The organism is Geobacter grbiciae, assembly GCF_018531165.1.
GTDB lineage: Bacteria > Desulfobacterota > Desulfuromonadia > Geobacterales > Geobacteraceae > Geobacter > Geobacter metallireducens.
Map to the genome: position 1 here is coordinate 171,761 of NZ_JAHDIW010000002.1, position 55,282 is coordinate 227,042.

General features: G+C 54.6%; 62 protein-coding genes (2 of these 62 cut by a window edge). 15 read left to right on the forward strand and 47 right to left on the reverse strand.

Annotated features, from left to right (window positions below):
- From trsS to KJB29_RS04180, 7 genes are all read left to right on the forward strand, one after another.
- Nucleotides 1–433: the end of a radical SAM (seleno)protein TrsS gene (trsS, locus tag KJB29_RS04150; protein ID WP_215733515.1), read on the forward strand. Its footprint begins 965 nt before the window's first position; 433 of the gene's 1,398 nt are visible here — the last part of the coding sequence; the start codon falls outside the window, past its left edge; the stop codon is at nt 431–433.
- Between the two features lie 175 nt (nt 434–608).
- Nucleotides 609–1,583 carry a replication initiation factor domain-containing protein gene (locus KJB29_RS04155; protein ID WP_215733516.1) on the forward strand — a complete coding sequence of 325 codons (975 nt, stop codon included), beginning with the start codon at nt 609–611 and terminating at the stop codon, nt 1,581–1,583.
- Between the two features lie 15 nt (nt 1,584–1,598).
- A complete protein-coding gene (locus KJB29_RS04160; protein WP_215733517.1) occupies nt 1,599–1,868 on the forward strand; it encodes a hypothetical protein in 270 nt (89 codons plus the stop codon).
- Between the two features lie 276 nt (nt 1,869–2,144).
- Nucleotides 2,145–2,357, forward strand: coding sequence for a major coat protein (locus tag KJB29_RS04165; protein WP_215733518.1), 213 nt, complete (start codon nt 2,145–2,147; stop codon nt 2,355–2,357).
- Between the two features lie 72 nt (nt 2,358–2,429).
- The gene (locus tag KJB29_RS04170) at nt 2,430–3,899 is read left to right on the forward strand and encodes a hypothetical protein (protein ID WP_215733519.1); all 1,470 of its coding nucleotides are present in this window, start codon (nt 2,430–2,432) and stop codon (nt 3,897–3,899) included.
- A gap of 2 nt (nt 3,900–3,901) precedes the next feature.
- The gene (locus tag KJB29_RS04175) at nt 3,902–4,228 is read left to right on the forward strand and encodes a hypothetical protein (RefSeq protein ID WP_215733520.1); all 327 of its coding nucleotides are present in this window, start codon (nt 3,902–3,904) and stop codon (nt 4,226–4,228) included.
- A gap of 11 nt (nt 4,229–4,239) precedes the next feature.
- A complete protein-coding gene (locus tag KJB29_RS04180) occupies nt 4,240–5,073 on the forward strand; it encodes a zonular occludens toxin domain-containing protein (RefSeq protein WP_215733521.1) in 834 nt (277 codons plus the stop codon).
- A gap of 471 nt (nt 5,074–5,544) precedes the next feature.
- On the opposite strand, the gene KJB29_RS19810 is transcribed toward KJB29_RS04180, so the two are convergent.
- Nucleotides 5,545–5,706 (reverse strand): topoisomerase DNA-binding C4 zinc finger domain-containing protein, encoded by a 162-nt coding sequence (locus KJB29_RS19810; RefSeq protein WP_425514106.1) that lies wholly within the window; start codon nt 5,704–5,706, stop codon nt 5,545–5,547.
- A 104-nt stretch (nt 5,707–5,810) separates the two neighbouring features.
- The gene (locus KJB29_RS04190) at nt 5,811–6,008 is read right to left on the reverse strand and encodes a helix-turn-helix domain-containing protein (RefSeq protein ID WP_215733523.1); all 198 of its coding nucleotides are present in this window, start codon (nt 6,006–6,008) and stop codon (nt 5,811–5,813) included.
- Between the two features lie 409 nt (nt 6,009–6,417).
- On the opposite strand from KJB29_RS04190, the gene KJB29_RS04195 reads away from it, so the two are divergent.
- Nucleotides 6,418–6,678, forward strand: a complete 261-nt coding sequence (locus tag KJB29_RS04195) for a hypothetical protein (protein WP_004512038.1) — start codon at nt 6,418–6,420, stop codon at nt 6,676–6,678.
- A gap of 37 nt (nt 6,679–6,715) precedes the next feature.
- Here KJB29_RS04195 and KJB29_RS19495 read toward each other — a convergent pair whose 3' ends face one another.
- The 23 genes from KJB29_RS19495 to KJB29_RS04305 all read right to left on the reverse strand — a co-directional run bounded on the left by KJB29_RS19495 (nt 6,716) and on the right by KJB29_RS04305 (nt 27,807).
- The gene (locus KJB29_RS19495) at nt 6,716–6,841 is read right to left on the reverse strand and encodes a hypothetical protein (protein ID WP_281412902.1); all 126 of its coding nucleotides are present in this window, start codon (nt 6,839–6,841) and stop codon (nt 6,716–6,718) included.
- A gap of 530 nt (nt 6,842–7,371) precedes the next feature.
- Nucleotides 7,372–8,046 carry a flavodoxin family protein gene (locus KJB29_RS04200; RefSeq protein WP_004512030.1) on the reverse strand — a complete coding sequence of 225 codons (675 nt, stop codon included), beginning with the start codon at nt 8,044–8,046 and terminating at the stop codon, nt 7,372–7,374.
- Nucleotides 8,043–8,489 carry an SseB family protein gene (locus KJB29_RS04205; RefSeq protein ID WP_215733524.1) on the reverse strand — a complete coding sequence of 149 codons (447 nt, stop codon included), beginning with the start codon at nt 8,487–8,489 and terminating at the stop codon, nt 8,043–8,045. Before KJB29_RS04205 ends, KJB29_RS04200 begins: the two co-directional genes overlap by 4 nt.
- A 23-nt stretch (nt 8,490–8,512) precedes the next feature.
- The gene (locus tag KJB29_RS04210) at nt 8,513–8,791 is read right to left on the reverse strand and encodes a peptidylprolyl isomerase (RefSeq protein ID WP_215733525.1); all 279 of its coding nucleotides are present in this window, start codon (nt 8,789–8,791) and stop codon (nt 8,513–8,515) included.
- A gap of 41 nt (nt 8,792–8,832) precedes the next feature.
- Nucleotides 8,833–10,134, reverse strand: coding sequence for a phenylacetate--CoA ligase family protein (locus tag KJB29_RS04215; RefSeq protein ID WP_215733526.1), 1,302 nt, complete (start codon nt 10,132–10,134; stop codon nt 8,833–8,835).
- A gap of 13 nt (nt 10,135–10,147) precedes the next feature.
- Complete coding sequence (locus KJB29_RS04220) at nt 10,148–10,891, reverse strand: ABC transporter ATP-binding protein (RefSeq protein ID WP_004512026.1); 744 nt, start codon at nt 10,889–10,891, stop codon at nt 10,148–10,150.
- A 3-nt stretch (nt 10,892–10,894) separates the two neighbouring features.
- Entirely contained in the window at nt 10,895–11,647 is a 753-nt protein-coding gene (locus KJB29_RS04225; RefSeq protein WP_215733527.1) for an ABC transporter ATP-binding protein, read from the reverse strand.
- A complete protein-coding gene (locus tag KJB29_RS04230) occupies nt 11,640–12,626 on the reverse strand; it encodes a branched-chain amino acid ABC transporter permease (RefSeq protein ID WP_215733528.1) in 987 nt (328 codons plus the stop codon). The genes KJB29_RS04225 and KJB29_RS04230 overlap by 8 nt, the downstream gene beginning before the upstream one ends.
- 18 nt (nt 12,627–12,644) lie before the next feature.
- Nucleotides 12,645–13,529, reverse strand: a complete 885-nt coding sequence (locus KJB29_RS04235; protein ID WP_215733529.1) for a branched-chain amino acid ABC transporter permease — start codon at nt 13,527–13,529, stop codon at nt 12,645–12,647.
- A 79-nt stretch (nt 13,530–13,608) separates the two neighbouring features.
- The gene (locus KJB29_RS04240) at nt 13,609–14,751 is read right to left on the reverse strand and encodes an ABC transporter substrate-binding protein (RefSeq protein ID WP_215733530.1); all 1,143 of its coding nucleotides are present in this window, start codon (nt 14,749–14,751) and stop codon (nt 13,609–13,611) included.
- A gap of 76 nt (nt 14,752–14,827) precedes the next feature.
- The gene (locus tag KJB29_RS04245; RefSeq protein ID WP_004512021.1) at nt 14,828–15,259 is read right to left on the reverse strand and encodes an ACT domain-containing protein; all 432 of its coding nucleotides are present in this window, start codon (nt 15,257–15,259) and stop codon (nt 14,828–14,830) included.
- Nucleotides 15,260–15,333: 74 nt separating this feature from the next.
- A complete protein-coding gene (locus KJB29_RS04250) occupies nt 15,334–16,641 on the reverse strand; it encodes a phenylacetate--CoA ligase family protein (RefSeq protein WP_215733531.1) in 1,308 nt (435 codons plus the stop codon).
- 18 nt (nt 16,642–16,659) lie between these two features.
- Nucleotides 16,660–17,238, reverse strand: a complete 579-nt coding sequence (locus tag KJB29_RS04255) for an indolepyruvate oxidoreductase subunit beta (RefSeq protein WP_215733532.1) — start codon at nt 17,236–17,238, stop codon at nt 16,660–16,662.
- Nucleotides 17,235–18,992 (reverse strand): indolepyruvate ferredoxin oxidoreductase subunit alpha, encoded by a 1,758-nt coding sequence (gene iorA, locus KJB29_RS04260; RefSeq protein ID WP_004512018.1) that lies wholly within the window; start codon nt 18,990–18,992, stop codon nt 17,235–17,237. The genes KJB29_RS04255 and iorA overlap by 4 nt, the downstream gene beginning before the upstream one ends.
- 129 nt (nt 18,993–19,121) lie before the next feature.
- The gene (locus tag KJB29_RS04265) at nt 19,122–20,036 is read right to left on the reverse strand and encodes a Ppx/GppA phosphatase family protein (RefSeq protein WP_215733533.1); all 915 of its coding nucleotides are present in this window, start codon (nt 20,034–20,036) and stop codon (nt 19,122–19,124) included.
- The gene (locus KJB29_RS04270) at nt 20,036–21,667 is read right to left on the reverse strand and encodes a Na/Pi cotransporter family protein (protein WP_215733534.1); all 1,632 of its coding nucleotides are present in this window, start codon (nt 21,665–21,667) and stop codon (nt 20,036–20,038) included. Before KJB29_RS04270 ends, KJB29_RS04265 begins: the two co-directional genes overlap by 1 nt.
- A gap of 21 nt (nt 21,668–21,688) precedes the next feature.
- The gene (locus tag KJB29_RS04275; RefSeq protein WP_215733535.1) at nt 21,689–22,327 is read right to left on the reverse strand and encodes a hypothetical protein; all 639 of its coding nucleotides are present in this window, start codon (nt 22,325–22,327) and stop codon (nt 21,689–21,691) included.
- A 149-nt stretch (nt 22,328–22,476) separates the two neighbouring features.
- The gene (locus KJB29_RS04280) at nt 22,477–22,920 is read right to left on the reverse strand and encodes a hypothetical protein (protein WP_215733536.1); all 444 of its coding nucleotides are present in this window, start codon (nt 22,918–22,920) and stop codon (nt 22,477–22,479) included.
- Nucleotides 22,920–24,491: an OmpA family protein gene (locus tag KJB29_RS04285; protein WP_215733537.1), complete on the reverse strand. Its 1,572-nt coding sequence runs from the start codon at nt 24,489–24,491 to the stop codon at nt 22,920–22,922. Before KJB29_RS04285 ends, KJB29_RS04280 begins: the two co-directional genes overlap by 1 nt.
- 129 nt (nt 24,492–24,620) lie before the next feature.
- Nucleotides 24,621–24,902: an HU family DNA-binding protein gene (locus KJB29_RS04290; RefSeq protein ID WP_215733538.1), complete on the reverse strand. Its 282-nt coding sequence runs from the start codon at nt 24,900–24,902 to the stop codon at nt 24,621–24,623.
- Between the two features lie 109 nt (nt 24,903–25,011).
- Nucleotides 25,012–25,857, reverse strand: a complete 846-nt coding sequence (locus tag KJB29_RS04295; protein ID WP_246560344.1) for a tetratricopeptide repeat protein — start codon at nt 25,855–25,857, stop codon at nt 25,012–25,014.
- Nucleotides 25,858–26,093: 236 nt separating this feature from the next.
- Nucleotides 26,094–27,416, reverse strand: coding sequence for a 23S rRNA (uracil(1939)-C(5))-methyltransferase RlmD (gene rlmD, locus KJB29_RS04300; protein WP_215733540.1), 1,323 nt, complete (start codon nt 27,414–27,416; stop codon nt 26,094–26,096).
- Entirely contained in the window at nt 27,409–27,807 is a 399-nt protein-coding gene (locus KJB29_RS04305) for a hypothetical protein (RefSeq protein ID WP_215733541.1), read from the reverse strand. Before KJB29_RS04305 ends, rlmD begins: the two co-directional genes overlap by 8 nt.
- Before the next feature lie 236 nt (nt 27,808–28,043).
- On the opposite strand from KJB29_RS04305, the gene infA reads away from it, so the two are divergent.
- The 3 genes from infA (at nt 28,044) to epmA (ending at nt 30,055) form a co-directional block, all read left to right on the forward strand.
- Complete coding sequence (gene infA, locus KJB29_RS04310; protein WP_004512009.1) at nt 28,044–28,262, forward strand: translation initiation factor IF-1; 219 nt, start codon at nt 28,044–28,046, stop codon at nt 28,260–28,262.
- A 301-nt stretch (nt 28,263–28,563) separates the two neighbouring features.
- Nucleotides 28,564–29,127 (forward strand): elongation factor P, encoded by a 564-nt coding sequence (gene efp, locus KJB29_RS04315; RefSeq protein WP_215733542.1) that lies wholly within the window; start codon nt 28,564–28,566, stop codon nt 29,125–29,127.
- 4 nt (nt 29,128–29,131) lie between these two features.
- Nucleotides 29,132–30,055 (forward strand): EF-P lysine aminoacylase EpmA, encoded by a 924-nt coding sequence (gene epmA / locus KJB29_RS04320; protein ID WP_215733543.1) that lies wholly within the window; start codon nt 29,132–29,134, stop codon nt 30,053–30,055.
- Nucleotides 30,056–30,067: 12 nt separating this feature from the next.
- On the opposite strand, the gene KJB29_RS04325 is transcribed toward epmA, so the two are convergent.
- From KJB29_RS04325 to rimI, 4 genes are all read right to left on the reverse strand, one after another.
- On the reverse strand, nt 30,068–31,102 hold the full coding sequence (locus KJB29_RS04325; RefSeq protein WP_215733544.1) for a KamA family radical SAM protein: 1,035 nt from the start codon (nt 31,100–31,102) through the stop codon (nt 30,068–30,070).
- Nucleotides 31,103–31,183: 81 nt separating this feature from the next.
- Nucleotides 31,184–32,101, reverse strand: a complete 918-nt coding sequence (locus KJB29_RS04330) for a dihydroorotate dehydrogenase (RefSeq protein WP_215733545.1) — start codon at nt 32,099–32,101, stop codon at nt 31,184–31,186.
- A gap of 10 nt (nt 32,102–32,111) precedes the next feature.
- The gene (locus tag KJB29_RS04335; protein ID WP_215733546.1) at nt 32,112–32,927 is read right to left on the reverse strand and encodes a dihydroorotate dehydrogenase electron transfer subunit; all 816 of its coding nucleotides are present in this window, start codon (nt 32,925–32,927) and stop codon (nt 32,112–32,114) included.
- Nucleotides 32,917–33,399, reverse strand: coding sequence for a ribosomal protein S18-alanine N-acetyltransferase (rimI, locus tag KJB29_RS04340; protein WP_215733547.1), 483 nt, complete (start codon nt 33,397–33,399; stop codon nt 32,917–32,919). The genes KJB29_RS04335 and rimI overlap by 11 nt, the downstream gene beginning before the upstream one ends.
- A gap of 133 nt (nt 33,400–33,532) precedes the next feature.
- Between rimI and purM the strand changes: the two genes are divergently transcribed.
- The 3 genes from purM to KJB29_RS04355 all read left to right on the forward strand — a co-directional run bounded on the left by purM (nt 33,533) and on the right by KJB29_RS04355 (nt 35,570).
- Nucleotides 33,533–34,579, forward strand: coding sequence for a phosphoribosylformylglycinamidine cyclo-ligase (gene purM, locus KJB29_RS04345; RefSeq protein ID WP_004512002.1), 1,047 nt, complete (start codon nt 33,533–33,535; stop codon nt 34,577–34,579).
- A gap of 13 nt (nt 34,580–34,592) precedes the next feature.
- Nucleotides 34,593–35,213, forward strand: coding sequence for a phosphoribosylglycinamide formyltransferase (gene purN / locus KJB29_RS04350; protein WP_004512001.1), 621 nt, complete (start codon nt 34,593–34,595; stop codon nt 35,211–35,213).
- Between the two features lie 84 nt (nt 35,214–35,297).
- Complete coding sequence (locus KJB29_RS04355) at nt 35,298–35,570, forward strand: cytochrome c7 (RefSeq protein WP_004512000.1); 273 nt, start codon at nt 35,298–35,300, stop codon at nt 35,568–35,570.
- Between the two features lie 80 nt (nt 35,571–35,650).
- Here KJB29_RS04355 and KJB29_RS04360 read toward each other — a convergent pair whose 3' ends face one another.
- Both KJB29_RS04360 and xseA read right to left on the reverse strand, forming a co-directional pair.
- On the reverse strand, nt 35,651–36,070 hold the full coding sequence (locus tag KJB29_RS04360; RefSeq protein WP_246560346.1) for a TFIIB-type zinc ribbon-containing protein: 420 nt from the start codon (nt 36,068–36,070) through the stop codon (nt 35,651–35,653).
- Entirely contained in the window at nt 36,063–37,424 is a 1,362-nt protein-coding gene (xseA, locus tag KJB29_RS04365) for an exodeoxyribonuclease VII large subunit (RefSeq protein WP_215733548.1), read from the reverse strand. Before xseA ends, KJB29_RS04360 begins: the two co-directional genes overlap by 8 nt.
- A gap of 95 nt (nt 37,425–37,519) precedes the next feature.
- Here xseA and KJB29_RS04370 point away from each other — a divergent pair, with 95 nt between their 5' ends.
- The gene (locus KJB29_RS04370; protein WP_215733549.1) at nt 37,520–38,929 is read left to right on the forward strand and encodes a ParA family protein; all 1,410 of its coding nucleotides are present in this window, start codon (nt 37,520–37,522) and stop codon (nt 38,927–38,929) included.
- Between the two features lie 10 nt (nt 38,930–38,939).
- On the opposite strand, the gene KJB29_RS19245 is transcribed toward KJB29_RS04370, so the two are convergent.
- The 16 genes from KJB29_RS19245 to KJB29_RS04450 form a co-directional block, all read right to left on the reverse strand.
- On the reverse strand, nt 38,940–39,902 hold the full coding sequence (locus tag KJB29_RS19245; RefSeq protein WP_215733550.1) for a divergent polysaccharide deacetylase family protein: 963 nt from the start codon (nt 39,900–39,902) through the stop codon (nt 38,940–38,942).
- Nucleotides 39,903–40,030: 128 nt separating this feature from the next.
- Complete coding sequence (locus tag KJB29_RS04380; RefSeq protein WP_215733551.1) at nt 40,031–41,629, reverse strand: hypothetical protein; 1,599 nt, start codon at nt 41,627–41,629, stop codon at nt 40,031–40,033.
- Between the two features lie 332 nt (nt 41,630–41,961).
- Nucleotides 41,962–42,600 (reverse strand): AfsR/SARP family transcriptional regulator, encoded by a 639-nt coding sequence (locus KJB29_RS04385; protein WP_011365878.1) that lies wholly within the window; start codon nt 42,598–42,600, stop codon nt 41,962–41,964.
- A gap of 148 nt (nt 42,601–42,748) precedes the next feature.
- The gene (locus KJB29_RS04390) at nt 42,749–44,080 is read right to left on the reverse strand and encodes a S41 family peptidase (protein WP_215733552.1); all 1,332 of its coding nucleotides are present in this window, start codon (nt 44,078–44,080) and stop codon (nt 42,749–42,751) included.
- A 27-nt stretch (nt 44,081–44,107) separates the two neighbouring features.
- Nucleotides 44,108–45,292, reverse strand: a complete 1,185-nt coding sequence (locus KJB29_RS04395) for a murein hydrolase activator EnvC family protein (protein ID WP_215733553.1) — start codon at nt 45,290–45,292, stop codon at nt 44,108–44,110.
- Nucleotides 45,289–46,239, reverse strand: a complete 951-nt coding sequence (ftsX, locus tag KJB29_RS04400; RefSeq protein ID WP_215733554.1) for a permease-like cell division protein FtsX — start codon at nt 46,237–46,239, stop codon at nt 45,289–45,291. Before ftsX ends, KJB29_RS04395 begins: the two co-directional genes overlap by 4 nt.
- Complete coding sequence (gene ftsE / locus KJB29_RS04405; RefSeq protein ID WP_215733555.1) at nt 46,226–46,897, reverse strand: cell division ATP-binding protein FtsE; 672 nt, start codon at nt 46,895–46,897, stop codon at nt 46,226–46,228. The genes ftsX and ftsE overlap by 14 nt, the downstream gene beginning before the upstream one ends.
- Nucleotides 46,898–46,948: 51 nt before the next feature.
- Entirely contained in the window at nt 46,949–47,353 is a 405-nt protein-coding gene (locus tag KJB29_RS04410) for a type IV pilin protein (RefSeq protein WP_004511989.1), read from the reverse strand.
- Nucleotides 47,354–47,372: 19 nt separating this feature from the next.
- The gene (locus KJB29_RS04415; RefSeq protein WP_215733556.1) at nt 47,373–47,858 is read right to left on the reverse strand and encodes a type II secretion system protein; all 486 of its coding nucleotides are present in this window, start codon (nt 47,856–47,858) and stop codon (nt 47,373–47,375) included.
- A gap of 26 nt (nt 47,859–47,884) precedes the next feature.
- Complete coding sequence (locus KJB29_RS04420; protein ID WP_215733557.1) at nt 47,885–50,470, reverse strand: secretin and TonB N-terminal domain-containing protein; 2,586 nt, start codon at nt 50,468–50,470, stop codon at nt 47,885–47,887.
- A 28-nt stretch (nt 50,471–50,498) separates the two neighbouring features.
- Complete coding sequence (locus tag KJB29_RS19250; protein ID WP_246560351.1) at nt 50,499–50,726, reverse strand: hypothetical protein; 228 nt, start codon at nt 50,724–50,726, stop codon at nt 50,499–50,501.
- A gap of 383 nt (nt 50,727–51,109) precedes the next feature.
- Entirely contained in the window at nt 51,110–51,655 is a 546-nt protein-coding gene (pilO, locus tag KJB29_RS04430; protein WP_215733559.1) for a type 4a pilus biogenesis protein PilO, read from the reverse strand.
- On the reverse strand, nt 51,652–52,191 hold the full coding sequence (locus tag KJB29_RS04435; protein ID WP_215733560.1) for a PilN domain-containing protein: 540 nt from the start codon (nt 52,189–52,191) through the stop codon (nt 51,652–51,654). The genes pilO and KJB29_RS04435 overlap by 4 nt, the downstream gene beginning before the upstream one ends.
- Nucleotides 52,191–53,120 (reverse strand): type IV pilus biogenesis protein PilM, encoded by a 930-nt coding sequence (gene pilM / locus KJB29_RS04440; RefSeq protein WP_215733561.1) that lies wholly within the window; start codon nt 53,118–53,120, stop codon nt 52,191–52,193. Before pilM ends, KJB29_RS04435 begins: the two co-directional genes overlap by 1 nt.
- A gap of 32 nt (nt 53,121–53,152) precedes the next feature.
- Entirely contained in the window at nt 53,153–54,874 is a 1,722-nt protein-coding gene (locus tag KJB29_RS04445; RefSeq protein WP_215733714.1) for a GspE/PulE family protein, read from the reverse strand.
- A gap of 53 nt (nt 54,875–54,927) precedes the next feature.
- A protein-coding gene (locus tag KJB29_RS04450; protein WP_215733562.1) for a type II secretion system F family protein crosses the window boundary here: on the reverse strand, nt 54,928–55,282 show its end. It continues 854 nt past the right edge of the window; only the last 355 of its 1,209 coding nucleotides appear in the window; its start codon lies off the right edge, out of view — the gene reads right to left on this strand; the stop codon is at nt 54,928–54,930.

Below are 55,282 nucleotides of genomic sequence, written 5' to 3' on the forward strand. Positions count from 1 at the left end.
CGCCACATATCTCTACTCGGCCGACGGCGGGCTGCGCTCCCTCGGGGCGATGGGGGGCGATTCCTGCTGCACGACCAACTGTGGCAGCGGGGGAATCAGGAGGACCGTGGATACCGTGTCGCGCCGCTGGAAGCTTCCCTCAGCCGCATCATGCTGCGGCAATCCCAGAGAATCGGAGCAGACCGATTGTTGTGAGTCGGGCAGATCAAACCCGGTCCGGGTCGAAGGGGCCATTGATCTGGATAGCTTTCTCAGGGATGTCGCCACCAGGAGTTTCACCATCTCTGCCATGGCATTTCAGGATGCGGAAAACCTGGATCTGGAGCGCCTCAGGGGGTGCTGCATATCGGTTGTGTCTCCCGATGGCCTGCTGGTGCCATTCTGTGCCTATAACCTGACCAGCAGGGACGGAAGGAGCCTTTACCGCCGATGACCTGGCACGGCGGCAATTACCTCATGGTTTACGTCCCATAAGATATATTATGTAAAGTACGCCATACGGCGGTTTTCCGGCCTTTTCCGTCTTGTTTCGGTTGTTCATCCTCGCCTGAACGGTGTTTTGTTTGCTGCTTCTCCGGTGCCGTTGCTCCCTCTCTCGGGGGTGTTCGGTGAACGGGTATCAAGTTGATTTTCTCTCCTTCACGCTCCCTTACGGTCATCTGCCGGAAGCGTTCAAACTCCTTCACGGTTTCGACCTTAAGTCAAAAGAGAAAGGTCTTTATGGCTATCTCTTTTCCTACGTTGCCCCCGGTTGTACCGTTCTTTATTCCCCTGACCGCCCCGATGTCCATGTCCAACTCTCTGGCCGTGGCTGCGATATGTTTGACGTCCTGTCCCTCCCCGACCATGCGAAAGTGACCCGCCTTGATATCGCCTTTGATTCCTTTGACGGTGCTTACACTGTTGAGGATGTCCGGGGGTGTCTTCTACGGGGTGCATTCGGCGGAACGGCACGGCATATCACTGGATTTGTGGGGTTTACTCGGGAGGCTCCGGGCCAGACTCTCTATGTCGGTTCTCCCAAAAGTGACGCCCGACTTCGAATATACGATAAAGCCAGTGAGCAAGGCATTGCTCCGGGACAGCGGGAGGGGTACGCCGATTGGACCCGTTTTGAACTGCAACTTAGGGGGGACGTTGCAAAAGTCGCCTACTCGCAACTTTTGAAATATGCGGAAGGTATTGGCCTGGTCGCTTCTCTGGCTTCCCTCTTCGCTTCCTATATCCGCCCTATGTTCTACGTTGCTTCATCTGCTGAGTCAGTGGCAAAGACGCGTCACAATAAAAAGAAGTCTGTCGCTTGTCCTCTCTGGCTTGCCATGTTTTCGAGGTTTGATGATAAGCGCCCCAAGTTGGTGCGGAAAAATCCCGACCTTGGAAACCTGTTCCGGTACTGTCTCGGCGCTGCCGCAGCAATGAAAGTTCTTCGGATTGCCGTGAGTGGCTTCGACACTGTCTTCGAAGAAGCGATAGAAGAAGCCGCCTTCAAGCTCAAGCATGAAGCTTTACTGATAGATTGCTGCGAAACCGATTACAACGATATGTTTGAGCATGGGTACAACCCTGCTCCATTATGCCACTAAGAAAGGGGCTTTATTATGATTGCAAAAATTACTGGTCTGTGTCTTGAAGTTCACGAAAAGCACGGGAAGAAAGATGGTGTTGTTTTTCACAACTTGATTGTCTTCGAGTTTGGCCTCGACTATCCCGAAGTTCGCCGCATTGGCCTGAAACAGGAGCAGGTTGGCTATGTAAAGTCGCTCTGTGGAAAGATGGTTGAAATTGAGGTCAATGTGTCTAAGTTTCAAGAGCGTACTTCGCTGTACTTCGTTCAGGCTGTTCCCGTCGATAAAAAGGCCGTTGCATGACTCCGGAGCAGCTACAGCCAGTCATTGATGCAATAAACTCTGGTGCTGCTGTTGTCTCCGGTTTCATCTGTGCTCTGATTTTTGCCGTTACGTGGAAGGGGTAAGTATATGAATGCAGACTTCTTTGCTGCTCTTTCAATCGGTATGGGTGTCTGGCTCTTTGCCTATGGCTTGAATCGTGTTTGGCTCATGTTCAAAAATCTTGTATCCTGACGGTTCCGGGCCGTCAGGCTATCACGCCCCACAGGGGCTAAAACTCACATTGGAGGTTTCATCATGTCGAAAAAGTTCCTTGCTGTCGTTGGTTCTGCCGTTGCCGTTGCTGCTTCTGCCTCTGCCGCTCTTGCAACTCCTGTTCTTGACTTCACCGCCGTTGGTACTGCTGTAACTGGTGAACTGACCCCCGCTATTGCTGCGGCAATGCCTATCGCTGGCATTGTTCTTGCCGCTGGTATCGGGTGGAAGCTGTACAAGCGTTTCACCAAGTAAAACCGCCCTGCGGTTTTAAGGGGGCTTCGGCCCCCTTTTTTTTTGTATCTGACGGGGGGGGGGGGTGGTGGCATGTTTAAAGGTCTGCGCTTAATTGCTGTTTCGTTGGTTGCTCTCTGTACGTTTCTTGTTTATGACACAAAAAACGCTGTTGCTATAGTTGACCCTATTACTATTAGTGTGGCTGCTGCTGCTTTGGCGTCATCTGTTATCGTTGGTGGTGCTTATGTCTATGCAAAGCGTTATTACCGTGAGAATGGCGGTTCTCGTGTTGCTTCTGGCACTAAAGTTACGCCGTCTGGTACTATCGCGCGCGATATGACTATCTCTTATATCGCTCTAGGTGCCTCTACTGTCAATACTATTACTCGTAATGTTACCGCTACAATATCTCAGTCTGCTGTTGCCTCTGTTGTAAAAGCTAATCCGTCTCGTTATCCTAAGCTTTATGCTGCTTCTGTTCGTTCTGACTATATTTCTGAAACTTCGACAAATTGGGCCAGTCCTTCCTCTGTTGTGGGGTCTACCATTTATGTATCGTCTGGTAATTATTATCCTACTGCTGCGGGTAAGGCTTTCCGCGTTACTGGGCTTAAACAGGGCACAACTTATTCTACGTATAATGGTACCCCATCTTTTAATTATGCTGCTGCGTTTGAGTCTCCTAACGTTTTGTATATAACGTCTATTACTGGCGGGGCTTCACCTTATTCTTGGAAACAGATACAGTATTATGTTACTCAGGTTACCGGAACTGCTCCCCTTGTTGACAGTACGGTCCCACAGTATTCTCAGTCGCTTGCTAATGTTTCCTCTCCTCTCTCTGCTCCTGTCAATGTTTATTCTGATTACTATGGTGAGATTGATGACTTCATAAAGTCAAACCCCAATGTTATGCAGTATGCTGATACTGATGACTCTGGCTACGCGGATGGTGCGCCTCCTTTTGTCCTTCCCGTTCCTCCTACTATGGCTCAGCTTGACGCTGCTCAGTCTGCACAAGATGCTGACGCAAAGTCTTCTGCTTCCGTCGCTGCTGCTCGTGATGCTGCTACGTCTGCCCGTACTGCTGCAACTAATGCTCGTGCTCGTGCTGACGCTACTGGCGACCCTAATGATATTCGCGCGGCTGAAGCTGCCGAGGCTGCCGCTGCTGCTGCTGAAGCGAATCTTGCAAAGGTTGAAGCTGATACCGCTACGAAAACCGCCGATGCTGCAAAAGACAAAGCCGATGAAGAGTCTATTCCTGACTCTTCTCCTGACGCTCTAAAGACTTTTGATTGGTCAAAGCTCTCTCAGCTGAAAGGTGCTCTTGCTAATGCGTGGCCGTTTAGTCTCTTGTCTGGTGTTGTTGACAAACTTAGTGTCTTGGTCCGTGAGCCACAGGCCCCTGTCTTTGACTTGCCTATTTATGGCGCTAATACTTTGCGTGTTGATTTGTCTATTTTTGACCCTGTTGCCGCTGTTTGTCGGTGGGCAATAGGTTTGCTTCTATCTGTTGGTTGCGTGTGGTATCTTGTTGAGTTTTGGCGTGGGAGGTAATTATGATTGCTAAGTTTGCAGCTTTTCTTTCTGGCCTTTTCCGTAACGGCTTAACGTGGCTTTATAATGTCCTTATTGACTTGTTGCAGTCCGTTTTTAATGGCTTCTGCGATTTCGCCGTCTCTGTTGTTTCTCTTTTCCCTTCTGGTTCTTCGGTTCCTGACAGTCCTCATAGTGTCGTCGGCCCGGTCCTTGACTTTTTCTTGACCGCTCTCAATTGGCTGTTTCCGGTGTCGTATGTTGTCACGGTTGTTGGTTTCCTTGTCGCCGGTATGCTGGCTTATTTCGTTATTGCCCCCCTTGCTCGGTGGGTAAAACTCTTAACTTGATGGGAGGTATTATGATTGAAGTTCAGCAAGGTACTCCCGGCAGCGGCAAAAGTGCGGCTGCTGTTGCTAGAGCTATTCTTCATCTTAAGAAAGGTGGCGTTGTCGCTGCCAATTTCTCTCTTGTCGATGGTTGGGCTTTAGAAGTTGCTAAGCGTAGCCTTCTTTCTCGTTTTTCTGAAAAACATTTTCTTAAGCTTGCTTCTTCCCTTCACAAGCGTTTTTATCGGGTTGATTCTCTCTCCGCTATTCGTTCTATTGACCCTCGGGCCGAGTCCGTTGGTCTGTACCAGGATGACGGTAAATACTCTGAAGGTAATGGCTTGCTTATACTCGATGAGGCTCAGCTTGTTTTCAATTCTCGTAGGTGGGATAAAAATATGGGTTGGATTGAGTTCTTCACTCAACACCGAAAGTTAGGATGGAACGTAATCTTGATTGCACATACGATTGAGATGATTGATTCACAAATTCGGCCATTGGCAGAATATGAAAGTCGTTTCCGTAACCTTCAAAAGCTCAAGTTCCCTGTTCTTGGGCTTCCCATGTCGCCTTTTCCCCTCTTTCTCGTCATTCGTCGATATGCTGGTCTTGGTGCCGGTGCTTCGGTAATTGCCGACCGCGACCTTTACCCTTTGCCTCTATGGGCTGCTCGTCTTTATGATTCCCTGGAAGTGTTCAGCCAAGACTCTTGGACCCAGGATACTCCCCCTCGTCTGTGCGGCTCCCCGCCTCCCCCGCTCTGCGGGGGGGGTGGGGGGGTAGTCCTTCCTCCTTCTCGTGTCTCTTCTCTCTCTCCTGATTGCCTTTGGTCAAAATGGGAGAATCAGCAACTTGAACCTTCGTGACTGTCGTGTCGGCAATGCTGTGTTCGGCGGTCTTTTGTTGATTCATAATAAAAAATAATATTATAATAATATGATTAGTAATTTTTTGTTAGGGCAATAATTGTGCCAAGTCAAATAATGCAATAATTTTAGCAACTTATATGAGGGCAATAATTATGCCATATATTTTGGCTCACGTTTTGCGTATGTCTTGTGGTTGAGGGGGGGGGGGGGGGGGGTACTCCTGCTGTTGCTCTGCCTCAGCAACTGGCGTTGTTCCTGGTCGTGTACCGTGCTTCGAGTCAGGAGCCGAGAGGCAAACCGCGCCGTTCAAAATGTCGCGTTCAGCGTGGTGCTGTATCGTGTGAGTATTCATGTCGATATGGCGTCCTCGGTCAATTCACCCTTTCAACAACTCGCCTTTTGTCTGCCTCAACGACCCCCATCCTATAACATGGGGGTAACTTCCGATTCTCTGTCTTGCCTATTGGTTTATCCCCACTTGACGGTTCTGCATTTCGGGTAATTGCTGCATACCATGGCCGTCTTGCCTTCTCTGTCTCCTGTGTAGCTGGTTCTTTTTTTCATCTTTGCTCCGCACTCCGGGCATTTCCCCGTTTCTTTCCTTCTGCCGTCTATCCGGCGCGCCTGCATCCATTCGTTGACGGTTTTCTTCTAGTATCTGAGGTATAGCCCTAAAGCTGACAATATCGGTCCTGCTATCATTATTGCTGTTTTGTCCATGTCTTTTCCCTGTCTTACGCTTTTGGTTTTCTTCCTAGTACCTCGTCGGTTGATACGCCGAAAACATCTGCAAGCTTGATTACTGTCTCTAGACTTGGGGTTGCTCCTCTTAAAAGCCTGCTTATATAGCTTTGTGTTAATCCTGTAAGTCTCTGGATATCTTCCTGTTTTAACCCCTTCTCTGTTACTGATTTAAGAAATTGCTCAACCATAATATTCCCCCTAAGAATATGCTTGACAGGTATATTCCTGTCAGGTATACATTGTCCATGCAATTCTTCTGCTCTGAACATGTCAAGGTTGAACCTGGGGAAGATGGTATTTCAGTTGTTACCGTCCGTATCCCCTCGGACATGCTTCCGCCTGTCCGTGAATTGGCTGAGTTACTTGTTCACGTGTCCAGATTCCTCTATACGAAGACAAGGGCTGCTGAGGCAATAGCGGCGGCGCGTCGGCATAACATTATATCATGAGGGGTGGGTCGATGTCCGATAAAAACCAGCAAGATATATTATGTCAAGTACGCAAATAAATTTTTGTCCTGTGCCCTTGAAAGATTCAGAAGACTATGCGACCCTGCAAAAGCCAATATCAATATCAATTAATCCAAAGGGGTAAGTCATGCTTAAGGAGGATGTTGGGACCGAGATTTACAAGACTTGGAGCAATGCACAACGGCGCGAGGAAATCGCCAAGCTGGTTCAGGGCTACAGGTCGGGTCTGCCGGCTTCCATCATGTGTAAGATTTCAGATAGTATTGCAGGCAACCGGAAACGGGCTCGTAAATATCTCCATGAAATGCTGACGCCTGAAGAACGGCAGATTGCAGTGGACAGTGAAACCGGCGAAATGATGGTTTTTGTTCGAGGATATATGCTGTAGCTTCGGCAGAATGTACTTACTTTATGCTACTTCCATGCTAATCGCACCAGGCTTGTTGCTCCTTCCTCACCTTTGATTCTTCCGCGATATAGGGAACGATCTGGTCGGGCAGCGGAGGGTCGAGAACCCCTCCGCTGCGAAAAGACTTGACGAATTTTCTCATCCCCCCCCTATTCCCTCGTAGTTGTTGATGACATTGCCACAGCCATAGGGCTGATCTTGCCCCTGACCTATCTGGGTATTTGAAGATTGATGCCTCTCCCATTTTGACAGAAGCTAACTGGTTGCTATTATTAGTTGAACCGTAACAGTTCCGTCGTCACTGCAACTGCCCGCTCCCGTTCAGGTGGATGAATGATCAATTACCTGCAAACGCGCAGATAGCCGCCCTCGCCCGAAGTCGTATCATGGCTGGTCACTACCCTGCGGTCCGACCGCCCTGAAAAATCGGCCGAAACACAACGGGCCGAATCAGAAGACTCGGCCCGTTATTCGTTCAGGGGAGATTACGTAAAATGTTATGTCAAGCGCAGTGACTGCATGTTGTAACGTCCGGTGACGGCAACTCACATCCGCATCGGACACAGGCATTCACCCATTCCGGATGTCCCGCGTCGGCGGCCCGCTTCTTCGCCTCCAGGCGCCTCACTTCTGCTTCCATTTCGTCGTTGTACTGCGTTTCGAACATGGTCGCTACCTTGCCAGTGTCTTCTTCTGCCAGTAATCACGTTCGAATAACCAGAACTCTTTCATAAAGTCTACGAGGCCGGACATCCTTGATCGAAATGCCTCATGAAAGCGCTCCTGGTCCGGAAATCTTCGTTTTTCGCTGATACAGCGGCAGAGGTCACGGCCGAGGGCGCTGGCCTTCCCATAGAGGGTTGCCTCATCGGGGAACGTCCGTACGCCAGCGACAGGAGAGCCTATTCCGCCCGCAGAAGTCGCCCCCAGCATGTTAATGACCCGCTCCATGTAAGAGATAACGTCCGCGTCCTCGCCTCCTCCGGAGGTTTCCACGACAGCGGCGTATTTACCCTCCAGGGCCATGCAGTGAATCATTCCGTTACAGCGGTCAAAGAGGGCCTTCATCTGGGCGGTGACGCTGAAGATGTAATTCGGGCTGGCCAGAATGAACCCGTCACAGGCAAGAAGTTTCTCCTTGATGCCTTCGTAGTCGTCATTGATGGGACAGATGCCCGTCTTGTGGCAGTTGTCGCACCCGACGCATGGTTGGACCTTCAGGGCGGAGAGGGAGAGGACTTCGGTCTCTGCCCCGGCCTCTCTTGCTCCGGCAAGGACTTCATCCAGCAAGCGCCCGGTATTTCCTCGCGTTCCCCTGGGGCTGGCAAGTATCGCCAGTATTTTCATATAACTTCTCCTTGAGAGGAATCACCTCGCCCGGCTGCCTCGGCGTTGCAGCGTTCAACAGCGTCCCTGAGCCAAGCGATCTCTTCGGGATGAAACTGCTTGGAGTACTCGGTCCCCGCGTTGAGCGCCCAGTGCAGCGGCGGCATAGTGGTTGCCGCCAGAACATGGCCCGGCACCTCCACGCATTTGGCGTCGGTCTGGGTCCAGGCCTGAAGTCGCTCCCGAGTATCGAAGAGCATCAGGTAGTCATTTCCCTCAGCCTCAATGACCAGGGGGAGCACCTGCCCGTCCTGCGGTACCTCTACCACCTCTGCACGGGACTGCTCATCCAGAATGGGAACGAAAAAAGTGGAGTTGAGAAAGAGATCATAGAATTTCGACTGATTCTTTGCATCGCGCATATCCTGACGCAGGGTAACCAGCGCCTCATCGAGTTGAGTCATTCCGGGTGTTCCTTTCATGGTGGCTACCAGCGTTTTGTGATTTCGATCAGGTGATAGCCGAACTGGGTCCTGACCGGTCCGAGAACCTTGTTGATTTCAGCGGAAAAGACGACCTCGTCGAACTCTTTGACCATCTGACCGGGGACAAAGGCGCCGAGGTCGCCGCCCTGCATGCGAGACGGGCACGCGGAATTTTTTCTGGCTATCTCGGCGAAGTCGGCGCCAGCTTCTATCTCGGCCTTGAGTTGCAGGCATTCGGCTTCGGTGGACACGAGGATGTGACGGGCGGTTGCTGTTGGCATGGGAACTCCTTGAATGTTTGCTGAGTGGTGGATGGGATTGTTCAGAGCTTGCGCCGGTCAATGACCCGCTGGGCTTTCCCTTCATGGCGGGGAATGCTGTTCGGCTCCACGAGCTTGACCATGGCACCAACGCCGAGCACCGAATCGATCCGCTTCTCGACCATTTCGAGGAACGCACGCTGGCGCTTCATCTCGTCAAAGAAGATGTTTTCGGTGACCTCGATCTGGATCTCCAGGGTATCGAGAGTCCCCTTGCGGTCGACGATAATCTGGTAGTGGGGTTGGCACCCTTCGATGGCAAAGAGAACCTCCTCGATCTGGGACGGGAAGACGTTGACCCCCTTGATGATGAGCATATCGTCGCTGCGCCCCATGGTTTTCCGCATGCGGACCATGGTCCTGCCGCAGGCGCAGGGGGAGTAATCGAGGCACGTGATGTCCCGGGTCCGGTAACGGATCATGGGGAACGCCTCCTTGGTGAGGGTGGTCAGCACCAGTTCACCGACGCTCCCCGGCGGCAACACCTCGCCGGTATCCGGATCGATGATCTCGGGGATGAAGGCATCCTCGAAGATGTGCATGCCGCACTTGTGTTCACAGTCGCCGGCAATGCCGGGGCCAATAACTTCCGAGAGACCGTAATTGTCGGTAGCACTGATGAAAAGTCTGCTTTCGATTTCCTTCCGCATCGCTTCTGACCATGGCTCACCGCCGAAGAGCCCCACCTTGAGCGACAGGGTCTTGGGATCGATTCCCATCTTTTCCATCCGGTCCGCGATGGTGATGGCATAGCTGGGGGTGCTGACCAGCGCCGTGGTCTTGTAGTCCTGCATGATCATGATCTGCTTTTCGGTGTTCCCGGAGCTCATGGGAATCACCGACGCCCCGATGGTTTCAGTCCCGTAATGGAGGCCAAAAGCGCCCGTAAAGAGACCGTAACCAAAGGCGACCTGAACCACGTCGTCGAGGGTGACGCCGGCGGCGGTCATGAAGCGGGCCACCAGATTCGACCAGACCTTGATGTCGTGCTTGGTGTAACCGACCACCGTGGGCTTGCCGGTGGTTCCCGACGAGGAGTGGATCCGCACGACCTCCCGGAGCGGCACGGCGAACATCCCGTAGGGATAGTTCAGGCGCAGGTCCTCCTTGGTGGTGAAAGGGAGTTTCCTGAGATCCTCGAGGGACTGGATGTCCTCGGGGACGATACCAAGCTCGTTGAACTTGTTCCGGTAGCAGGTGACATTCTTGTATACGCGGTTGATGGTTGCCTGGAGCCGTTCCAGCTGAAGCTGCTGCAGCTCCTCGCGCGGCATGCATTCGTATGTTGGTTCCCAGATCTGCATACGGTGACCTCGCCTATCTTTCCCAGATTTCCTTCTTGTCTTTCCCGAGGTAAGCCCTCTGAACCTCCTTGTTTTCCAACAACTCAGAGGCAATTCCTTCAAGCACTACTTTACCTGTTTCAAGCACATACCCCCGGTCTGCCATCTTGAGGGCCGCCTTGGCGTTCTGCTCCACGAGGAGCACGGTGGTCCCCCGCTCGCTTCGGAGCTGCTCGATGACCCGAAAAATCTCCTGAACCACAAGGGGAGCAAGTCCCATTGAAGGCTCATCGAGCAGGAGGAGTTTGGGCCGCGCCATGAGTGCCCTCCCCATGGCCAGCATCTGCTGCTCGCCGCCGGAAAGAGTTCCGGCAGCCTGCTTGCGCCGCTCGTGGAGCCGGGGAAAGAGGGCATACATGTCGTCCAGGTCCTTGCGGATGGCGCTCCGCCCTTCCCTCCCCCGGTAGCGGAGATAGGCTCCCAGGTCCAGATTGTCCTCCACGGAGAGGGGTTTAAAGACCTGCCTCCCTTCGGGAACCTGGCAGATGCCAAGCTTCACGATCCTGTCGGGTCCGAGGCCAGCAATATCTTGGTCGTCAAAATGAATCTGCCCGGTGGCCGGTGGTGTCACGGCGGAGATGGAATTGAGGATTGTCGTCTTGCCCGCGCCGTTGGCGCCGATCAGCGTGACAATCTCTCCCTGCTTCAGGTGAATCGAGATGTTTTTGAGGGCGTGAACCTTGCCGTAGAAGGTGTTGATGTTCTTGATTTTCAGCATTCCCTATCCTTCCCCAAGATAGGCTGATATCACTTCCGGATTTTCCTGAATTTCCCGCGGCGTCCCTTGGGCCAGCTTGCGCCCCAGATTGAGAACCACGATGGCGTCGCAGATGTCCATGACGAGTTCCATGTCATGCTCCACAAGGGCAACGGTGACACCCGATTCCCGGATTTTCTGGATGAGACGCGCCAGCTCAAGGGTTTCCCGGCTGTTGAGGCCTGCGGCCGGCTCGTCCATGAGAATTACCTTCGGCTCTAGGGCCATTGCCCGGGCGATTTCAAGGAGTCGACCCTTGCCAAAGGGAAGACTCCCCGCCTCATGGTCAGCCAGGTCGGTGATCCCCGTGAATTCGAGCCAGTGAAGAGCCCGCTCCCGGAACCTTCGCTCTTCGGCCACCTGCCAGGGAAGCCTGAGAGACGAAGCGATGATGCCACTCTTCCCTTTCGTGTGGAGACCGACCATCACATTCTCCAGCACCGTCATCCTGCCGAAGAGCTCGATATTCTGGAAGGTACGGACCATGCCGAGGGAAGCCAGCCGTTCCGGCGCGAAACGGGTCACGTTCTTTCCCTGCAGATGCACCGTACCGCTGGTTGGCGTATAGATGCCGGTCACAATATTGAAGAGCGTGGTTTTCCCGGCGCCGTTGGGACCGATGATGCCGGTGATGGCCCCATCCGCCACCCGGAAGGAGACATCTTCGAGGGCGGTGACCCCACCAAAACGTTGCGTGATTCCCTGAACCTCAAGCATCGGCCTTGCTCCCTGCCCCGGCCCGCGAGACGATCTGGCCCACGAGCGCCGGAATCCCCCGGACAAGGCCGCCGGGCATAAACAGGGTCATGAAGATGAGCAGAAGGCCGTAGACCACGATGTCGTAATCCTGAAACGCCCTGAGAATCTCGGGCAGGAATGTCAGGAGCGCTGCGCCGAGGAACGAGCCGTAGATGCTCCCGAGTCCGCCGATGATTACCATGGTCACCAGTTCCACCGAAAAATTGAAACCAAAGGAGGTGGGGGAGACAAAGGTCATGGTGTGGGCGTAAAGGCTTCCTGCTATGGAAGAAATTACCGCCGACAGGGCAAAAATCTGTACCTTGAGAAACCGTACGTTCACCCCCATCACCCGTGCAGCCACCTCGGAATCGTGGATCGCCCTCAATCCCCTCCCGATGCGGGAATTGACCAGATTGAGCGACAGGAGGATCGTCACCAGCGTCATCCCCCATATGAGGTAGTAATTTTTGAAATCGGTGTCAAAAGAGATTCCGCTAAGGGCAAGGTTCGGAATCCCCGAAAACCCGGACGGCCCCCCCGTCAGGTCAACCGCCTCGTTGAAGGCGATGTACACGATAATGCCGAAGCCTAGGGTTGCCATGGCCAGGTAGTGCCCCTTTAGCTTCAGGATCGGGAACCCGATGATGAAGGCAAGGGTGCCCACGGCAGCCGCCACAACCGCCATGGCCAGCCAGGGGTTCAGGCCATGGGTTGCGGTCAGTATCCCCGATGCATAGGCGCCGAGGCCGAAGAAGGCGGCCTGGCCCATGGAAATCTGCCCGGCGTACCCGAGGAGTAGGTTCAACGCCACTGCCAGAAGGGTGTGGATGCCCACAAAAACGAATACATTGAGGAGATACCCTTCCCTGAAAGCCAGGGGAAGGAAGATGATCAGGAGGGTGAACAGGGTGAACTTCACCAACTCATGTTTCAGAAACGATCTTGATTTCATCATAACGACAGTCCGTAGTGGTTAAACCCGCTCAGTATCGCCCTTTGTAAAGAGCCCCTGGGGACGTATGAAGAGAATGACGAGCAGAATGATGAAGGCGATGGCATCCTTGTAGCCGGACGAAAAAAATCCGGCGCCGAGGGACTCGAGGACACCGAGGATAATCCCGCCGAATACGGTGCCGAGTCCGCTGCTCATTCCTCCGATGATGGCGGCACAAAATCCCTTGAGGCCCAGCATCACGCCGACATCGTAGGAGGTCATGGTGAGCGGAGCGATGATGATGCCGGCCATGGAGCCCATGGCGGAGCTGATGGCAAAGGAGAAAAGCACCATGCGCCTGACGTCGATTCCCACGAGCCCCGCGGCGCGGCTGTTGTACGCACAGGCCCGCATGGCCTTACCGCTGATGGTGTAGTTGAAATAGAGCTTGCTGCAGATGATGACAACCGTCGTTACGGCGAAAATCCAGAGATGCTGCGGCAGGATCGTCGCTTCCCCCAGTTGGATCGGCTCGTTGCCGGAAAAGGTTTCGAGCGCATGGGTATCCTTCCCCCAGACGAGCATGGCGATTCCCCGGATGAGGATGCTCCCGCCGACGGTGATGATGACCAGGCTGATGGGGGAAGCGTTCTTCATGGGACGGATGGCGAGCCGCTCGAAGGCAACCCCCGCAATGGTTGATGCGGCTATTGCCAAAATTACCGAGACCAGAAGCGGCAGATTGAGAACCGTGAGAAAGAACACTGTGAACATGCCCCCCAACATCACGAATTCACCCTGGGCAAAATTTATGATGCCGGTGGCATTGTGGATAATGGCGAAGCCGACGCCGATAAGGGCGTAGATGGCTCCCGTCGACAGGCCTGAAAGAAGGTACTGCGCTATCTGCTGACCGATATGCATAGATTATGTGTCTGGCTCACAAGGAGGGAGCGCAGACCGACAAAGCCTGCGCTCCCTTGATTGGTGTATGAATAAGCGGTTACTTGACCAAGGCGAAATCTTGTTTTCTGATCTCCACAAGGACGAAAGCGTCCTTGGTGAGTCCCGCGTGATCGGAAGGAGAGTAGCTGAAAACACCGCCGATGCCGGCAAAACCCCGCGTCCGCTCCAACTGGTCCCGTATGGCTGTTGGATTGTCAGCGCCACGCTCGATGGCGCCCTTGAGAAGCATGATCGCATCCCAGGCATGGCCGCCAAAGTGGTCACCCTCTGCCTTGTAGTGCTTCTGGTAATCCTTCACGAAGGCAAGAAGGGACTTTTTCTGACGGTCTGAATTGGGAAGCAGATCGGCCACGATAACGCGTCCCGACGGGAGAAGGATTCCTTCGGCAGCGCCTCCGGCAAGGCCGATGAACTTCTTGGAGGAAACGCCGTGGCTCATGTAGAGGGGAAGCTTCAGGCCCAGTTGCTTGGCGTTGCGGGCAACCACTGCCGGCCCCGGATTGGTGCCCCAGCAGATGACGGCCTGGGCACCGCTCCCCTTGATTTTGGTAAGCTGGGCTGTCATGTCGGTATCCTTCGGGCCATAGGTGTCGTCAGACACGATCCTGATCCCGTAGGCCGATGCCTGGGCCTTCAGCTGCTCGCGTCCCGACGAACCGAAACCGTCGGAAACGGTGAGGATAGCAATCTTTGATATTTTTTTCCTTTTCAAATCCCCGTAGATTCTCGCCACGGCGAGGCCATCGTTCTGAGCGGTCTTAAAAACCCACTTCTTGACCGGTTCGGTGATTTTGCTTCCGGCGGCACAGGAAATCATCGGAATTCTTGCCCGTTCCACAACCGGAATGACGGCCATGGTGTCACCAGTGGTGCTGGGGCCTATGATTGCGGCAACCTTGTCCTCTTTGATGAGGCGATTGGCGGCCTGCACCGCCTTGGTGGCATCCCCTTGCGTGTCGTAGGCGATCAGTTCAAGCTTGCGACCTTTGACGCCACCGGCAGCATTGATCCCGTTCACCACCATCTGGGCGGTGTTGCGCTCAGGCTCGCCAAGGAACGATGCAGGACCAGTCACAGCGAAGAGCCCGCCGATCTTGATGAGGGGAGCCGCAAGGGCGCTTCCGGCCAGAAGAGCCAGCGACACGACAAACGTCAGTATGAAAGAACTTTTCTTCAGCATGGACAACCTCCCCGTTGATTACTTCACCAACTCCCAGTCTCCCCTGATGATCCCCGCGGCTCTCCCAGCGTAGCGATCACATGGCGTAGAGCCGGGCGCCCTTGAGAACAGTGAATCCATTTCCCGTGAGGGTACTGATTGCTTTTGCGGTCTCGTCGAAACGGAAGATGATGACGGCATTCTCACCGCACCGCTCCACAAAGGCGTACATGTATTCCACGTTGATCTGATCGCGGTCCAGTGCCTGAAGGATCTGGGAGAGGCCGCCGGGACGGTCGGGGACCTCGACGGCCACCACCTCGGTCTTGCTGACGGTAAAGCCCCTTTCCTTCAGGACCTGCTTCGCTGTTTCCCGGTCATTGACGATGAGGCGCAGAATGCCGAAGTCAGAGGTGTCAGCCAGGGAGAGTGCACGGATATTTACCCCCGCGTCGCCAAGGACCTTGGTGATTTCAGCAAGACGGCCGGACTTGTTTTCAATAAAAATTGAGATCTGCTCAACGTTCATTCCATCCTCCTCGCAGGGTCAGGCCTGCTCGCTCTCCTTGTTTTGGACGCGGCACGAGTGTGCCCCGGCGGGCATCAGCTGCTTTTCCGATTGTCGATGACCCGCTTCGCCTTGCCTTCACTCCGGGTTATGGTCTGGGGTTCCACAAGACGGACCCGGCATGATATGCCAAGAATGTCCTTTATCTCCTTTTCGACCCGTTGGGACAGGGACTGGAGCACCTTGATCTCATCGGAGAAGAGCCGTTCGTCCACTTCCACCTGAACCTCAAGGGAATCCAGGTTATCCTTGCGGTCGACAATGAGAACATAGTGGGGTTCGACCCCCTCGATTCCCATGAGGATTGACTCAATCTGCGACGGGAACACGTTGACTCCGCGGATAATGAGCATGTCATCGCTTCTGCCGGTCATACGGGTAAGGCGGGCGTGGGTCCTGCCGCAGGCACACGGCTCGTACGTGAGGCTTGTGATGTCGCGGGTACGGTACCGGATGAGGGGGATCCCCTCCTTGGTGATGGTGGTGATGACCAGTTCGCCTCGCTCCCCTTCCGGAAGAACCTCACCGGTCTCGGGATTGATGATTTCGGGGATGAAGTGGTCTTCCCAGATGTGGAGCCCCTTCTTCGCCTCGCAGCATTCGATGGCCACACCCGGCCCCATTATTTCCGACAGGCCGTAGATGTCGATGGCGCAGAGGTTCAGCTTCTCCTCAATCTCGCTCCGCATCGCCTCTGACCACGGTTCTGCCCCGAAGATACCGACGCGGAGCTTCAACTCGCGGAAATCCACTCCTTCCTCCCGTGCGGCCTCGGACATGAAGAGCGAGTATGACGGGGTGCAGGTGAGGACCGTGGAACCGAAATCCTTCATGATCATAATCTGCTTCTTGGTGTTCCCCCCCGACATGGGTATGACTGAAGCGCCGAGCTTCTCCGCGCCGTAGTGGGCGCCAAGGCCGCCGGTGAAGAGGCCGTAGCCGTAGGAGTTATGGATGATGTCCCCCCGGTGGACCCCGGCGGCGGCGTAGGAGCGGGCCATGAGCTCGGACCAGGTATCGATGTCCTTTCGGGTGTAGCCGACCACGGTCGGCTTACCGGTGGTGCCGGAGGAAGCATGGATGCGGACAATCTCCTCCATGGGTGCCGCAAAGAGGCCATAGGGGTAGCTGTCGCGCATGTTCTGCTTTAGGGTGAAGGGGAGCCGTTGCAGATCGGCGAGGGACTTGACACTGTCGGGGGTGATGCCGGCTCGGTCAAAGCTCTGCCGGTAGAAGGGAACCGATGCGCAAACCCGGGCTACGGTGGCCTGAAGCCGTTTGAGCTGCAGGGCCTCCAGGGCTTGGCGGGGAAGCGTCTCGAACTCTTCATTGTAATAGCTCATCGTGAACTCCTTACCCGATCAAAGACCCCGGCCCAGTTGGAACGCAACATGGTTAACTTTGAGGGCCTTCGGTGGAATCATCTTTTCCAGGGCCTTGATCCAACATTCATCGGGAATGTCGAGCCGCTTCGACACGGCCCCGAGAAGCACCGTATTGGCTGCACGGACATTTCCCGCCTCGGTGGCCAGCTTCTGGCCGTCAACCAGGAGTGAATCGGGGAACATGGCCGCGATCTTGCCGGGAAGGTCGTCCGGATAGGTCTCCTGCCCAAGGAGAACCGATGGCGGTGGAATGCGCAGGTCGTTGGCAATCACTGTCCCACCGTTTTTCATGAGGGGAAGTGAGCGGTAGGTTTCCAGTATCTCGAAGCCGAAAAGAATATCCCCTTCACCTTCGGGAATGATGGGGGAGTGAACTTCCCGGCCGTAACGAACGTGGGATACGACGCTCCCTCCCCGCTGGGACATGCCGTGGATCTCGCTTTTCTTTACGTCGTAACCGGCCTGCATGAAGGTCTCCGAAAGAACCTCCGAGGCGAGCAGAATCCCCTGCCCACCCACGCCGACAAGGAGGATGTTGGTGATGGTGTCGCTCATTTGGCACTCCCGATCGCGTTGAATTTGCAAAGCTGTCGGCAGACGTCGCATCCGTTGCAGAGCAGCGGGTCGATGTATGCCTTCCCCTTCTTCCCGTCAGGGGCTGGCTGCCACTCGATTGCCGGACAGCCGATCTTGAGGCATGCTTTGCAACCGGTGCAGTGATCCTGGTCAATCGAGAGGAGAAGCCCTTTTTTGAATACCCCTTCACGCTTCACCAGCACACAGGGACGGTTGGTTATGATGACTGACGGCTCGGGGCGTTCCATCTCCTCATTGAGCGCAGCACGGGTTTCTTCCAGGTTCAAGGGGTCGACCACCCGTACGTGCCTGATACCGACGGCCTTGCAGAGTTGCACAAGATCGACGGCGTTGGTCTCGCCGCCCGACAGGGTCCAGCCGGAGGCGGGGTTATCCTGGCGGCCGGTCATGGCGGTTATCCGGTTGTCGAGGAGCACGACCGTGGCGGGAGACTGATTGTAGGCCATCTCCATGAGACTGTTTATGCCGGTGTGAAGGAAGGTGGAGTCGCCAATGACCGCCACCACTTTCTTCTTTTCTTCGGGGGAAAGGACCCGGACCATGCCGCTGGCGCTGCTTATGCTCGCCCCCATGCAGACACAGGTATCCATGGCGTTGAGGGGGGGCATGAAGCCGAGGGTGTAGCAGCCGATATCGCCGGTGACGTATGCTTTGAGCTGGCTGAGGCTGTAAAAGACCCCCCGGTGGGGACAGCCGGGGCACATGTTGGGAGGACGGCCCGGGAGCTTTTCAACGGTGGTCTGGCTTGCGTCAGGGAGGTTGAATGCCTTGCGGAGCCTTCCGGGGGTGAGCTCCCCGCAACGGGAGATGATCTCCTTGCCGATGACTGCGATGCCGGCGGCTTTCACCTGCTCCTCGATAAAGGGATCAAGCTCTTCGACAACGTACAGCTTCTTCACCTTGGCGGCAAACTCCTTTATGAGCGCCATGGGGAGCGGATGGACCATGCCGAGTTTGAGGACCGACGCGGTGGGGAGCACCTCGCGCACATACTGGTACGAAACGCCGGCAGTGATAATGCCGATCTCGGTGTCACGCATCTCAATCCGGTTGAGGGTTGCCGTGGCGCCATACTCGGCAAGCTTCACAAGCCGCTCCTCCACGAACGGGTGACGGATCTTGGCGTTGCCGGGAAGCATGACGAGCTTGGAGGGGTTCTTTACGAGCTTCGGGGTCGGGAGACCGGCCACCGGTTCCGCCAGTTCAACGATGGATTTCCCGTGGGAAATGCGGGTGCAGCTGCGGAGCATCACCGGGGTATCGAACTGCTCGGATAGTTCAAAGGCGATCCGGGTGAACTCCTTGCACTCCTGGGAGTCAGACGGCTCCAGCATCGGCACCTTGGCGAACTTGGCATAATTGCGGCTGTCCTGCTCGTTCTGGGACGAATGCATCTCCGGGTCGTCGGCAACCACCAGGACAAATCCCCCCCCGACGCCGGTATAGGACAGGGTGAACAGGGGATCGGCCGCCACGTTGACCCCCACGTGCTTCATGCACGCGATGGCCCGTCCGCCGCCAAAGGAGGCACCGATGGCCACCTCAACGGCAACCTTTTCGTTGGATGCCCAGGAGGCGTCTATTTCTTTGTAGTTGACGATAGTTTCGAGGATTTCTGTGGATGGGGTGCCGGGGTAGGCGCTGGCAACCTTCACCCCCGCCTCAAAAGCACCCCGAGCGATGGCTTCGTTGCCGGAGAGAATTTCCTTCATGGTGTGTATAATCCCTGGAAAATAAAATAAGGGGAAAGCCCCCCTTAACGGTTCAAGGACTATACAAAATAAGCGGATTGTAAGTCAACTCCTTTGGGTTTTTAGAGCTTTTGTAGGGGTTTGATACTATCAAACCCCGAGGCCGAGCAACACCCCCTCCAAAAGTCCGAAGTCGCTCACGGTCATCCGGTCAAAACCGAAGACATCCATAGTCTTGAGGGTGATGAGGATGCCCGCGATTATGAGGTCTTCACGTCCCTTTTCGAGCCCGGGCACCGTAAGGCGTTCTTCTGAAGATAGGGGAAGGAGCATCGTAAAGATCCTCCCGATCTCATCACGGGTGATGACATGATTGTTCACGCGGCGGTAGTCATAGTCGGTCATCTGGAGGCTGATGGCTGCCAGGGTTGTTGCCGTGCCGGCAGTACCGACGAGCGTTGCCCCATCGAGGCGTCCTCGGAGGCCCTTCCCTTCAAGACTTTTCCCGAGCCCGGCCAGTTCCCTGCCGATTTTTTCTTCCATGGCCGGGACATCGGGTTTCCCTTCGGTGAGCCTGACCACCCCGAGGGGAAGACTCTCGGTATGGAGCGGCCTGCGTGATTCGGCCAGGGTGTACTCGGTGCTCCCTCCTCCCACATCAAAAACGAAGAAGTCCCCCTCTTTCCGGGTCAATCCCGAAATCACCCCAGCCAGCGTCAGCAGTCCCTCCTCCTCACCGTCGATCACCTCCAACCGGATGCCGGTCCGATCAATTACCTCGCTGCAGAACGCGGCGCCATTAGCCGCATCGCGGACCGCACTCGTGGCAACGGCCCTCAGTCGCGTAACGCCTCCGCGTTTCATATCTGCGGCAAAATCAATCAATGCATCGAGGGAGCGTTGCCACGCCGCGGGAGAAATCCCCGCCTCCCGAGTGAATCCCCCGCCAAGCCGTGTTATGCGGCGCTTGACGAGAATCGGGGCCACAGCTCCTCCCTCCACTTTCCCGATAAGGAGCCGAGCCGTGTTGGTGCCAAGATCAATAGACGCGAGTACGTCATGCATCAGGTGAATTCCCTCCTGGTTTCTATGATGGTGAGACAGGAATCGGCTACTTTGGCAAACGCCGAAATCATGTCAGCGTAGATGATCCCGGCCCGCACGGTGCACTTGCCGGTGGAGAGGCGCTTGATATGCCCATTGAGCATCGCCTCCCGCATCTGTACCACCTCGTCCCTCAGCCCCCGCCCCTTTTCAATGGCATCCGCGGCAGGAGTTTCGATTGTTTCCACCGCCAGAGCAACCATTTCCTCTGCCTTGCGCGCCAGATTCCTGATCTCGTGCATTGCCGTGGTTGAGAAGAGGAGTTTTTCCTCTTTCTTCTTTCGCAAATAATCGAGGATCGCCTCAGACTGGTCCGCAACATGCTCGAGCTCACTGATGAGCTGCAGCATGACCGGAATATCCATTGACTCTTCCGGCGGGAGCGGCTGCCGCGAAAGGGTCACCAAAAAATCGGACAGATCCCTCTGGAGGATGTCGATGGTGTTCTCCTTCTGGGCAATGGCAGTGGACTTCTTGGCATCATAGCGGAAGAACTGCTCGACCATTTCATCGTACATGGTGCGGGTGATTCCGGCCATTCTTCTCAGTTCGTTCCGGGCCTGGAGGAGTGCGATGGGAGGGGTGTTGATGACGCGGTTGTCAATGAAGACCGTCCGTGCTTCGACACTGGAAGCCCGCTCGCTGCCGGGAATGATGCGAGGGGCCGAGCGGGCGAAGAAGCCGATGAGGGGAAGGAAGATGCAGGCGCTGAGGATGCTGAAGACCGTGTGGGTATTGGCCAGCACCCGCGAAACCGAGGCTGACGAGGAGAGATCCGCAGGCGACAGGGTAACGACGAACTCGATGAATGCAGGAAAAAAGAGCATCACAACGGTAACGGCAAATATATTGATTACAAAGTAGAAAAAGACTGCGCGCTTCGCTTCAAGGGTACCCCCTATGGATGCAACAGCAGTGATGACCGATGTGCCGACAAGTTCGCCGATGACCATTGCAGCACCCGTCTCGAAGGAGACGAGCCCGCTTCCCGCCAGGGCCATGACGATGCCGATCGCAGTACTTCCCGACTGCACGAGGAGGGTGAGGAGGGCCCCGAAGAGAACGGCCGTAACATGCTTTGAAATCAGGAAGGTGTCGTGGCCGATGATGATGGCGTTCTGCTGCAGTGGCTGGAGATTTGCCTCCATTACGCGGAGGCCGAGAAAGAGGAGCCCTGCGCCGAGTAGCAACTCGCCGGCGTTCACCCAGCGGCGGCGGCGCACGAAGAACCTGAGTGCCACCCCGATGAAGATAGCGGGAAGGGCGAAGGAAGTAATCTTGAAGGCGATGAACTGGACCGCCAGTGTCGTGCCGATGCCGGTGCCGAGGAGAATTCCCAGGGCCTGGTAGAGGGAAATGAGCCCGGCGTTGACAAAGCCGATGGTAATGATGCAGGCGGCGCTCGACGATTGGAGAAGTGACGAAAGTGAACTGCCAAGAAGGGCCGCGGCCAGCCGATTACCGGCAACCCTCTCCAGAGTTCGGCGGAACCTGTCGCCGGCAAGCTTCTGGAGTCCTTCGGTCATGGTCTTCATGCCGAGGATGAAAAGGCCGAGCCCCCCCAGGGCCTCAAGGACATAGAGGATAGTCATGGACGTCCGTGTCCTTGCGCGTTATTTGGAGATGACAAAGGGGAAGGTAAAATCGGGCGGTGCGGATTTTGACGCCCCCTTCCGGAAGACGAGGAGCTTCATTCCCTTTATTGCTGCCAGATCGATCCTGAAATAGACGAGTCCCTCCGCCGTGGCTCCGGGAATAACAGTGGCGGCGTTGAGTGCCCGGGTAAAGATGTCCTGGGGAAAGACTTCATAGTAATAGGGAAGTTGGGATCCGGTTTCAGTGTACGAAGATGTCCTCTCGTAATCTTCCAGATAGTAAAACCCCACATAGGGATAGGGAATCAGGTAGTAGGAATCGCGTGAAACTATTTCCTTTACCCGCTCGGGTGTAAGAGGGAGATGCTGGCGGTTCTGGTCATCAAGGAGAACGAACGAGTCGACGCCGAACCCCACCTCCCGGTCGGTCCGGTTATGGATGCTGACATCGAAGGCAGTGACCGCTCCGTCGAGATTATAGGAAACCATTTCCCGGGCGGAATTCGCCGCCGTGATGGCTATACCATCATTCGTAATTGTCTGGGAATTGTCGGCGGTGTTGATGACCCCTTGGGGAACCTGCTGCGGGATAACCTTGAGAGAACACCCCGCAAGGAAAAGAGCACCACAGAGGAACGAAAGCACTAAAGTTCTCATTGCATATACCCCCTGCAGGAAATCGGTCCTGTTACAGGCCAAGCTTGAACCTGAAAAACAGTGTAGCACGTCCCGGTCATGCTGTCAGGAACCAATCCCCTCGGAAATCGAAAAGGCCCCTCAGGCGCAACTCCAGTGACAGTTTCCGGTTATGGCTGCCGGTTCCCCACCGTTGAGACATGAACTGTTGCAAAGGAATCAGGAAAAGAGACCACCCTGATGAAGGTAATCTTTTCCGCTTCGCGATTGGATGCAGCAGCAATGTACAAGTTGAGTCCGGATCTGAGTCGTGTCCGGAGATAACGATGTGCTTCAAGGGCAAGCAGTAACGAATTTCTGACCCGTTCCTCCCGATTGGCTCCCCAGGATGCATTTGCCTCAATCTTGACAACTCGACCGGAGTCAAGGGTGGCAAGTCTGGAGACGAAAGAATCAAGTTCTCGACGTACCCTCGTGTCGAAACAGGGAGCACTGCCCCCCAGGCGCACCGTACCGATCTCTTCAGCCGGCATTGACGATGCCTGGGGATAGACAGAGACAGGAATAGAGATCAGTAATGCCGAGAGAAGAAGGAGAGGAACAGCCGATTTCATCAGCTTTCCTTGGGGATAAGGAAGAGAATCTCGCACCGGCGATTCAACTTTCTCCCGTCAGAAGTTGCATTGTCTGCCAGCGGCTTGGACTTGCCGAGCCCCTTGATGAAAATCTTGGCCGCATCAATTCCCTCCCGTGCCACGAGGTAGCTGGCCACGGAAACGGCGCGCTTGAGGGAAAGATCCATGTTGTAGTCGGTCGAGCCAATATTGTCGGTATAGCCGTCAACCCGGAGATAAACCCACTTCGTGTCCTTTCGGACCAGCTCTGCAACCTCGGAGATGGACTTCTTCCCCTCCGCCGAGAGACTCCACTGGTCAAAGTCGAAGGTGACGTCCGGGAAGCGAAATTTTCGATAGACCTTCATGCTGTCGGTGATATCCCCTTCACGGGCCGAGGCAACCTGAACGTTCTGCCCCTTCACATCGACACTGTAGAGAGGGGTGATCCCTTCGAGACGGGCAAGGGTATACTCAAGGGCGGAGTTTTCCAGAGTCCCCGAAACCCGCGACGCCAGCCGGACTTCTTCCCCTCCCTGCGTCAGGGAGACCTCTTCTAGGGTGGCGGGAGAAACGGCCTTGGCTGCAGCAGGTTGAGCCGAAATAGTCACTTGACCGTAGGGTTTGATGGTGATCTCCTCCTTACCGGGCTCAACCGTAACCTCAAGCTTGTTGGCCGGCGCCTGAGGTGCAAGGGAGCTGACAAGAAGTGAGGAGATGGGGATAATCTTGCGGATCTTGACTGGTTCCTTCTTTTTTTGTTCATCAAGAGGGTCCAGTCCCTGTCCAAGTCGTGGCACCGGCTTAACGTAGCTGCCGACCCCCTGACAGGCAGTCAGGCCGAAAATCGCACGCCAATCGGGGCTGCCATCGGCAAAACCGATACTTCCGGCCAGGTTGAGGGTAAGATGGGGGGAGAGATAGTACTGTAAACCAACCAGTCCCTCCAATGAATCCGCAAGGGCTGGATCACGGCTGGTGTTACCGGTAAGTTCGCCAGTGACTCTCATGCGGAGCGCCGGTGAATACTCTATACCCACGCCGTAAAGAATCTCATTATCGAAATTTTTGCCTTCGGGAGAACCAGCCAGCAGGTATCCGGAATAGGCATGGACCCCGAACCGGTCCGTGGTGTAGGAAGCGATGACCTTCCCACCACCATTTGTAGTACCGTCTACAGCCGCGTTCTCTGATATCTGGCGCTGGAGGAACAGATCAAGCGCCAGCTTCAAGGGGGAACTCCGCTTCCCAATTACCCTGAGCTTTGACCCCAGTTCGGCGTACCCTTGCCCCGTCTTCTCCTCGTCGCCGTTAAAAAGAAGGTTCGGATATGAGCCGTAGAGTTCCCAGAAAGTACCAATGCCGAGGGTAAGAGCAACAGGAACAGTCAGTGCGTTGTCGCTGTTCTTCGCCGTGCTGATTCCCCAAGCCCCCACGCAGATATTCCCTGCATCGAGCGTTTCGGCCGAAGGCACCGTAATGAGGCCCGTCGAGCCGTTCATGGCGGGGTTGGCAAAGGCCGATGCGGCAAAGACAAGAGCCGCTATGATAAAAACACAAAGTCTTGTCATGAAGAGTTAGCGCCTTGCGTACCTGGTGGGTCCGACGACACCAAAGGGGTTTCGAACAGAGACAATTTTTTGTCAACGGCTACTGAACTTCCGACAGAGCTGGTGATACCGGAACGCCGGCGCAGGGGGTTACTGATCGTTATCGACCCGCTCCTTGAGTTCCTTGCCGACTTTGAAAAACGGAAGCTTTTTCGGTTTCACCTCAATGGGGTCACCCGTTTTGGGGTTTCTGCCCGTGTAAGCCTTGTAATCCTTGACGACAAAACTCCCGAAGCCGCGAATCTCGATCCGCTCGTTCCGCACCATGGCGTCAGTCATTGCATCGAAGACTATGGAGACAATCTCCTCCGCCTTCTTGTAGGTGAGCCCTTTTTCTGCCGCCAATGCCTCAATAAGTTCAGACTTGTTCATCACAACCTCCTCCCGGTAGGTATCGAGAAAGAATTGCAGAGACGTACGTCTCTCATGAAAGCTCTTCGGCATGCGGACTCGAAAACTTTAGTAAATTCGCCAAGAAACTTTAACAGCACCCCTTCAGATACTGCTTGGCGACCAAAGCCGCCTCTTGGGACCGTCCGGTTGTCTCCAGAAGTCCCACCAGCCTCTCAGCCGCTTCCCGTTTGAGAGGCGTTGAAAGAAGCTGCGAAAACAGGGCAATGGCTCGATCGCTCTCTCCCTGCACCCGATATATTTCACCCAGGAACATCCCTGCCTGATCAGGCAATATGTTCCGCTCAACCATCCGTTCCAGAAGAGGCACCGCTTCGGTAAAGCGGCCATTTTCCGTCAGCAACTGCACCAGGCTGAGGTTGCAGAGAGGATTAGCGTCATTCAAAGCAAGCGCCCGACGCAACAGGGTCTCGCAGCGGCGCCCGTCCCCTCCCTGATGCGAGAGAATGGCCAATTCATACAGAAGAATGTCGCTCTCTCCGGAGGCCAACAACCGCTCGAACACCTTTTCAGCAGTCATCTGGTCACCGCCGTGGGCTGCCAGATACCCTCCTGCAAATTCCTCTCCCAGATCAGCATAACGTTCGGGCAAATCACCCGGCAACGGACGAACAAGGAGCTCGAACCGGTCCATGTCATTCAAACCATCGTCTTCAAGCTCAATGTTTTCGGAATGTTGCGACGTTGATCCGCCACAGCCGCCACACCCCCCCTTTTTCTCATGGTGATGCACATGGGGGATTTGCTTTTCCAAAAGCGCAAAAGACTTTACCGCCTTGTCCCTTATGGTTACGTCATCTGCCAGATCGAGAGTCAAATTAAGGTGTTCCTCGGCTTTGGCAAACTCTCCACTCTTCAGGCAGTGTTCCGCCTCCTGAAGGTTCATCTCGGCGAGACGGTTTCCCGCCACAACCATTTTTTCTCTGATGACGGCAGCCGTGGTCGCGCCTTCGGGAGAATGAGCATCAAGCCGCTCAAGGGCGTCCTCCAGGGAAAGCCGTGCTTCAGCAAAGCGGCCGGCAGCCAGGAGCTTTTCGCCTTTTTCCAGACATGACGCTGCATCCTTCCGGAATAACTTGGAAAAAAACATAATGGATCCTCCTGTTCGTTAAATCGTGAACGTATGGGGAAGTCTGTTAAAACGGCCAGGGATCAGTCGGCTCTACTCAGCAAGGTGACACTTTCAATATGGAACGTTTGGGGGAACATGTCGACGGGGAGGCATTCGCGGACATCGTAACCGGACTTGCGAAAGAGCCCGAGATCCCTTCCCAGGGTGGCAGGGTCGCAGGAAACATAGACAACCCGCTCCGGCCTGAGGGAGGCCACCTCTGTCACCGCCTCTTTGGCGCCGGTCCGCGGAGGGTCGAGAACAACCACCGAATAGTGTTTCTCTCGGGAGACAAGCTGACGCACTCCAGCGGCGGCATCGGAACGGATGAACTCGATCTTTCCTGCACCGTTAGCCGCTGCATTGCGCCTTGCATCTTCCAGTGAGGGGCCATAGTCTTCGATCCCCACAACTGCCATGGCATATCGGGACAGAGGAATGGCAAAGTTGCCGTTGCCACAGAACAGGTCCAGCAACCGTTCTTCCCCGGTCAGATCCGCCATTCGATGAACCGCGCGCAGCAGTTCCCGGTTCTGACGGTAATTGACCTGAGAGAAGCCGCCTCGGCTGAAGCTCAGGGTCATGGAGGGAAGTTTCGGCAAGAAGTCGCCAGGGAAGCGGTAGGTGAGAGCATCATCCCCCCAGAGGGGTTCAATGCTTTCCTTTCGGCCGCACTGAAGATGGAGTCCACCCACCGCTGGGAGATCACTACGGCAGGCGGTAAAATGCGCCCGTGCACGATCTCGATTGTCGCCGATATAATGCACTACGGCCAAGGTGACGCCGTCATCTCCCACGGCCACGTCCACTTGGGGAATACGGTCGGGCTCAGCGAAACAACTGATGACAGGGCGAATCTCCGCCAATACCTGATTGAGGGCCGAATTGCAGATAGCGCACCCTTCGGGGATATCCACGACATAGTGGGATCCGCGGCGGTAGAAGCCCATCTGGAGCTTTCCGGCGGTCCAGCGCACCTTGAACTGGACCCGTGAGCGGTAGCCGTAGGGGGAGTCGGAGGGGACAGCCCTGGCGACCCGTTCCGACTCGATCCGACCGAAGCGCCAGAGGGTGTCGCCAACAATTCGTTCCTTCGCCTCAAGCTGGTCATCGTAGGAAAGATGCTGCCATGTGCATCCGCCACAGATGCCAAAAACCGGACACAGGGGAACCACTCTGCGTGGTGATGCTTCAAGGAGCTCGACGATTTCCCCTTCAAGATAGGAGTTCTTTACCAGGCTCAGTCGTATGCGGGCAAGGTCATCCGGCGCGGTGAACGGTACGAAACAGGCTTTCCCCTCGACACGGCCGAAGCCGGCTCCACCGAAAGCCAGGGACTCAATCCGGACAACGGCTTCAGTCATGGTAATACGCCGTGATGCGGGCAGAAAGATTGCGCTTATTTCGAGCCCTCGCGAGCTCAGTCATGAGGAATTTGCGCGGAAAGCCAGACGCGGAAAAATAAGGAAGAGAATGGGAGATAAAATTGCCGATGAGCTGTTCAGTCACGGTGGCGATGGCGGTAGAGGGAACACCCATCTGTTCCACGGTGCGTCGGTACATGGCGGGATCCCCGACAAGACGTCGCACCTCCTCAATCTCCGCAGGTTCATCGAAATAGTCGGGGCACAGGGGGACTACACAGACAATCTCAACTTTCACCAGGTAAAAATCGCCATAATAGAGACGGGTGTGGTCAAAAAAACGGACAATCAGACTGTTTTCAAGGGTCATTTCCCTGATCAAGCTCGCCATGCTGCGCTAAACCTTCCCTGTAATCGAGTTTATTGGTGAAATTATTACATACTACGCCTTCAGTTCTGAAGTAAAGGCGTTTGTCGCCCTACAGCATGCTGCCAATACGATATATAGAAGCGGTCGGGCTCGCGAAGCACAAGGAAAACGGCTTGCATTTTCCACGGATAGCGGGTAAGTTAGCGAAGTTTTACTCGTCAATCTATTTATCTGCACCAAGGAGCGCTAACAAACCCATGAGTAAAGAAGAAGCCATAGAAGTCGAAGGTACAGTCATCGAACCCCTCCCTAATGCCATGTTCCGGGTCGAACTGGAAAACGGCCACGTGGTACTGGCCCACATCTCAGGCAAGATGCGCAAGTATTTCATAAAAATTCTTCCGGGAGACAAGGTAACCGTGGAGCTTTCTCCTTACGACCTCAGCCGGGGCCGTATTACATACCGCGCCAAGTAATCCTTTCACCACGCTTCTGCGGAGGGAGTCAGGCTCTTTCCCCCGCAGAAGTGCCTTGTCCATATTACCTGCCGTAACTGATTCGGGTAAACGTGCCCGACCCTGCAACCAAGGGTCAAGAGCGCATCTCAAATAGCCCGAAAACATGTTCACCTCTCTATGCCCGGCAGACCGTTGCAATGTTCCGGTCGGTAGCCATGAACGTATTGCGTCATCTTGCCATTTTTTACTTAACATCCAATCAATTATGGTGTAAAAAAATACGTTTTTTGCATATAACACCAACAAAAGGGGCTCGCGTATGTATACTGTGGCAGATTTAAAAAAAGGACTGAAAATAACCCTCGACGGTGATCCCTATCTTGTCACCGCCTTCGAGTTCTCCAAGCCGGGCAAGGGCCAGGCCCTGTACCGCACCAAGATGCGCAACATGATTACCGGCATTACCCTCGACCGGACCTACCGTTCCGGCGAGACCTTCGAACCGGCCCGCCTTGAAGAGCGCCAGATGCAGTACCTCTATAAGGAAGACAACCACTACACATTCATGGACAACCAGACCTTCGAGCAGGTCCAGATGAGCGAGGACGCCGTAGGCGATGCAAAGAACTTCATGATCGACAACATCCAGGTCGATGTTCTGATGTTTGGGGAAAAGGCCATAGGCGTATCCCTTCCCAACTTCGTCAATCTCCGCGTCGTCCAGACCGACCCGTGGGTCAAGGGTGACACCTCCGGCAGTGACTCCAAGCCAGCCACTGTGGAAACCGGCTACGTCCTGCGCGTACCCCCCTTCATAGAGGAAGGCGAGATGATTGTGGTCGACACCCGCACCGGTGATTACTCCACGAGGGTCAAGGGGTAAGCCGATGACGGCAAACTGGCGCCTTGCCCGCCGCCATGGAGCGCTCCGGGCACGGGCCCGCATCATACAGGAAATAAGACGCTTTTTTATTGAAGGGGGGTATCTCGAAGTGGAGACCCCCCTTCGCATTCCTGCTTGTGCGCCCGAGTCCCACATTGACCCGGTGCCGGCGGACGGCTGGTTCCTCCAGACCTCTCCCGAAATCTGTATGAAACGGATGTTGGCGGCGGGTTACGAGCGGTTATTCCAGATCTCCCACTGCTGGCGCGCCGGTGAGCGGGGAAGAATGCATGTCCCGGAGTTCACCATGCTTGAGTGGTATCGGGCAGGTACAGACTATCGGGGGGTGATGGATGAAACCGAGTTGCTGATAAGGTTCGTGGCTGAAGGGGCGGGATTCGGCGGGCCACTTTCGTTCCGTGGCAAGGAGATCGACATTACCGCTGTGTGGGAGCGGATCACCGTGCGTGACGCGTTTGTCAGATATGGTGGGATAACCATGGATGAGGCCCTTGAAAGGGACATCTTCGACGAGATGATGGTCGAACAAATCGAACCGCGTCTCGGCATCGGCCGTCCCACGTTCATCCATGACTACCCTTCCTGCCGCAGCGCCCTGGCGCGGCTGAAGAAAGACGATCCAGCCGTTGCAGAGCGATTCGAGCTTTATCTTGGTGGTGTAGAGATGGCCAATGCCTTTTCTGAGCTGACCGACCCAGTGGAGCAGCGCGCCCGCTTTGAAAGCGAAAACGCCTTCCGTACCTCCCGGGGGCAGACGTCCACTCCCCTCCCCGAGAAGTTCCTTGCCGAACTGACTGCCATGCCCCAGGCGGCCGGAATCGCCCTCGGCATCGACCGGCTCGTGATGGTGTTGCTTGATGCCGACACCATTGACGACGTGGTGGCGTTTACCCCTGAGGAACTGTAACTCCCCTCCCCCTCACCGATCCTGGTATTCGACAATCTCTCCCCGGTAGTTCCGTAACAGCCACGTATCACCCCGCCGCTCCACGGCATCGGGGATAAGCGGTATCTTCCCCTTTCCACCCGCCGCATCAATGACAAAGTAGGGTGTCGCCATCCCTGAGGTATGCCCCCGCAAAGCCCCTATGATATCAAGCCCCGTTGCCACCCTGGTACGGAAGTGACCGGTTCCCCTAACCAGGTCCATCTGATGGATGTAGTACGGCCTTACCCTGATGGCGAGGAGACGCTGCATGAGAAGCGTCATAACCGCCGGTTCATCATTGACGCCGGCAAGGAGCACCGTCTGGTTGCCCAGGGGAATGCCGGTGTCTGCCAGACGGGCACAGGCCTTGGTCGCCTCGGGAGTGATCTCTCGCGGATGGTTGAAATGGGTATTGACGTAGAGGGGGTGGTAACGTTTGAGCATGCGACAGAGCCGTGCCGTAATCCTTTCCGGCAGGGTTACGGGGGTACGGGTGCCGATCCGAATCATCTCCACGTGGGGAATGGCGCGCAGGCGTGCCAGGATCGCTTCGAGTCGCTCATCATCCAGAAGCAGCGGATCTCCCCCGGACAGGATCACGTCCCGTATGGCCGGTGTCGCCGCGATGTACCGGACAGCATTGTCCCAGGAATGTTCGTTGCTCCCCGCCAGCGGGCATCCCACCCGGCGCTTCCGCATGCAAAAACGGCAGTAGACGGCACACTCGTTGGAAACGAGCCAGACGACCCGGTCGGGATAGCGGTGAATAAGGCCGGGAACAGGCGAAAGCCGTTCCTCGTCAAGGGGATCGGAAAGCTGATCGTCATCGAGCTCACATGGGTCAGGGACGCACTGACGCCAGATCGCATCGCCCGGCTTCCCGATGAGCCCCAGATAGCGCCGCGTAATCCGCATTGGATAACGCCGGACAAGCGGCGCAAGGGGTTCGGGATCGATATCCAGAAGCTCCGCAAGCTCCTCGGGTGTGGTTATGCTGTCGGCGATGGCCTTTCGCCACGTTTCCATCTTTACGCTCTCCTTCCACAAACGGACAAAGGCGGGGAGGAACCCCGCCTTCGCTCACAGAAGCAACTCGTCTGCTGGTTTTCAGACCTGCAGCGCGCCGATTAGCTCCTTCACGTCCGTAATTCCGTTGCTAACCAGATACTGCTCCATTTCCGCCGCAATCCGCTCGGAAGCGGCCGGGTCAAGAAAATTGGCAGTCCCTACCTGAACGGCCGTGGCGCCGGCCAGCATGAACTCCAAGGCGTCAGTCCCGGACATGATGCCGCCGATGCCGATCACCGGAATTTTCACCGCCTTAGCCACCTGCCAGACCATCCTGAGGGCCACCGGTTTCACCGCCGGTCCTGAAAGGCCGCCGGTCACGTTGGCAAGGATGGGCCGCCGAGACTTGAGGTCGATGGCCATGCCGGTCAGAGTATTGATGAGGGACAGGGCATCAGCCTCGGCGTCGGCACAGGCCCAGGCCATCTCCACGATGTCGGTGACATTGGGGGAAAGTTTCACAATTATCGGCTTGATGGTGGCCTCCCGTACCACCTTCACCACTGAATATGCCGCCTTGGGCTCAGTGCCGAAAACGATCCCGCCGTGCTTCACGTTGGGACAGGAGATGTTGATCTCCATCCCGGCCACTTCGGGAATCTTGTCGAGCCGCTCGGCAAGCTCGGCGTATTCCTCGACGGTATTGCCGAAAAAGTTGACGATGGCAGGCGTGTTGACGGTGCGGAGAAACGGCACCTTTTTCTCGATAAAGGCATCTATTCCCACATTCTGGAGACCAATAGCGTTCAGCATCCCGCCGGTGGTTTCCTGGATGCGGGGCGTCGGGTTGCCGGCCTTGGGCTTCAGAGAGAGTCCCTTGGTGATGATGGCGCCGATCTTTTCGAGATTCACGTACGCGGCAAATTCTTCACCGTAGCCGAAAGTCCCCGAAGCGGTCATGACCGGGTTCCTGAGTTTGATTCCCGCTATCTCGACAGAGAGGTCTGGTCTGTTCATTGGCACTCCACTATACCCACATCAGTTGATCGAAGGCGAACACCGGTCCGTCCTTACAGACGCACCGGTAATCCGGGGTCTCGTCGCCATGGTCCCTGCCCTTCACCACGCACCCGAGGCACGCTCCCATGCCGCAGGCCATGTAGGCTTCCAACGAAACCTGGCAGGGGGTTCCGGTCTGGCGGGCAATCCCGGCGACTGCCTTCAGCATCGGCATAGGGCCGCAGGCGTAAATGGTCTTCTTTCGTCCGTCCTCGCGGACATGCAGTTCCATGACGTCAGTCACGAGTCCACGGTCTCCAAGGGTCCCGTCGTCGGTGGAGACGTAGGTCTCAACCCCAAGCCTCTCGAATTCGGTCACACACAGAATGTCATCCCTGGTGCGTCCGCCAAGGAAGAACCGAACCCGGGAACGCCCAACCAGGGTTTTTGCCAGGTAATAGAGGGGAGCGATCCCGACGCCTCCGCCCACGAGGATCTTCTCCTCCTCCGGATCGCCCAGGTCAAAACCGGTACCCAGAGGTGCGATAATGTCAACGTGGTCGCCGTGATGATAGGTGGAAAGCGTTTCGGTCCCCTTCCCCACTACCTTGTAGAGCATTTCAAGGTACGTGGCGGAACTGCAGCCAGGATATTCGGAGGGGACGGTTCCCACGTCGAAAATGCCGAAGGGGCGCCGCAGCAGCGGATCGATGGCATCGCGAACCCGGACCATGACGAACTGCCCGGGCTGCGCCCCGGTCAGTTCCGGGGGAGCGGTAATCCGCATCCGGAAGTAGCCCGGAGAAACTTCCTGGTTGGAAATGATTGTCGCTTTAAACTGCATCGGCACGGCCCTCGCTGTAGTCGATGGTATATTCCATCAAAATGGCATCTTCGCCGTTCTCATAGTAGCCCTTGCGCCGGCCGGTTTCCCTGAAGCCCAACTGCCGGTAGAGGGTCAACGCAGGGAGATTGGAAACACGCACTTCAAGGCAGACAACTCTGGCACCTTGCGCCCTGAGTTCGGTGATGGCTCGACGGACAAGCGCTCCGCCGACCCCCTTTCCGCGAGAGTCCAATCGCACCGCCACATCAAGGATTTCCCCCTCATCAAGAACGAGCAGGGGACAAATGTAACCCGCCACAATACCGTCAGCGGTACGTGCCACAAGGGGATATGAGTGGGGGGAATTGAGCTCGTCAATGAAGTGTTCCCTTGTCCAGGGGCGCGGGAACGACACTGACTCGATCGCCGTCACCTCGTCGAGGTCGCCGGAGGTCATCTGATGGATTGTATGTACATCCGTAACGCCCATTTTCGACCGCATCTTAAGCGAACGTTACCCCCCTTGTAAACTGATTTTTTGGGCCTTGACGACCACCAGATAGGGTTTGACTTTTAACGGTTCATGGGGTAAATTTTTTCGTCATTTCACGGGAGGTAACATTTTGGGCGCTAAGGGAATTACCTATAAAGATGCCGGCGTTGACATCGATGCCGGCAATACTTTTGTCAAAATGATCAAACCGTTCGTGCGGGCCACGTCGAGACCGGAGGTAATCTCCGACATCGGGGGCTTCGGGGGCCTCTTCTCGCTTAACACCAACAAATACAAGAATCCCGTGCTGGTTTCCGGCACCGACGGCGTTGGCACGAAACTCAAGATAGCTATGATGGCGGACCGCCACGACACGGTCGGGATCGATCTCGTGGCAATGTGCGTCAACGATATCGTTGTCCAGGGTGCCGAACCGCTCTTCTTCCTCGACTACTTTGCCACCGGCAGCCTCTCGCCGGAGCGCGGCGCCGCTGTCGTCAAGGGGATTTCCGAAGGATGCATCCAGGCAGGATGCGCTCTCATTGGCGGCGAGACGGCCGAGATGCCCGGCTTCTATCAGGACGGTGAGTACGACCTGGCAGGCTTCACCGTCGGTGTTGTGGATCGGGACAAGATCATTGACGGATCTTCCATCACCGTCGGTAATACCCTCATCGGCCTCGCCTCAAGCGGCCTCCACAGCAACGGCTACTCCCTGGCCCGCAAAATCATTTTCGATACCCTGGGGTTCGGCATCAACGACATGCTTCCCGGACACGATCGGAGCGTTGCCGATGAACTGCTCACCCCGACCCGGATTTATGTAAAGTCAGTTCTCAATCTTCTCCGGGACTTCCGGGTAAACGGCATCGCCCACATCACGGGAGGCGGGCTCCTGGAAAACGTTCCCCGCATTCTCCCCAAGGGATGCAAGGCGATCATACGACGCGACAGCTGGACCATGCCCGAGATATTCCGCATCCTGCAGAACGGCGGGAATATGGAGTGGACCGAGATGTATCGCACCTTCAACTGCGGCATCGGTATGGTTCTGGCTGTTCCCGAGAACGATGTGGACGAAGTTCTCATACGCCTCTCGGGACTCCAGGAGAAGGCTTTCGTCATCGGCGAAGTGGCCAAGTGTGAGGCCGGCACCGAGTCGGTGGAGATGATCTAAACGGTTAATTCCCATGACTGATCTTCTTACTATCGGCGTTCTTGTCTCAGGAAACGGCTCTAACCTCCAGGCCATCATTGACCGGATCGAGGACGGTAGCCTCCCAGCCCGAATTGCCTGCGTCATCAGCAACAAGGCCGATGCCTATGCTTTGGACCGGGCGAAGTGCCACGGTATCACCGTCCACGTCCTCGACCACAGGATCCATGCCGGCCGTGAATCGTACGACGCAGCCCTGGTTGAACTGCTTCGCTCCCACGGGGTGCGCCTCGTGGTGCTGGCCGGCTTCATGCGGATCGTTACCCCGGTCCTTATTGGAGCATTTCCCCATGCAATCATGAACATCCATCCGGCGTTACTTCCGGCATTCCCTGGCCTTCACGCCCAACGTCAGGCTTTGCAGTACGGTGTCAAAGTCTCTGGGTGCACGGTGCATTTCGTTGATGAAGGAACCGACACTGGACCGATTATTATTCAAGCCGTCGTACCGGTTCTCGACGATGACACCGAGGATACGCTATCGGCCCGCATCCAGAAGGAAGAGCACCACATCTACCCTGAAGCGGTCAATCTCTTTGCCCAGGGCCGCCTCACCGTCGACGACCGGAAGGTTATCATCGCGCCGGCATCCTGAACACGGTGCACGCATCAGTCGCACGACCATTCACAGTATCCGGCTTAATGCAGGAATTCATGATACAGCCAAAGGACTCTCGTCATGAAAAGGACCGTACCCCTGCTGATTGTTTTGATGGTTAACGTACCCGTCGTCAAGGCTGCGGATACCATGATATTCCCGGCAAAAAACGGAAATATTACTTTTAATCACAAACACCACACGGATCTCCTCAAGGAATGCAAGAACTGTCACGACAAAACCCCTGGAAGAATTGCCAATTTCGGCAAAGACTACGCTCATAAGACCTGCAAGGGATGCCACGAGGTGAGGGGAACTGGGCCAACGCGCTGCGGCCTCTGCCACAGGAAGTAGCACCCCTGATTTCATAAAAAGCCGGTCTCCTGATGGGGAGCCGGCTTTTTATTGCTGATGCTATTGGACAACGTGCCGAACTACGCAACCTTTTCGGATGTCTCGTTTTCTTCCTTGAACCATTTTTCGAACCAACTACGGTGATCCTTCGAGGCGAGAATCCTGAGATCGTTCGGCCCAAGCCATACCCCGCCGCACCCAGGACAACGATCCAGGGGAACCCCACGGAAGGTCATTGCTTTAATCTCGTCTCCGCACTTGGGACAACGGTTCCGGCACATTTCACGTACCAGGCGCTCGCGCTCTTCCTTCTGCATTCTCTCGATTTTGTCTTGTTCCTGCTTGTAGATGTACTGATTTTCGAGAGCCTTTTCGCGTTCCTTCCAGATGTTTTTCATAGCAAGCACCTCCCGAATCTGAGCAGCTTTTCTAGAAGAAAGTATAGCAGATTTGCACCAGTTTCCCCAGATTGCCCTGACGGCGCGCACGATTTCATTCATGGCTGCAGGACGCATCCTCGTCAAGGGACTCCACCCGGCACCAGGCTCGTCCGTGAGAAAAAAGAAGTTCAAGCCTATCATTCAGGGCGAGTTGCCTGAACGTCTTGACAGGAACCCGTTCAGGCAGTTTAAGGACTACGCTGTACCCCCTCGCCAAGGTGCCGAGTGGAGAAAGCGTTTCCAGCCGTGCCGAATGCACGGCCGCAGCCTCACGGTAGCGGTCGACGTGACGAAGCAGGGCTATTTCACTTTTGTCGCTCAAAGCAATAACCCGTTCCCGTGCACGCTCCACCTTAAGGGCCGGATTTCTGAGCCTCAGATGATTCTTGAGTGCTTCCAGCATCCTCCCACGGTCTTTAAGGTCTCCCGCAATAGCGCGTTCAAGTCGTACGAAGATGTCATCCAAGCGCTGGGAGAGGTGTCCCAAAAGCACGGTAGGGTCGCGGAGGGCACGGCTCAAGCTCTCCAACTCACCACCAGCATCGGCCAGAATGCGCCGCAGTGTCTGTATGAGCCGGTGACGGAGGAACTCGACTTTCGACGCCAACTCCTCTTTGCTCTTGACGACCAGTTCTGCCGCTGCCGATGGAGTCGGTGCCCTAAGGTCAGCAACAAAGTCTGCAATGGTAAAATCGATTTCGTGACCCACGGCAGATATGATTGGTATCCGGGAGCGGTGGACCGCACGAGCGACCTTCTCCTCGTTAAAGGCCCACAGATCCTCCAACGATCCCCCTCCCCTCCCCACGATCATGACATCGACAGCACCGTAACGGTTGAAGTCGATGATCGCTTCGGCAATCTCGTCAGCCGCCCCTTCACCCTGGACTTTGACGGGTCTGATGAGAACTTCCACGTTCGCAAAGCGTCGGTTCAGGACGTTGAGAATATCGTGAATAGCTGCCCCAGTTGCCGAGGTCACCACTCCGATCCGCTGCGGCAGGGATGGGATCGGCCTTTTATGTTCCTCGGCGAAAAGCCCCTCCTTGGCCAATCTTTCCTTTAGCTGAATGAACGCAAGCTGGAGTGCTCCGACCCCCCGCGGCTCCAGATATTCAACGAGAAATTGATAGTCGCCCCGCTGTTCGTAAACCGTAATCCGCCCCCTGACGATCAATCCCATACCATCCCTGGGGCGGAATTTCAGGGCTCGAGCTGGCGCACGGAACATAACGCAGCGAATCTGGGCGCCGGCATCCTTGAGCGTAAAATACAGGTGCCCGGAAGCAGGCATTGCAAGGTTTGAAACCTCACCCTCCACCCAAACGTGCTCGAAATTCTCTTCAAGTACTCCCCTGATGAGGGAGGTGAGTTGGGATACGTTTAAAATCCGTTTTTCAGGAAAGAGTTCCACAAAATCTCCTCGTAAATACTGCTAGTTGCAGAGGTTCTAGCATAGGGTTCGCGGCGTGTCAAACCGGTTGACCGTCGCTGTCCCCTCAGTGTAGTATGGTCGCCATGCAGAGTTATCCATACGTCATTACCGTCTCCTCGGAAAAGGGGGGGGTCGGCAAGACCACCCTCGCAACCAATCTTGCCATCTACCTGAAAGCTCTCGATGAAAACCTGCCGGTTTCCATCCTCTCTTTCGACAACCATTTCACCGTCGACCGGATGTTCGAAATCAGGGGACAGCGCACGACCGGCACCGTGGCCGACCTCCTCCTTGAAACTCCGGGAAGAGATCTGATTCACACCGGTCAATACGGAGTCGGCTACATCCCCTCATCGCCGAATCTTTCAGACCTCAAAGGAACCGTCAAAACGCCGATGATGCTCGCGCGGCTTCTGGCTCTCTCCCGAATCCCCGGCGTAGTTGTCATCGATACCCGGCCCGATCTGGACATCCTGACACAGAATGCACTCTTTGCAGCCGACCGGGCCATTATACCTGTCAAGGACATGCCAAGCCTTGAGAACTGTCGTAACATTTTCGCCCTGTTCGAGCAGCGAGGCCTTGATCGCAAGAGTCTTTCGCTCATCCCCTGTCTCGTCGACGAGCGAATCAAGTTCGATGGCCCCTTCGCCGACCAAAAGACCCTCCTGAAGGCCTACGCCATCAACCGGGGCTATCGTTGTTTCGAAACCTACATCTCCAAGAGCCCCAAGGTGGAGAGCCTCAATACAAACCCGGACGGAAAGATCTACCCGATCCTCACCCATGCCAAGTGGACGGAAGTCCACGGCCAATTCGCCCAACTTGCCCAGACGATTATCACTGAATTCCGAGCAACCGCCGAACCCCGCGCCTTTCTCTTCCACCAGTGGCTCCAGAGTGAGGAAGTTAGGAAGAAAGAAGCCTTCTTTGCCAGACTATCGGGGATCAAGTCGGAGTGTCTTCTCTGTGGACGCCCCGTCTCGGGCAAAGATAGTGACAGGGTTTCTTTTTACTTTGAGGTCTCCGACGGCAGTGCCGCCGGTTTTTTCGAAGAAGAGTGCTTCTTCCGTCTTCTCATGACGAACGTCTACAACCTGGACATCAATCTTGCGGATGACGATCCCACTCTTCAGATCATGCGTGATGCAGCTAGGGAATCGGCGTTCGTCTTCAGGCCGGTGACCAATGGCAGCGGCACAACAGTCGATTTCCACCGTTTTGGCCTCGATGGGGTACATCTTCTTAAAAAGGCCTATCCTCTGCGGGAATTTGAGGGGGGGATGCTGACCAGGGAGAAAAGCAGGCTGTTTTCATTGCTATCTGAAACCTTTGGCAACCGTCTGGATGCCTCACCCGACTCTTTTCTGCTCGTTCACCCTGTTCACCAGGAAAAGCCGGAAGCGATCCTCCAAGAAGAATGCTACCGAGGGTTCGCACGCCTCAGACAGAGGATTGCCCAGCAGGTCCTGCCCCCCAACTGACGGAAACGGTTCAGTGTACCAGGGATGACGCGGGGACAAAGGTGACACCCTCATCCCGCAACTTCGGCAGTTCTGCTGCTAAGGCTTGGATAGTGGCGGGATGGGGGTGACAGATGGCAATGGCGCTGCCCCTTTTGCGAGCGATGGAAGCAGCCTGCCTGATCTGCTTTGAAATATATCCAACATCCTGAATATTGTCCAAAAAGACGGATCGTGACGCGGTTCTCAAGCCCATCTCTCGTGCAGTCGACTCTCCCACAGATATTGCCGACGTCTTGCTGTCGACAAAGAACAGCCCCTTCTCCTTCAGCACTCTCAGCACTATCGCCATCTTCTCTTTGTTTTCGGTGAATGCCGACCCCATGTGATTGTTGGCGCCAACCGCCTGGGGGACTTCCTTGAAATAACCGTTCATCCGGACCACAATCTCATCGTTACTCTGACTGAGAAGAAGACCGTTCTCCTCGAGACGGCGCTCCGGATACCCCTTCGGCTCCATGGGAAGATGGATCATTGCCTCGATCCCGCGCCGTTGTGCCTCTTGGGCAACCTGACGCACCTTCGGAAGCCCCGGGATAATAGAGAACGTCACCGGTACGCCGATGTCAATGATCGAACGGGCTTCTTGCATACCCTTTCCCATGTCGTCAATGATGATAGCGAGATTTCCGGAACCGGCAGGACGTGGGCGGACATGCCGCTCAGTCGGTGGCGGCACCACTGTCGCCGTATAGTCCTCATGGACAACGGGTTCCTTTTCCGCCGCGGATTCCCGGGGCGGGAGCTTATGCCGTGCCACGACTTTTGGAGGTTCCGGTTTTTTCTCTGGGCGCTTCTGATTAAGCAGGCCATCAATAAGGAACACCGCCGCAACAACCAGGACTGCAAGAACAATGAAACCAACAAGAGGACGAGAATTACGTCCGCCTTTTTTTCTGTTTACCTTGATTTTGCCATTTCGAGATGTAGCCACAAATCATCCTGTAAGTGGTATGTACGCTGGTAGTGTATAACACACCGCAGTTCTGGCGGGCAACGAACAAAAAAACCCGCCGTTGTATGGGCGGGCTTTTGTCCATACAGGGAACTTTACTTTTTGTTCTATTTGCCTCCGCCAGCCGCCAAGTAATTGGCGGTATATATATAGTCATCTATATAATCATGCTTTCCATCACCGTTGAGGTCATATGCCGGCACCTTGGCGGCTCCATTCTTGGAAAGGAAGAGTGAAAAGTCTCCTTCATCCGTCACACCGTTTTTGTCAACATCGACATCCACCCTCGGAGCGACGGTTAAAGGATAATCTACAATTTTCTCCCCATTTACGATGGTAAGCGTAGCCTCAATTTTTCCTGCTTCAGGAACGGCTTCTATCAGCCAGCGGTTGTCTCCCTGCTTTTGCAAGGACGTGAGGCGGGCTCCTCTCAGGGCGAAATTTGGCGCATGACTGCCGCTTTCAGGCAATTCAAGCAGGACTTTTATCATCATCTTCCCGTCAGTAATGCATATCGGAGGATCCTGCTTGATTGATGTGGCCACGGGCTCATCAAACAACGCCCTGAGAGCTTTTGGTGTCCTGTCACCCGAATAACCCTTGAATCGCTCAAGCACGCTCTTGAAAACTGTGTATTTTTGTTCCTGTACCGATGTGGCAGGGACCGTATGTGGAGAAATGGGCGCTGTCGGAGGCTGATACTCTCTGTCCTCCCGGTCGGCAGCCTCGGGAGCTGGTTGCCACTGCGCGGGTTGGTCGCCCAAAGTCGGCTCCTGTGCATCGGGCGATGTATGTTCCAAGGGCGACTGTGGTACCTCTGGTAATATTATTGTACCTTGAGCTACAAACGGTATCTTGGAACCCTGCGTGTCCGCTGAACCCTTGTCCGCTGAACCCTTGTCCGCTGAACCCTTGTCCGCTGAACCCTTGTCCGCTGAACCCTTGTCCGCTGAACCCTTGTCCGCTGAACTCTTGTCCGCTGAACTCTTGTCCGCTGAACCCTTGTCCGAGGAACTTGTGACTGAGGGAGCCAGACCTGAGGAAACCCTGCCCGAGGAGCCTTTGTCCGCGGGACCCGTGTCTGAGGAACTCTTGTCGGGATAATTTTCTGTGCTTGTGGAGCCCGTGTCAGTGGAACCCGTGTTTGTGGAACCTGTGTTTGTGGAACCTGTGTTTGTGGAACCTGTGTTTGTGGAACCTGTGTTTGTGGAACCTGTGTTTGTGGAACCTCCCGTGCCTGAAGATAAGCCAGTAGTATCTTTACCGGCTTCACTCGTCAAGGGGCTCTCAATTGGTTGATTCGATGCGTCAAGACCGGTTAACTGGCAGGTGAACGCCGGTTTTCCCCACGACGTGCTGACTGGAGAAAATGTAACAGTTGCCACCGTGCCTGAACCGGAAACAGGAGGCTCATTGACCATGACTACCTGTACCGTTCCAGACGTTTCTACAACATTCGGCACGAAAACCAGCCATGTGGCTAAGTCACCACTGACAACCTTAGGGCTCGACAATGATGCCTTGTCGTAAGTGAGCGTAAAATCAATAGCGCCAACATTGATGAGGCCGAGAGCAACGACCCTGTATCTCCCGTTGCCCATATCCACCAGGTTGAGACCAGTGCAGGATGCCGCGGCATCAAAAGTCATTGGAGAAATGATTAGTTGAGCACCCAACAGAAGAAGGGAAAGGCTTTTGACTTTCATTCACTTTCCTCCGTAAAACAGAATCGTTCAGCAGAAATCCGGGATACCATGCCAGAGGTGTGATTACCATGGCATTCATGACCTGGTATGCTGTCTGCTGATTATTACGATTATTGCCTCAAAAATGGCCGTTTCAGAAAAACAATCACGCTAATTGACGCAATTGCAGCGACGCAACCAGGAATGGCATGAGTGGCAGAGCCTTTTGGGCCGAGATTCACCACGAAAAACAATCTCTTGATTGAGGGTAAAGCACATACGATGCCAAAAAATATGGTCCCTCAGATGCATTTGTGCACATGAAGGTTTAGCCTGGCAGCTCTATAGATAGATCAGCTGTTTGTGTGAACGGCTTTGAGGAAGGAAATGGCTTCAACGGCATCGTTGTTGCCCTCGAGTTGGTAAACCTTTTGAAGAGAAGTAAGGACTGATTCGTGAAGTCTTTCAAGTTCCGCTCGTTCAGCGCAGATATGATGATCGAAGGGCTCCTCGGGAAGGAACTCCCCAGAATATTCATCCTGAGCAGCTTCGAGATATCTCCTGGCTCCGGAGATGTCTCCACGAGCCAGCATCTTGATTCCGGTCTGAGCGTATCCTTTGAACTGGCTCGAATCAAGGGAGAAAATATTGAAATCGAGACGGATGGCTTCACCAAGAGTCATAATGGGATTAATACTGCGCGGGCCCATAAATGACTTGCGGAGTCTGCTCAAGGTGGTTTTGAAATTCTTTGCGCCGGAGACCGGGTCACAGCCAGGCCACAACATGTCAATGAGTTTGTCTCTGTGGAGCCACTGGTCGTAGGAAATGAGCAAATAGCAGAAGAGTATCCTCGCCTTCTGGCTTTCCCATAAAATGGTCATTGGGGAATTGAGATAAGAAAGTCCCAGTCCACCGAAGGTTTTTATGGAAATCTGCTCAGGGTTGACCGATCCTTTATCAACCGTTGCACCTGAAGGCTGTGGGTTCATTTTTATTAACCATAATTAAATTACAAACAATTTCACGTTTTGTACTACAAAAGGAGAAATGAGTCAAGAAATGCTCCCTTTAAAAACAGACGCATAAAAAAAGAGGGGATGGACTCCCCTCTTTTTTACTTCTGCCCCGCTAATAGACCTAATTAGCCCTATTCATCGTCTTAAGGATTTCCCATCCTTTCAGGAGATCAAGCGCGCGCAACACTTGGTAATCTCCTTTCAACTGATCATCACTCTTGGCGGCGGGAACCTTCCCTTTCTCCGTTTTCTTGTCTTCCCCCTCCACCTTCTCTCCGGACTCGAAGTGGTTTTCCAGATCCTTTTCCCGGATATGACCATCCTTTTTCTCGGTTGGTTGAATTTCGGCACGTTCCACAATGATGTCAGGGGTTATTCCCTTTGCCTGGATCGATCGCCCGTTCGGCGTGTAGTAACGTGCTGTGGTAAGACGCAGTCCCGAATCATCAGAAAGCGGAATGATTGTCTGCACCGAACCCTTGCCAAAACTCTGCGTCCCCATAACGACTGCCCGCTTGTGGTCCTGCAAGGCACCGGCAACGATCTCAGAAGCACTCGCACTGCCACCGTTAATGAGCACAACCATCGGATAGGCCGGTTCCGTTCCTCCCTTGTGGGCGTTGAACTGCATCCGTGAATCCTTCTCCCGACCTTCTGTATAGACAATAAGTCCTTGCTCGACAAAATGGTCTGCAACCTTGACCGCCTGGTCCAGAAGCCCGCCAGGATCGTTGCGAAGGTCAAGGACAAGCCCCTTCAAGGACCCGCCATTTTCCTCTTTCAGCGTCGCAAGGGCCTTCACCAAATCATCATCTGTCTTCTCCTGAAACTGGGCTATTCTGATGTAACCATAACCATTGTCGAGAGACGAGAAACGGACACTCTTAACCTGAATGATGTCACGTACGAGGGTGAAGTCCTTCGGCTTGTCAAATCCCTCCCGCACGATGGTCAGGATGACCTTGGTCCCCTTCGCGCCGCGCATTCGCTTTACGGCATCCATAATGGTCATGTCCTTGGTGAAGCGGTCATCAATCTTCAAAATCTGATCGCCAGCCTTGATTCCGGCACGGAAAGCTGGGGTGTCCTCAATTGGCGAGATAACCGTCAGGATACCATCCTTGATGGTTATCTCTATGCCGAGTCCCCCAAAGGATCCCTTGGTGTCTATCTTCATTTCCTTGTACATATCAGGAGGCATAAAGGAGCTATGGGGATCTAAAGATGACAACATACCGTTGATGGCCCCATAGATGAGTTTCTTGGTATCGACCTCTTCGACGTAACTCTTTTTTACGATGGCGAGGACATCGGTAAATAATTCGATGGACTCATAATCGTTTCCGGCCTGTGCCGCACAGTGTTTCTGGGCAACAAAGCCTCCTCCCGCAAGCATCGCAAAGAGCACTACCGCCAACAGCGCAATTTTTTTACCCTTCCTGGTTCCAAACATCATGCCTCCCGCGATGATTAGTTAAGTCTACCTGCACCATGACGCCGGATCGACCGGACGTCCCTGATAACGGATCTCGAAATAGAGCATATCACCCCGCGGGGAATCGACATCCCCGACACTGGCGATTGTCTCGTTTCTCGCCACCTCTGCTCCCACCCGTTTGGCGATTCGCGAAGCATGGGCGTAAAGGCTGAAAAATCCCCCGCCATGATCAACAATCACCATATTACCGTAACCTTTAAAGTAGTTTGCAAAAATGACTTTGCCTTCGTAGACAGCCTTGATATCGGCACCAGAGGGGGCTGCTATGGAAACACCATTACTTACTGTGTAGGAATTGAATTCCGGATGTTTATGACGTCCAAATCCGCTCACAATTTTGCCACCAACAGGCAGCGACAGTCTCCCCCGCTGAGCACCGAAACCCTTGTCCGAAATGGGAGGAAGTACCGGCGACATCCCTTTTGCCGATGGTTTCCGAGCAGCTGAAGTATAGCTTTTTCTACTCATGGCTTCAAGCTTTCGCACCATTGCCTGAAGCCTTCCGGCGTTGGCCTGGAGCTCACGCAAGGACGCCAGATGGGCCTGCTTGTCTTGCCGCACCTTGACGAGATAGGCCGCCTTCTTGTTTTTTTCGCCTGCGATCTCCTGCTTTTTCTGCTCGATGCCGATCTTGAGACGTTCCTTACGGTTGGCATCGCTTTCGAGTACCACCTTAAGCTTTGAAAGCTCCACAATTTTCTTGTTGTAGTCGGCAAAGAGTTTTCGGTCGTTATCAATGACCGACCTCATGTACCGCAGATTTTCTACCATCTGGGGGAACGACTCAGAGGAGTAAAAAACCCTCACATTACCGATTTCCCCGGCTTTATAGACGGCAACAAGTCGGCGCTCAATCTCATGCTTTTTCTGCTCAACTTCATTCCGTACAGTATTAATTTCCGTCTCGGTCTTGGAGATGGTTCGCTCCACGCCCTGGAGCTCCCTGGCAAGGGACGCAAACTGAGCTTCCTTTTGTTTGAGGTTCCGGTCAATGGCTTGCAGTTCGCCCGACACCTGCTGCTCCACCTTTGTGGTCTTTTTCAGAAGTTGCTTCTTCTCCTTGATTTCCTTCTTAACCCCCTGCAACTGGTCACGCACATCAGCATCGGCTGCAGCCGCCGCAAGGAGCACCACCAGCAAAGCGGTTATGGACTGTAGCCATCTCATTGCGGGTTATTGATGAATCGTTTCAGGGAAGTGAGGCTGCCAAGGAACCCGAGGACCACTCCTCCGGCAAGAATTCCGGCAATATACAATGGAGGAAGGAATGAAAGCCCCGATACCGACGAGGAGAAGTTGACGAAATTCGTCGCGCTGTGGAGAAAACCGAAAAAAGCAGCCACAAGAATGAGAAGTGACAGAACTGCTCCGGCAGCGCCCTGGATGATTCCCTCAATGAGGAAAGGAGCCTTGATGAAAAATCGGGTGGCCCCCACAAGCTCCATCACCTCAATCTCCTCTTTTCTGGCGTAGATTGTCAATTTTATGGTGTTTGACACAATAAAGAGCACTGCCATCAGGAGGAATCCTCCAAGGAGCGCTCCCACAAAGCGAAGGAAGTTCATGAACGTATTGAAGCGCCTGACCCATTCTTCGCCATACTGGACCTCCGCTATGCCGGGAACTTTTTTGAGCCTGCCGACATAAGCCTCCATAGCAGCATCTTCACGACTATTACGCTTCAGAGTTATCTCGATGGAAGAAGGAAGCACGTCAGCCGGAACCCCTTCGAGAAGAGTTTCCTGGTCCTTCAGACGGTCGCGAAAACGCTTCATGGCCTCCTGTTTGCTGACGTACCCGACCTTATCAGTCCCATCAATGGCCTTCACCCTCGTCATGATAGCAGAAAGTTCCTGAGGGGTTGGCTCAGTGTTGAAATATGCGGTCACCTGAATCTTCCCACTCCACTCATCGGTCGTAGACTCCAGATTCACGAAAATGAGGAGGAACAGCGAAACGATAAGAAGCGCCAGGGTTATGGTACCGATGGCGAGAACGTTCACCAGAACGTTCTGACGAATATTGAGGAGTGCCCGGGCAAAGAAGTAGCGGATCCTCCCCCCTACCCCGTCACTGGACATGGCGGGACGAATGGACGGCTTATTTCGGGACATCGGTATCCTCCGCAACGCGGCCCCTATCGAGCACGATAACGCGCCTATGGCTGTTCTCGATCACCCGGCGGTCGTGGGTCGCCACCACCACCGTGGTACCCTTGATGTTCGCTTCCCGGAATATGGACAGAATCTGTTCCTTGTTCTCGTCGTCCAGATTGCCGGTCGGTTCGTCTGCCAGGAGAATCTTCGGCTCATTCACCAGCGCCCGGGCCAGGGCGACCCGTTGCTGCTCCCCTCCGGAAAGCCTTAGGGGGGTGGCGTTGATCTTGTGCTCTATCCCCATTTGTTTCAGTACATGGTAGACCTTTTTGCCGATATCGCGCTTGCTCCAGCCAAGAACCTCAAGGGTGATGGCCACGTTTTCCAGAACCGTCCGGTTGGGGAGGAGCTTGAAATCCTGGAAAACAACGCCGATGGTTCGGCGCAGGAGCGGAATCTGTGTCCGGGTGAGTCGGGTGATATTCTGCCCATCGATGAGGACCTGCCCACGCGAGGGGGTAAGCGCCCCATAGACCAGTTTCAGCAGGGTCGATTTCCCCGCACCGGAAGGGCCGGTAACAAAAACAAAGTCCCCTTTGGGGACCTTGAGGGAAACGTCGTTCAAAGCTGCTGCGTCGCTCTGATACGACAGGAAAACATTGTGGAACTGAATCATCGTATCCTCTTTCCTCGTCACTGCCTCCGTGCGGTTGTTACCCGCAACGCGTTACCATTCTTTATACGGTTTCCCGTCAGTTCCCACCAGATCAGAACCACTATGGACATCGTAGACATTGCCGGTTTCCTGTTTACCGGCGTCCGCCCCGCCAGTCGGAGCCGGGGGGGCGATAGTTTCCCAGCTGTCAGTTTTCCTGGTAAAGGGATCCGTCGGTAAACCGTGGATATATTTCTTGTCGACAAGATCTTGAAGCGTATCGGGATACTTCCCCTGGTCGGCGTAAAATTGGTCTATGCTGCTTCGGATGCTGTAGAGGTTCTCCCGCAACACTGCCTCTCTCGCCTTGATGAGGCTCCACTTGTAGCTCGGCACAGCAATGGTGGCCAGGATGCCGATGATGGTCACAACAATCATCAACTCCACAAGCGTAAAGCCTTTGCTTTTTGTTAGCATTTTTCGGAAGCTCGGCACGTTACCAGTCCTTGTATTTTGTCCCGTCGATGGCCGTACCCTCGCTCAGGGAATAGACGTCATACACGTCCGAATTGTCCCACGTCGTGCTATCGGGCTCGTCCTTGTAGGAACGCAGACCCCATTCGGGCTTTTCCCCTGACGCGGGACGGTTGAAGGGATCTACGGGAATCCTCCGGAGGAACTTTTTCTTGGTCGACTTCGCTTCGCCGCCGAAATCGGTACCCGTAACCAGAACCTCCAGGGTTTCGGGATATCCTGTCTCATTCAGGATCTGTTTCCCCTTGTGGGCGTCGTCATAGGCTTTTTTGTACTCGTCTATGGCAGTGCGGATCTCCCTGAGGGATCTGCGCAGCTCAAGCTCCTTGTTCCGCCTGACGGTCATCTGGGTAAAGGGAACTATCACTGTCGCCAGTATACCGAGAATGGTTACAGTCATTATGAGCTCAATAAAGCTCAATCCCTTACGGTTTCGTATATACCTCACTGTCGAAACACCGATAAACTTCACGCTCACTTAACTTCGACAACCGTATTGTAGGGTACGACATCAATCGGCTTATTTGCCTGGTCAGTGAAGTTCACGCTCTGGAGGCCGAGGCTGGCCGGCCCCTTGTTCTTGGCAGTGAAGGTCGCGGTGAGGAGCGAACCGGCACCGTCGATGCCTTCAGCACCAGTTCGTGCCAATGTAATAGTCACTCTTCCCTTCGCCTTATCTACCTGGGCGTTGAAGCTGGTCGGCTTACCATCCCGATTCAGGAACGTCCCTTCGACTGCCCCCACATAATCTATGAAAATCGGGTCGTAGATAAGGACAAAGGGCGCCTTAAGGAGGCCCTTGACGTCGGAAACCCTGATCTCGACCTTGAACTGGGAGCCGAGATTTACAGCTGCCGGTGCAGATATATTAAGGCTTCCGCGCACGGCTGGCGCAGGTGCTGCAGCAACAGGGACGGCAGACGCTGCTGCCACCGTCGCGGCAGGAGCCGCAGGAGAAGCCGGTACGGGAAGGGGCGCAACCGCCTGGGATTGCACTGTGGACGGCGGGGCAGGCTGCTGACCTGGAGCCGGCGCTGCCGATTGTTTGACTTCCGGGGAAGTCGTTGTCTGCGGGGCTGCCGTGGGTGCCGGACTACCGGGAACGGGTTGTAGAGGTGCAACTCTCTGGGCAGGTGCAGAGACAGAAGCAGGAACCGGTGCAGGCGATGCTGCCGGCTGCTTGACGTTTTTGGGTTGGCCGATGGCAAACTCCGGCTCAAGCTCAAATGAAGCGAATGGTTTGACAACCGAGGGATCGTCTTCTTTGCCGGACCAGAAGGAAACAAGATCAGGCTCGGGAACGGTGACGGAACGGACCAGACGCGGAGTAATGGCGAGAATCAGTTCACGCTTCTGGTTATCGTTGGAGTTGTTGGATAGAAGCGGGCCAATGATGGGGATATCACCCAGCAAAAAGATTTTCTGCTTTCCCTTCTGCTTGTTGTCTTCAATCAATCCACCAATGACACTTGTTTCTCCATCCTTGAGGTTCAAGACCGTATCGAGGTTACGGGTTCCGATGGTTACGACTGTTGTCGCAGAGTCCGTTCCGCCCACTGTCTGCTTATCGATAATCGAACTGACCTCAAGTCCCAGCTTGATAGAGACCTCGTTATTGAGCATGATGGTCGGTTCAGCGTTCAATTTGACGCCGACATCCACGTACTGGACGTTCACACTGAAGCCGCCGGTTGTACCGGTTGTTGACGTGGTTGTAATCGGCACGCGGGTACCAACGGTGAACTTGGATTTTTCCCGATTCTTGACCCTGATTTTCGGATTGGCAAGCACCTCCGCGTTGGTAATGCTCTTGCCAAAACTGTACGAGGCACTGGGGACCGTCATAAATCCGCTGTAACCGTTCCATGAGAACGTCTGCAACAACTCACTCCCAGCTGTTCCCTGTATAGTAGTTCCTGTGCTTGAACTCACCGATGCCCTTGAAAATGTATCATTCAGGAACCCCCCGCCCGGTGTCTGGGTATTCAGGGACACGGCATATTTGCTCAGGGCGAGGCCAAAGTTCTCTATGTTCCGTTTCGACACCTCGATGACCTCAACGTCCAGCAGCACCTCGGCATCGGGAACATCATTGGCTTCGAGAATCTTGCCCGCCACATCGACCAGTTCAGACGTATCACGCACAACAATAGCATTCAACTCTTCGTTAACGTAAACCTTGCGAACCTGAAGCATCGTCCGGAGAAGGTTCACCGCCTTCTTGGCATCGAGGGTGTTCAGGAAAAACGTCTTGACGACCAGATCTTCATACTGCTTTGATTTCTCGGGTGTTTTAGGAAAGATGAGTATGGTGCTCTCGTTCAGCACTTTCTTACCGAGCTTGTTCATGTTGGTCAACAGGTCGAGGGCCTGCTGGAAATTTGCATTTTCCAGATAAATCGTTACTTTTTGGTCCTTGATTGTGTCATCAAAGATAAAGTTGATTCCGGAAAGTTGGGTAACTATGTAGAAGACGTCTTTCAGGTTTGCGTCTTTGAATTTCAGGGTAATTGGCTTTGTGGACTTCAGATTCAGCTCATACCCTTCCAGTCGGGTTTTTTTTGTGCTCAACAGACGCTCAAGGGCTTCCTTTGCCTCTTTGTTTTGCCCGTCGAGGTCAAGTGCCTTGCGATAGGCCTGGAGTGCTTCTCTTGGTTTGTTACCCCGTTCAAAATCCTGTCCTTCTTTGAAATAGGTTCTCGAATTCTTTTGGCGAACGAGCTTGTCGCTCTCCTGTTTCGCCCGTTGAAGCGACGGATCGAGGGCAACTGCTGCCTGGTACTCGACAAGCGCTGCATCGTAATTCTTGAGGGCAATGAACTCATCTCCCTTGCTCAGATGCCGAAGCGCCGCTTCCTCGCTCGTCTTGAGGAGCCTCATGCGGTATTCGTTCATCTCCGGATTGGATGCGACCGCCTCGGAATACTTGATGACAGCCTCGTCGAGCTTTCCTTCCCGCTCAAGCCGCTCTCCCTTGCTGAATGCAGTTAGTCCGGCCCCACACCCTGACAGGAAAGCAAAAAAGGACAAGAAAGCTATTATCTTGAAGATGATCCTCATGTATGCGGCTCCTTAAACCATCGGACGTTCATCGTATCTGGCCGGCGAGAGGCCGGTTCTCGACAAGGGGAATCACCATCTCGCTTCCGTCGGTAAGAGAGCGGATTGACAGCGCCTCATCGGTGATGGTTGTCGCTTCGTAGTTCCCGGCAATTTTGTCGCCCAGGCGTACCAGGATAATCTCCTTGTCACGGGCAAGAAAGATGGTTTTGTGGTTATCCTTCTTGAGAAACCCCAGGAAGGTGAATTTTGCCATGTCCCGCACCACCTGCGGCGGTTGCGGAGCGACCGGCATCGGGGGCGGCAGCGCCATTGGAGCTGCAGGCGGAGGAGGCGGCGGAACGGCCTTCGGCAAGGTCAACGGTACTAGACGCGATTGCTTCGTTTCGCCACGGAAAATAGGACGAAATATATTTCGTCGAAAACCGGCAAACCGGTTCGAAGTACATTCAAGAAGATCAAGCCTGAGTTTTCTGTCGTCGGTTGCAACCGCTCTGGAAGGTTTTGGGGAACGGCTGACCTTCGTCGGAGGGGATGTCACCTTCGATACCGTCTGCTGACGCGGCATTCTGATGTAGCTCACAATTGCGGCGACCACGAGCACCACAAGGAGAATGGAAAGGATGAGCCTCTGACGGTTCATTTCCCCTCCGGACGCAGATAGGCGGAAAGTTGCATCTTGAGAGCAACCGCCTCCTCGGTCATGCTGGTGTTTGAGAGGGAAATCGAGTCTATCGTCAAAAGACCTCCGTGACACTGAAGATCGGAAATGAAACTCTTTATGCCTGCGTATTGGCCATCGAGACTCATTGTCACGCCATAGACGACCAGGTTTGCCTCCTTCTGAGCCTCGGGTTTATAGGTGATTCCCTTGACCTTCAACCCATTGTTGGCAGCTATTTCGAAAACTTCCATCATCTGCCGGGTAAAATCCCGCTTCAGAGGTATACGCTCCTGAAACGCTGCAAGGTCGGCTGTCCCCTGACGATAAATCGTCCCTAGGTCCCCACCACCCGTCACGAGACGACGCTTCTCAGTCCATTCATTCTGGAGCTTGACGAGTTTCGGCTCCTGAACCAGCTGGGAGTACATCACGATCCCCATAATCACCAGAATAAGAACGAGGATCACGGCAATTGGCATCCGCTTGACCTTAAGAACCTCCAGAAACTGATTTCTGGTCATAGGAAATCCACCTTGCACGTAACGGTGAATCCCACACCCCTCTGATCAGTTCCCTCTTTGACTTCCGTCTGGCTCTGGAGAAACACGTCGGAAAACCGGGGGGCTCCTTCGAGATTTTCCACAAAGGTCCTCAAATTGCGAAATTCCTTCGCAGTTCCAGCGAGCGTCAGGGTCCCCTCTTTGAGTTTCGGCTCTATGGATGAAAGAGTAACGCCATCGGGTACTACAGCCTCCAACTGATCGAGCAGAAGGAGCCAATTGAGTCCTCTTTTCTTGAGGATTCCATTGGCGACTGAAATTTTCTTTATGATCCCCTGATACTCCTGCTCCGTCACTCCCTTGGCTGATGTCGCAAATCGTTCCTGAAGCTTCGCCAGTTCACCTTCAAGTTGCTTTGCCTGACCGGCGTTCGTGGCGACCCCTTTGACAACGAAGAACAGGACCAGCACCAGCAGGGCGACAGCAGCGGCCAATGCAGCATTCAGCTTTCGCGTATCAATAAAATAGCGTGTCGATAGATTGATCTTCAGATCCATCAGAGATTCCTCGTTGCAGCACCAAGGGCAGCTGCCAAGGAAGCCAATGGCACCCCACCGCCCACCACGGAAGAGGCCGGATTGCCGACGAACGTATCCGGCAAAAGCATGAAGGGCTCCAGTCCGCACGCTTCGGTAATGACTGTCCTGAACAACTCACCATCCCCGGCCGGCGCCAGACAGAAGGCTTCGCGAAACTCCCGCCCAGGATTCTTGTCCCGATAAAAAAGGAGCGAATTATTGGTTTCCATGAAAACACGGTTCATATCAAGATCAGAGCCCGGCAGTTCCTTTGCCCGGTAGAACTCAAGTACATCTTGATGAAATATAAGTATGCTCAACACATTATCATGACATGCAGCAAACAGGGAACTTTCGCTCATGGCTATCCGCGGAGAGAAAAGCCGATAGAGGTTAAATGAGGTGAAATCGATGTGAGCCGGCTGAATTCCCGCTTCGGCCAGCAGTTCTTCGTACTGGCTGACCACTTGCCGTGCAATGATTGCCACAAGAACCGATATCTCGCCGTTCTCTTTCTCTCGCAGCAGCTGATAATCAAGATGCATTTCGTTTACGTCGAAAGGAAGACTCTTTTTGAGCTTCCACCGGATAATGTCATATCCCTCGTCACGATTCTTGAAGCGAGTCTCCAGGTCAAGGATGACCACCCGCCCGCAGGCGTCGGGCAGTGACACCGAGACAAGGCCGGTACGGTGAAGAAGCTTCAGGTACGCCTCTTTCACCTCCTTCACGAAAAGAGCCGGCTCCACAACGTTCGGCTCCCGATGAACGAGTCTAACGGTTCCGGCCGGGAACTGGGCGGTTTCACAGGCGAGCAGCTTCGGGCGGTTCTTGCTTCCGCCAACCGCTGCCATCCTGACCCCATGCTGGGTTATCTCCATCCCCACTGCATTACGGGAAAAAAACATGAAAGCCTTTCATCGATAAAGTGGACCAAGCGCTATTCAACAAAGGTGACGCGATTGATTTCCCGCAGAGACGTCTCTCCGGCCAAGACCTTTTCCACAGCCGACTCGCGAAGGAAAACCGTTCCCGCTTCCCGGGCGGCCACCTTGAGTTGGGCAGCCGGCGTCTTGGACATGATCAGTTCACGGATGTGGTCGTTGAGATCAAGCAGCTCAATTATGGCGGAGCGACCGCGATAACCAGTGCCGTTACACTCGTCGCACCCGCGCGCATCGAAAAAGGTTACGCTGCGGCACTGCTCCGGGTCAAGTCCTGATTCAATGAGTACCGAATCAGGATGCACAGTCGGCAACTTGCAGTGGGAGCAAAGCTTGCGCACCAATCGCTGGGCCATGACGCAGTTCAGGCAGGAAACGAAGTTGTAGGGGTCGATACCCATGTGAATAAAACGACCGAGAACGTCAAACACGTTATTGGCGTGTACCGTGGTGAATACCAAGTGTCCCGTCAGTGCGGATTGCACGGCGATCTGGGCAGTTTCAGGATCGCGGATCTCCCCCACCATGATCTTGTCAGGGTCGTGCCGAAGGATTGAGCGCAATCCCCGGGCAAAGGTCAGCCCCTTCTTCTCGTTGACCGGAATCTGGACAATACCCCGCAAGGCATACTCAACCGGATCCTCTATGGTTATGATCTTTTCCTCACCGGTATGAATCTCGGTAAGAGCAGCATACAGGGTCGTGGTCTTGCCTGACCCGGTTGGTCCGGTTACTAGAACCATCCCGTAGGGCTCGCGGACCTTTTTCCGCAGTCTTTTCATCTCCCGCGGGTTCATGCCAAGGGTTTCAAGGGTCAGCCCCTTGAGATCGGAGGCGATGCTCTCCTTGTCGAGGATACGGATAACAGCGTCTTCTCCGAAGGCGCTCGGCATGATAGAAACGCGAAAGTCGATGGCCTTGTCGGCAATCCGGACCTTGAAACGTCCATCCTGGGGAATGCGCCGCTCTGAAATGTCGAGCTCGCTCATGACCTTGAGGCGTGAGATGATCGGTGCCTGGAAATGGACGTCGAGAGTCTCCGTTGCCCGGTAGAGAACCCCATCGATCCGGTATTTGATGACAACCCCTTCCAACGCCGTTTCGATATGGATATCGCTTGCCCTGCGTGTCAGGGCATCCATGACGGTAGAGTTGACCAGCTTAATGATCGGGCTCGTATCGGCGGAGATCTTCTCCATGGAGAGGATCTCCTCACCTGTCTCGTTCTCCCGCACGAGTTGGAGCATGAAATCCTCGGAAACTTCCTTGAGGACCCGGCTCGTGGCCTCTCCTTTTTTCAGGATGGCGGCAATCGCCGATTCAGTGGCCAATTTAGTGATAAGAGGCCGATCAAGGAGCAGTTCAAGCTCGTCAAGTTTTATGACATCGGTGGGATCAGAGATGAGGATGACAAGGCTGTTGCCCTGCTCCTCCAAGGGAACAAAGCGGAACCGGTAAATGGCATCGGGGGGAAGCGCGTTGAGAATTGCCTCGTTGGGGCGCAATCCCCGGGCATCGACGTACTCCAAGCCGAATTGCTCCGCCAGGGACTCCGCCAGGGACTCCTCGGTAATGAAGCCTTCCTCGACGCATATCTCCCCGAAACGCTTTGTGGTCGCCTTCAGTCTTTCGACGACGAAGGGAAGGTCGTCGGTTCTCAATGACCCACGTTCGATAAGAATTTCGCCGATGTTTTTCCTTTTAAAGACATGCTTCATCATGGTTTGTATCCGATCAGGCCCTGTGCCCGCAATTAGTCTCCGACCCTTGGTTATCCAACAGTCCCAGCGATCTTGAATACTGGAAGATACATGGTAATGATGATGACGCCGACCACCAGCCCCATGACAATCATAATGGCGGGCTCAATGGCAGTGGTAAGGAGATGAAGCCGTGCATCGATATCACTTTCAAAATATTCCGAGATGTCGCTCAACATCTCTTCCAGAGATCCGGTCGTCTCTCCTACACCGAGCATGCGGAGCGCCAGAGGTGGCATGAATTTGACCGACTCGATGGCATTGGAGAGGCTCATCCCCTCCTCCACTTTAACGACCGCCTGGAGAAGCCTTCTTTCGAGAACCACATTATTAAGCGTGCCGACCGACATCTTCAGCGACTCCACG

Excerpts from the sequence above, each read along its gene's own strand:
- KJB29_RS04265 (WP_215733533.1), bottom strand. The coding sequence starts at position 20,036 with ATGCATGACGTACTCGCGTCTATTGATCTTGGCACCAACACGGCTCGG.
- KJB29_RS04395 (WP_215733553.1), bottom strand. The coding sequence starts at position 45,292 with ATGAGATGGCTACAGTCCATAACCGCTTTGCTGGTGGTGCTCCTTGCG.
- KJB29_RS04195 (WP_004512038.1), top strand. The coding sequence starts at position 6,418 with ATGCTTAAGGAGGATGTTGGGACCGAGATTTACAAGACTTGGAGCAAT.
- KJB29_RS04335 (WP_215733546.1), bottom strand. The coding sequence starts at position 32,927 with ATGCAGTTTAAAGCGACAATCATTTCCAACCAGGAAGTTTCTCCGGGC.
- KJB29_RS04270 (WP_215733534.1), bottom strand. The coding sequence starts at position 21,667 with ATGACTATCCTCTATGTCCTTGAGGCCCTGGGGGGGCTCGGCCTTTTC.
- KJB29_RS04410 (WP_004511989.1), bottom strand. The coding sequence starts at position 47,353 with ATGCTAACAAAAAGCAAAGGCTTTACGCTTGTGGAGTTGATGATTGTT.
- KJB29_RS04180 (WP_215733521.1), top strand. The coding sequence starts at position 4,240 with ATGATTGAAGTTCAGCAAGGTACTCCCGGCAGCGGCAAAAGTGCGGCT.
- KJB29_RS04165 (WP_215733518.1), top strand. The coding sequence starts at position 2,145 with ATGTCGAAAAAGTTCCTTGCTGTCGTTGGTTCTGCCGTTGCCGTTGCT.
- KJB29_RS04200 (WP_004512030.1), bottom strand. The coding sequence starts at position 8,046 with ATGAAAATACTGGCGATACTTGCCAGCCCCAGGGGAACGCGAGGAAAT.
- KJB29_RS04245 (WP_004512021.1), bottom strand. The coding sequence starts at position 15,259 with ATGAACGTTGAGCAGATCTCAATTTTTATTGAAAACAAGTCCGGCCGT.
- KJB29_RS04175 (WP_215733520.1), top strand. The coding sequence starts at position 3,902 with ATGATTGCTAAGTTTGCAGCTTTTCTTTCTGGCCTTTTCCGTAACGGC.
- KJB29_RS19495 (WP_281412902.1), bottom strand. The coding sequence starts at position 6,841 with ATGAGAAAATTCGTCAAGTCTTTTCGCAGCGGAGGGGTTCTCGACCCT.
- KJB29_RS04220 (WP_004512026.1), bottom strand. The coding sequence starts at position 10,891 with ATGCTGAAAATCAAGAACATCAACACCTTCTACGGCAAGGTTCACGCC.
- efp (WP_215733542.1), top strand. The coding sequence starts at position 28,564 with ATGTATACTGTGGCAGATTTAAAAAAAGGACTGAAAATAACCCTCGAC.
- KJB29_RS19250 (WP_246560351.1), bottom strand. The coding sequence starts at position 50,726 with ATGGCAAAATTCACCTTCCTGGGGTTTCTCAAGAAGGATAACCACAAA.
- ftsE (WP_215733555.1), bottom strand. The coding sequence starts at position 46,897 with ATGATTCAGTTCCACAATGTTTTCCTGTCGTATCAGAGCGACGCAGCA.
- KJB29_RS04160 (WP_215733517.1), top strand. The coding sequence starts at position 1,599 with ATGATTGCAAAAATTACTGGTCTGTGTCTTGAAGTTCACGAAAAGCAC.
- KJB29_RS04385 (WP_011365878.1), bottom strand. The coding sequence starts at position 42,600 with ATGAACCCACAGCCTTCAGGTGCAACGGTTGATAAAGGATCGGTCAAC.
- KJB29_RS04290 (WP_215733538.1), bottom strand. The coding sequence starts at position 24,902 with ATGAACAAGTCTGAACTTATTGAGGCATTGGCGGCAGAAAAAGGGCTC.
- pilM (WP_215733561.1), bottom strand. The coding sequence starts at position 53,120 with ATGTTTTTTTCCCGTAATGCAGTGGGGATGGAGATAACCCAGCATGGG.
- KJB29_RS04370 (WP_215733549.1), top strand. The coding sequence starts at position 37,520 with ATGGTCGCCATGCAGAGTTATCCATACGTCATTACCGTCTCCTCGGAA.
- pilO (WP_215733559.1), bottom strand. The coding sequence starts at position 51,655 with ATGACCAGAAATCAGTTTCTGGAGGTTCTTAAGGTCAAGCGGATGCCA.
- KJB29_RS04355 (WP_004512000.1), top strand. The coding sequence starts at position 35,298 with ATGAAAAGGACCGTACCCCTGCTGATTGTTTTGATGGTTAACGTACCC.
- KJB29_RS04225 (WP_215733527.1), bottom strand. The coding sequence starts at position 11,647 with ATGCTTGAGGTTCAGGGAATCACGCAACGTTTTGGTGGGGTCACCGCC.
- KJB29_RS04170 (WP_215733519.1), top strand. The coding sequence starts at position 2,430 with ATGTTTAAAGGTCTGCGCTTAATTGCTGTTTCGTTGGTTGCTCTCTGT.
- KJB29_RS04250 (WP_215733531.1), bottom strand. The coding sequence starts at position 16,641 with ATGAGCTATTACAATGAAGAGTTCGAGACGCTTCCCCGCCAAGCCCTG.
- KJB29_RS04330 (WP_215733545.1), bottom strand. The coding sequence starts at position 32,101 with ATGAACAGACCAGACCTCTCTGTCGAGATAGCGGGAATCAAACTCAGG.
- KJB29_RS04215 (WP_215733526.1), bottom strand. The coding sequence starts at position 10,134 with ATGCAGATCTGGGAACCAACATACGAATGCATGCCGCGCGAGGAGCTG.
- KJB29_RS04210 (WP_215733525.1), bottom strand. The coding sequence starts at position 8,791 with ATGCCAACAGCAACCGCCCGTCACATCCTCGTGTCCACCGAAGCCGAA.
- KJB29_RS04305 (WP_215733541.1), bottom strand. The coding sequence starts at position 27,807 with ATGGCGAGCTTGATCAGGGAAATGACCCTTGAAAACAGTCTGATTGTC.
- ftsX (WP_215733554.1), bottom strand. The coding sequence starts at position 46,239 with ATGTCCCGAAATAAGCCGTCCATTCGTCCCGCCATGTCCAGTGACGGG.
- epmA (WP_215733543.1), top strand. The coding sequence starts at position 29,132 with ATGACGGCAAACTGGCGCCTTGCCCGCCGCCATGGAGCGCTCCGGGCA.
- purN (WP_004512001.1), top strand. The coding sequence starts at position 34,593 with ATGACTGATCTTCTTACTATCGGCGTTCTTGTCTCAGGAAACGGCTCT.
- KJB29_RS04240 (WP_215733530.1), bottom strand. The coding sequence starts at position 14,751 with ATGCTGAAGAAAAGTTCTTTCATACTGACGTTTGTCGTGTCGCTGGCT.
- KJB29_RS04380 (WP_215733551.1), bottom strand. The coding sequence starts at position 41,629 with ATGAAAGTCAAAAGCCTTTCCCTTCTTCTGTTGGGTGCTCAACTAATC.
- rimI (WP_215733547.1), bottom strand. The coding sequence starts at position 33,399 with ATGGGCGTTACGGATGTACATACAATCCATCAGATGACCTCCGGCGAC.
- infA (WP_004512009.1), top strand. The coding sequence starts at position 28,044 with ATGAGTAAAGAAGAAGCCATAGAAGTCGAAGGTACAGTCATCGAACCC.
- KJB29_RS04420 (WP_215733557.1), bottom strand. The coding sequence starts at position 50,470 with ATGAGGATCATCTTCAAGATAATAGCTTTCTTGTCCTTTTTTGCTTTC.
- KJB29_RS04205 (WP_215733524.1), bottom strand. The coding sequence starts at position 8,489 with ATGACTCAACTCGATGAGGCGCTGGTTACCCTGCGTCAGGATATGCGC.
- KJB29_RS04230 (WP_215733528.1), bottom strand. The coding sequence starts at position 12,626 with ATGATGAAATCAAGATCGTTTCTGAAACATGAGTTGGTGAAGTTCACC.
- KJB29_RS04360 (WP_246560346.1), bottom strand. The coding sequence starts at position 36,070 with ATGAATGAAATCGTGCGCGCCGTCAGGGCAATCTGGGGAAACTGGTGC.
- KJB29_RS04235 (WP_215733529.1), bottom strand. The coding sequence starts at position 13,529 with ATGCATATCGGTCAGCAGATAGCGCAGTACCTTCTTTCAGGCCTGTCG.
- KJB29_RS04325 (WP_215733544.1), bottom strand. The coding sequence starts at position 31,102 with ATGGAAACGTGGCGAAAGGCCATCGCCGACAGCATAACCACACCCGAG.
- KJB29_RS04295 (WP_246560344.1), bottom strand. The coding sequence starts at position 25,857 with ATGGTTGTGGCGGGAAACCGTCTCGCCGAGATGAACCTTCAGGAGGCG.
- KJB29_RS04445 (WP_215733714.1), bottom strand. The coding sequence starts at position 54,874 with ATGAAGCATGTCTTTAAAAGGAAAAACATCGGCGAAATTCTTATCGAA.
- rlmD (WP_215733540.1), bottom strand. The coding sequence starts at position 27,416 with ATGACTGAAGCCGTTGTCCGGATTGAGTCCCTGGCTTTCGGTGGAGCC.
- iorA (WP_004512018.1), bottom strand. The coding sequence starts at position 18,992 with ATGAAGGAAATTCTCTCCGGCAACGAAGCCATCGCTCGGGGTGCTTTT.
- KJB29_RS19810 (WP_425514106.1), bottom strand. The coding sequence starts at position 5,706 with ATGCAGGCGCGCCGGATAGACGGCAGAAGGAAAGAAACGGGGAAATGC.
- KJB29_RS04285 (WP_215733537.1), bottom strand. The coding sequence starts at position 24,491 with ATGACAAGACTTTGTGTTTTTATCATAGCGGCTCTTGTCTTTGCCGCA.
- KJB29_RS04280 (WP_215733536.1), bottom strand. The coding sequence starts at position 22,920 with ATGAAATCGGCTGTTCCTCTCCTTCTTCTCTCGGCATTACTGATCTCT.
- KJB29_RS04275 (WP_215733535.1), bottom strand. The coding sequence starts at position 22,327 with ATGAGAACTTTAGTGCTTTCGTTCCTCTGTGGTGCTCTTTTCCTTGCG.
- KJB29_RS04390 (WP_215733552.1), bottom strand. The coding sequence starts at position 44,080 with ATGTTTGGAACCAGGAAGGGTAAAAAAATTGCGCTGTTGGCGGTAGTG.
- KJB29_RS04190 (WP_215733523.1), bottom strand. The coding sequence starts at position 6,008 with ATGGTTGAGCAATTTCTTAAATCAGTAACAGAGAAGGGGTTAAAACAG.
- KJB29_RS04255 (WP_215733532.1), bottom strand. The coding sequence starts at position 17,238 with ATGAGCGACACCATCACCAACATCCTCCTTGTCGGCGTGGGTGGGCAG.
- KJB29_RS04435 (WP_215733560.1), bottom strand. The coding sequence starts at position 52,191 with ATGGATCTGAAGATCAATCTATCGACACGCTATTTTATTGATACGCGA.